We start from the raw sequence: 57,671 nt of genomic DNA on the forward strand, positions 1-57,671 counted from the left end.
GTATTGAACAAATTTACAGAATTAGGTCGTCCTCATACCCAAGTTGTCACTTGAATTCTGTTCAAATGAGCAGAGTGTTGTCTTTTAAATCTTTGTGCAACAAAGCCTATTAAATTTGGATATGGCTGGAGTGGTGTGCTGAATACCACAGGACCTATTCCCTATACCAATGCCATAGATGAAGTTACTGATAAGCATGGACTGCGTTGTCTGGGAAGTAGTTGTCAAAATGGAATTATTTATAGAGATAACACTTTACCTAGAAGATTGGATCGTAGTCACTATTCAAGACAAACAAACCAATTATTAGCTCAGCGAGCTTGTTGGAAGAAATAGAAGCTGAAATTTTATTAATCCTTTTTAAAATCTTCAATTTTATAAAAAGATATCTTAGAAAAATGATCTATTAAAAATATAAAATTATTTTGGGTAGATTTTTATTCACTTTAATTTTTTCTACAGTTTTGAAAATGAATTCTAATTTTTTCTTTTAAATAAGAGCTAAGCTGATTGACTGGGTATTTTTAATAGTAATGCATTTCAGCCTTTGTCTGGTCTGCCAGACAGCAGAACATTGAGGTCAAAACAAGCTACAACAACAGCATGTATCACAATGTCAAAATCTCGAGTCATGATGTAATATAAAATCCATCATGATTATAAGTATCTATCTGTATAGATACGACATTGAAAGGATTACAGCATGCAACAAGAAGTCATCATTGTCGGTGGTGGGATGGTGGGCTTAAGCCTCGCATTAATGTTGGCGAAAACTAATATTGCAGTCAAACTTTTGGAAGCCATCAAATACCCAAATTATGATGATGAAAATCTTGCGCCATATCATTCCAGTTTTGATGCACGTAATAGCGCCTTGTCACGTCGTAGCGTACAAATCTATCAGGAGCTTGGACTTTGGAATGCCTTGCAAGAGCATGCTACCCCAATTCTGGAAGTGAATATTACCGAACAGGGCAGCTTTGGTAAGGCCCGACTGAAAGCCGAGCAGGAAAAAGTCGAAAGCTTTGGTCAGGTCATTGAAAATGCTTGGCTCGGTCGGGTGCTTCTCACTCAAGTCAAAAAAGAGCCATTGATTGAACTGATTGATGGTGTGCAGGTGAGCTCACTGACTCAAGATGCAGAGTTTGCTTATATCGAAGCGCATCGTGGCGAATCTCTACTGAAATTACAGTCCAAACTGGTTATTGCCGCCGATGGGCGGGATTCTTTCTGTCGTAAGGCTTTGGGTATTGGTGCATCAGAACATGATTATGATCAGGTCGCGATTGTGACCACAGTACAAACGTCGAAGCCACATGGTCATGTGGGTTTTGAGCGTTTCAGTCATTTAGGCCCTTTGGCACTGTTGCCCTTACCGGGTGAGTATCGCCGTTCAGTGGTCTGGCCTGTGAAAAAAGGTACTGAAGGAGAATGGTTGGGAGATGAAAATGACCAGCATTTTCTGGATGCCTTGCAGGACACGTATGGCGATCGTGCCGGAAAATTCCAGAAAACCGGAAAACGGTTCAGTTTTCCCTTATCTCAAGTGTTAGCTGAAAAGCAGGCTGTTGGTCGTGTAGTGCTCATGGGTAATGCAGCACATACGATTCATCCGGTCGCTGGACAGGGTTTTAACCTGTGTATGCGTGATGCGCATGTATTGGTGCGTTACCTGAAAGAGCAGCAGGCACAAGGCGCAGACTTGGGCGATGCTGCAATATTGCTAGACTATGAGAAATCCCGTCTCAGTGACCAGCAGCGTGTGATCAAGTTCTGTGATTCAGTGGTACGCGGTTTCAGTAACCAGAATCCGTTTTTAAGATTGATGCGTAATACAGGTTTAGTCGCCTTTGATACGATTCCAGGCATCAAGCCACTCGTTGCAAATTATGCCATGGGGTTAAAAGCATGAGCTTAAATCAAACTAACGAAATATTAGACGTTGTCATTATTGGTGGTGGGTTGGTAGGCGGGCTCACTGCGCTATTGCTGGCCCAAGGGGGCGTGCAGCCTACAGTTCTGGATGCAGCGCCAATTCTGGATGCAGATAAAACCTTAAGGGTGGCTAATCCGCGTGTCCTGGCTTTAAGTCAGGCAACCATTCACCTATTAAAAACGGTGGGTGTCTGGGAAAATTTAGCACGTCAGCAGCCTTATACCGGCATGCAGGTCTGGAATAAAAATGGCTATGGAGAAATTAATTTTGGCCAGTATTCAGAAAAAACACTATCGGTAGAGCAGGCTTTAGGCTCGATGGTGGAACCAAGCATTTTGAATTTGGCCATTCAGCAAAAGATGCTGGAAGATGTTCAAGATTATAGAACACAGGTTAAAGTTAGTCGTATGGAACGTGGCGTCGGTGTGTGGATCATTCATCTGGCCGATGGCACTCAGCTTAAAACCAAGCTGGTGATCGGTGCCGATGGTGCCAATTCCTTTGTTCGTGAGCAAGCGTTCATCGACATTGATGTAGTGGACTATAAACAGGCAGGCATCAGTTGTGCCATTAAAACTGCACAGCCTCATCAGCACATGGCACGTCAGATTTTTCTCGAAACTGGCCCTCTGGCTTTTTTACCTATGGCCAGCCTTAATCCAGAAGAGCAGGGACACTGGCAATCAATTGTCTGGACCTTGCCAGAGGATTATGCTGAGGAATATGCAGCGCTCCCAGATGCTGAATTTACTCAGCTATTAACCCGTGAAAGTCAGCATATGTTGGGTGAAGTATTGCAGGCGACATCACGTGCCACTTTCCCTTTAAAAGCCCGTGCCGCTCAGCAATATGTTCAAGACGGTTTAGCCCTGATTGGAGATGCGGCACATGTGATTCATCCGTTGGCAGGTCAAGGGGTGAATATTGGCTGTCTGGATGCTGCAGTGCTCTGTGATGTTTTACTGCATGATCAGGCGCGTGGCGTATGGGCACATGAGCAAACCCTCAAACGCTATGAACATCGCCGTAAAGGTCAAAACGATGCCATGATGCATAGCATGTCTGCGATTGGCTGGATGGAAACGACCTCATTCTTCCCAATGGTTTGGGTACGTAATTTTGGTTTAAAACAGGTAGAAAATCAGCCAATATTAAAAGATGCATTTATGTCACAGGCCAACGGCCTGAGTTTACTCAAAGACACACGCTACGCAGCTTAAGGGAGAAATGTAAATTTTTTAAACAAATGCCAATAAAGAGTAACGTTTTTGTTTAAAAAAGATACGATTTTTTGAGTTTTGGTACTAGGCGAAGGTCAAAGAGATTGCTAAATTTCACTTAATTCGATACCTGACTTGGAATACCAAGCGAGGGCCATTTTTGGGGAGATGCAAATGACAGACATGAATGATTATGATGATGACGTTGAAGATTCAATTGTTGACGATGATGAAGCAAAAGCCGCTGAAAAAGGCGCGGTCGATAGCACAGAGGTCGTCAGTGATACCGATCTTGTAGAAGCTGAAACTTTGACCGTCACTGCAAAGCTGAAAAAGCGTCAAGCACTTGAAGACGAGATTGCGGCTTTCCTTGCTAGTGGTGGTCGTATTGTTGAAGTGCCGGCAGATGAATCAGTAGCCAAAGAATAAGTTATTGATTAACTTGTTTCTTATAAAAAACACCACATTCAATGTGGTGTTTTTTTGCAAACCAAAATGAGATAGAAATATCTAAAGCAATTAGTCGTTTGCCGAAGTCAGTTCTAAAGCACGTTGATAAGCGACTTTCTTTTTGATTCCGGTTAAATCTGCCGCCAGTTGTGAAGCAGCTTTGACCGAAAGGTCCTGTAATAGGCGATTCAATAATTTATCCAGCTTTTCCTGATCCAGATCTTTTTCTTCGGTGGCGCCGCCAATCACCAGAACAATTTCGCCTTTTTGCTGATTGTGATCATTGCTAATGAATTCGACTAGTTCACCCAAGGTCATTTTCTTGATAGTTTCAAAGGTCTTGGTAATCTCACGCGCAAAACCGACCGGGCGATCTGCTCCGAAAACGCTGGCCATATCTTTAACGGACTCCAGAATCCGATGCGGTGCTTCATAGAAAATTAAAGTCTGGGTTTCATCTTTCAGTTTTTCCAGATTCAGCAGGCGCTGACTTTGTCTGGATGGCAGAAAACCTTCAAAGCTGAAGCGGTCACTCGGCAAGCCAACAGCACTTAAGGCAGCAATAGCCGCACAAGCACCAGGTACAGGAATCACGCGAATATTATGCGCTTGTGCAGCACGGACAAATTTAAAGCCAGGGTCGCTAATCAGGGGAGTGCCAGCATCACTGATCAGGGCCATATCTTCGCCATTCAGCAGGCGTTGGATCAGCTGATCAATCTTGTTGCTTTCATTATGCTCATGACAGGCAGTCAGAGGTGTTTGAATATTAAAGTGTTTAAGTAATTGTGCTGAAGTTCGTGTATCCTCAGCAGCAATAAGACTCACCGACTTTAACACCTGAATTGCACGATAACTAATATCATCTAAGTGCCCGATTGGAGTCGCAACAACAAATAACTGAGCACTCATAGGTTTCTCCATGTGGAATAAATTGAATAATAAAAAATGGAAGATTAAAAATAAAATATTGGGCTTGTGTTTAGTCAGCTACATCAGCAGCGTACAAGCAGAAGTGCTGATCATTCTACCCGAATCCGGGCCTTTGGCGCGAGCTGCATCGAGTATCAAACAGGGTTTTCTCAGTGCCTATACTACTTCCGGGCAGAAAGTTCCATTAAAATGGGTCAATTCCAATCAGAAAAATATCTCCCAGCTACTGAAACAGCATGTCAATAAAAAGACCAAAATGGTGGTGGGTCCATTGGCACGTAGCGATGTGGAACAACTACTCAAGAGCAAACCTAAAGTACGTACCCTCAGCCTGAATGATGTAGCAGGGTCATCACCCCAAGTCTGGCAATTCAGCCTGTCCAAAAAAGAAGATGCCGCTGCCTTAAAAACCTTATTGCACAAAGATGGAATTCAACAGCTGCTGATTTTACGCCAGCCGGGCAGTGAAGCCGAGCATGAACTGTTGCTGATGTCATTGTTCAGTCAAAGTGATCTGAAATTTAATATCGTGAACAAGGCGCCGATTTTTTTAATGCCACAACAAGGGCTGTTATACCTCGGCAATGCAGAAGGGCTGGCTGCCATACCTGAATTAAGCCATAAACGGATGTATACCGTGGCCAATGCGATCAGCGAGCAGCATAGACCCCCGAAAGGGATCAAGTTCTGTGATGTTCCGGTACTTTATCTGGCTGACTGGCCAGATGTTGTACAGGCCTATGCCAAAGAGCCGATAGATATGTCCTATCAGCGGCTGATTGCCTTCGGGGGAGATGCCTGGCAGATTACCCAGCAGTACCTGTCACAACCACATTTACAGCATATTGAATTTCAGGGTAGAACTGGCCGGATTGAAATCACGGACCATAGTATTCAGCGTAGTCCACAATGTTTTCAGTATAGTGGCACAGGCGTCAAGCTACTATGAGCGAAAGAGGAATGCTACGACAGCAACTAGGTGCATGGGCAGAGCAGCAAGCGGCCCAATTGATGCAAAACCATGGATTTCAGTTCCTGACAGCCAATTATCACAGTCGCTATGGCGAGCTGGATCTGATTCTGGTACGTGATCAGGAGCTGGTCTTTGTGGAAGTCAAGGCACGTGCACAAACTGGATACGCACAAGCCATTGAATCGGTTTCCAGAGCGAAACAGGGCAAGATGCTCAAGACAGCCATGTGTTTTATTCAGAAAAATCCACAATTTGCACACTATTACTATCGTTTTGACGTGATTTGTTTTGATTTTAAACAGCAATTTGCAAAAACCCTACAGCATGACTTTTCGCAATACCCTTATGATCTGGAATGGATTGAAAATGCTTTTACTTTTGATCAAGAGTTTATTAACCTTTAAACAAAATAAGATCTAAAGATGCTTATATTTGCTTCAAGATCGTTGTAAAGTTCAAGCAGAATTGCCATGATCTGAGCTTGGAAAAGATGATTAGATTGAAAAGACGTAATAAAATGAAGGAGTCTTGCTGAGTGGTTAAGCGTATTGCAATAACAATGCTGTGTGTCGCAAGTTTATCAGGTTGTGCCAGTTTTATTTCCAGCGGCACAGGTACGGCTCCTGTCGGAACTGAAAGTGGGGCGCGTACCTTGGGGCAGGTATTTATTGATTCCTCGATTGTCCGTACTGCAAAAATTAATCTTTATAAACTGGACTCGCGCTTTAAGCAGGCCCGGGTCAATATTGAAAGTTTTCATGGCAATGTCCTGCTGACCGGTCAGGTGCCAGATGCCCATCTGAAACAATTGGCCGAAGACAATGTCAAATCCATGAGTGATGTGAAGGCAGTTCATAATTTTATTACTGTCGGTAATCAGATCAGCTATAGCACTATCATGCAGGATACTGCGGTGACTGCAAATACCCGCGGTTTAATTATGAAGGCGCCTGTAGTTGCAGATAGCAAGGTGCATGTTCATACTGAAGATGGCATATTGTATGTGATGGGACGTTTAAACAGTGCCGAGATTACTGACCTGAATCAGGTGTTACAGCAGGTAGGCAATGTTACTAAAATCGTGACCCTGATCGATAATGTTGAGCAATCCTCAAGTCTGGCCAGTCAGAATTTTGCTGCACCGGCATATGCACAGCCAGGTATTGAACAGACACCGGTTGCCATTGATCCTGATACGGTTGAACCGACCTATGAACCATAAGGTCGGCCAGTTTAAAACCCAAATCTCACAGCGTATTCTGCAGTTTCAGCAACATTATCAAGATTTCCGGTTATACGATTTTGGCAGTTATGCTTTAAATCGTTTAACCCCGAAACAGGGTTATATGGTCGAAACCCAATTGGCCTATGGTCTGAAATCCCGACAACGCTTTGACCTGTTTCGAAGTCATCAGCCTTTGCCCCATCGTCCCCTGATTGTGTTTGTACATGGCGGTGCATGGTTGCATGGCGATAAAAAGGATTACCAGTTTATTGGCGAGTCCTTTGCCAAAGAAGGTTATGATGTAGTGGTGATGAATTATCATCTGGCACCACAGCATATTTTCCCCACCTATATTCATGATCTGCATTTGTTGCTAAATCATTTGCAGCAGTCGGCTGAGCAGTTGAAGATCTGTGCTGAAAATCTGGTCTTGATGGGACATTCTGCCGGCGCATTCAATGTGATGTCTGCCTTGTATCATCCGCAATCTGCCACTATTGATCATAATCAAATCCGGGCGATTATTGGTCTGGCAGGGCCTTATCATTTTGATTATAAAAATGATCCGATCTGTGCAGGTGCATTTGATCAGGCAGTACCTTATCAGCAGGTCATGCCTTATTATTTTGTTAGAAATAGCTCAACCCGGCATTATCTGTTTATTGCCGAAAAAGACAAGATTGTCGGGCATTTCAATAGCCATGATTTGGTCCGCGTACTGAAAGAGAAGGGCAATCATAGCCATTTGATTCACATTCCGAAACTTGGCCATATTACGATCGTGGGTTCACTCTCCAGTTTGTTTAGCCGCTTTTTCCAGACCAAGTCTCAGGTGCTTTGGGCGCTCGAAGATGCATTTAAATCCTGAGCTGATAGCTGGATAACCCTGTAGCAACACATAAAAAAAAGAACCTAGGGCGATTATCCACTGGGTTCTTTTTTTAAGCCTTGAAAAATTTACTTTTAAGTACAGGCTTATAGCCAGGTTTTAGTGTCGTCTGCGACGGGCGTGCCTTGAGTCACATGCATTATCATGGCATGGGCAATACTACCTTTGAATGGAATTTCCGGCAGCTGATCGAATTTGAAGAATTGCGCATCACTAATTTCCTCTTCCTGCAGCTGTAGCTCACCGCCAGCATATTCTGCCTTGAAGGCAATCATCAGGTTGCTTGGGAAAGGCCAGGGCTGGCTGGCCAGATACTGAATATTCTTGAGCTTTAAACCGACTTCTTCCAGCGTTTCACGACGTACTGCATCTTCCAGGGTTTCACCCACTTCAACGAAACCGGCAATCAGTCCATGCATCTGGCTTTTGGTATTACGTGCATTTTTAGCCAGTAAAATCTCGTCTTTACCTCGGGTAATGATGGTAATAACGCAAGGCTGTACCCGTGGATATTGACGGTAGTTGCAGGATGGACAGACCATGGCATATTCAACAGCATGTGCTTCAGTGGCTGTGCCACAATGACTGCAAAATTTATGGTTACGACGCCATTCTAAAAGCTGTACCGCACGGCTGGCCTGTTCAAATTGCCGGGTATTCCAGAACTGTAACAGCTGACGGATGGGAAGCAGTTGCAAGCCTGGAGGAATTGGCTCATCGGGAAGGAGGTCACGGGCAATCACCTGATCACCCGTGTGGAGTAGCAAATCACTTGCTAAGGCTTCAACCCGTGGAAGTTGAAAGTGTTGATCGACCAGCAGTTGCTGTTGTTGAAAAATATAAGCAAGTGATAATTTGGACATTAGGCAACTATTTTGAGTTTTTCGCTACTGTCCAATGCTACCTGAAACATGGTCTGTAATACAGGCTGTTTGTTCTTTAAGTTATCAATCATCATGTCGGCACTGGCCAGGGTGTCTAGAGCACGATGAATTTCTTCTGGACTTAATGCAATCGACAGATCAATACGGTTTTTGATAAATTCCGCAGTTGTGACGAAAGCAGTACGAACATGTTCCGCATTCAGGAATAGCATGGCGCCGCCAATCTCGTAAAACTGTACGGGTACAGCTTCAAGGGCAGCCAAGTCCTGGTCTTGCAAGTAATTGCTGAGAATCTGGCTGGAAAGTTCAATCAGTGCCTTGGTTTCACTGAGCAAAGCAGCATGTGCTTCATCCAGACGGTCCAGGGAAATATTCATGTTATTGACGCGCAGCTGCAAACGGCTCGAAGTATGATGACGCTCCAGTACGCCAATCGAGTTCATGGCAGACAGAATGACATTCATTAACTGCTGGGCAAAACTGGCATCCTGCATCATCTCCGGCTGGCTCAGTGTAGCAGCCTGACGGGTCAGGTCATGATAGGCTTCATTCAGGTTCAACACCTTGAAGATATTGGCCAGATTATTCAGTTGAGCCTGTAATTCCTGGGTCTTTTCAGGTGTCATGCTGTGATAGTTGAACTCGATGTCATTACGAATTTGCGCCATTTCCGTGGTCACCAATTCGCTGATGGTATGCATGGTTTCAAAGTCTGGACCATATAGATGGCGACTGAAGACCTGTAATTGCATATCGGTCAGCAGGTCATCGCTCACATTCAGTTGGCTGCGGATAGACTGCGCAGTTTCATCTTCCTGACTGATACACAGGCTGAGCACATTGGCCAGATCAGCCAGCGAAGCCTTGAAACTGTCTGCCGAGCTAAAATACTGTGCCATGTTACGTTCAATGCCCACCAAGGTGCGTAGACGTGGCTCATTAATGATCAGATGCTCGATATTATTGAAGGCAACATAGACCAGATTCCAGTACTGCTTGCTGCCATCATGCTGTTCGGAAAGTCCAGCCAGATAGGCTCCTACCAGTTTGATGGCTTGCAGATCCAGTTCACTTTCTTCCTGAGTAATCAGCTTGTTCAGTGACAGCTTATACAGGCAGTGTACATATTCGGATTTTTCCAGACCTGGCGCTTGTGGCAATGCAAAGTCAGGAGTAATGCAATCCAGTAAGGATTCTACATGCTGGCCTTCAGTTGTCAGCGGTTTATCTAAAGCCAGTTCCAGGCGGTTCAGGGTATCTAGCAAAAATTGTGGAATTTTCACTTCACGCAGGCAGATGAATTCGATATAGCGTTTCAGCATGGTGGTGCCTTCACTCAAGGCAATGACATCCTGAGTATTAACCTGCGCTGGATTCCCCATGATCTTGCGCATCAGTTCTGCTGAATATTGAGCGATTTTTGCCAGACTGGACATGTCGATCAGAGCCAGAACCTGGGCGCATTGTTCAAACTGAGTTAATGCATCATCAATGCCAAAAGGTAAAGTCTGATCTTCTACCAAGGTGCTTACTGCTGATTCGACTAACTTGATCGAGTTATCAACCTCATTTTTTATTATCAGTAAGGCTGTTGGATCAAAATGTATAGAGGTTTGGTAAGACATGATCTGCACCTTTCCTGAAGTATTATCTATATATGAGCCCCGCTTCAAACTGCGGGACCTCTTTGTATTTACTATAACTGAAGAACGATAGTTTTAAACCTAAAGTATCCCCGGAAATGTAGATTTTATTTCGCGAAAAGGCAAGCAGTTCCATGTTTTTCTTCGAAATGTTTGACCCATTTCTCATGTTCCTGCAATTCCTGTTCTGATGGAAGAATCAGGGGTAAATCAATTTCAACCCTAGCCATCCCGGAGCGACTGTTCTGCTCTTCCGACTGAGACAGGGCATCAATATCAAAAGAGACCTGTCCACCGGTCATGGCCAGATAAACATCGGACAGGATTTCCGCATCGAGCAAGGCACCGTGGAAGGTACGGTCGCGTTGTGGAATCTCGTAACGGCGCACGAGTGCATCCAGTGAATTTTTCTGTCCAGGATGCTTGGACTTGGCCAGTGCCAGAGTGTCGGTGACTTCACAGACCTCGGAGAGTGCTTTAAAACCTGCGCGTTTGAATTCCATATCCAGGAAGTTCATATCGAAGGCCGCGTTATGCGCAATGATTTCCGCACCGTGCAAATAGTCAAACAGCACCTGGGAAATTTCTTCAAACAGCGGTTTGTCTTGCAGGAATTCATCGGTAATACCGTGGACATTGACAGAATCACCGACCGGTTTTTTCGGATTAATATAGATATGAATCGAGCTTCCGGTAAGCTTCCGGTTAATCATCTCAAGGGCACCCACTTCAATGATCCGGTCACCATCCTGATAATAAAAACCGGTGGTTTCCGTATCCAGAATCAATTGACGTGGGCCATGTAGCTGTAACTTGGCCGGCGTAATCACAATTTGCGGATGTAATTGAGCCGCGGCAGATGCGTCTGAAGATGAAGTATCTTCATTGCTGTCCGCTGCTAAAACTTCAGTCTGTACAATTTCTTCAACAGTCACTTCGATGATGTCTTCGGACAGCTCTTCCAGTTCTTCTTCACTCTCGGCCAGATCCAGACCGAAAGGATCATCTAGCAGCCAGTCTGGTTCAGATTTTTTTTTATCTTCAGAAATTGAAGGGCTTTGCTTGGATTTTTTCAGGGTTTCATCGGCACCCAGATTGGCTAACTGATCGGCCATTTCATTACCTGGGTGCCCAGCATGGCCTTTAACCCAGTGCCATTCAATTTCTCGTCCCTGACAGACTGCATCCAGTTTTTGCCACAGGTCAGGATTTTTGACGTCTTTCCAGTTTTTCCTCTTCCAGCCATGAATCCATTCGGTAATACCTTGTTTGACATAGTTGGAGTCGGTATAGATCACCAGTTTGTCTTGCTTGTCACAAAACAGAATGCCCTCAATGGCAGCCGTCAGTTCCATGCGGTTGTTGGTGGTATGGTCTTCACCACCATATATTTTGTATTCTTGCTGTTCATTCACAATATATGCCCCCCAACCACCTAAACCCGGGTTGCCGCGGCAGGCGCCATCAACATAAAGTGTGATAGTGTGTGACATAAATTAAATCCGATCAAAATGGAACAAACTGGAAGGGTTATTGTATAGCGCAAATGCAGTCGATCAATCTATATGTTCCGGATTTTTTAATTTCTTGTAACATTTAACGTGAAATCGCGGTAAATTATTGCCTTGTGTCTTCGACATGCTTCACTACAATGGCATATCTAAAAAATAAATTTATATACGAGTTGTTTGGATTTCTTTATGTATAAACCAACCACAAACTTGTGGCAGCCGACATTACCGACTTTCTTGAAATTTTCTGTACTGGGAGCTGCACTTGCGTCTCTGGGACTGACGGGCTGTTCGTCTACACATAATGCGAACCAAACAGCAAAAAGCAAGCAGGTTGGATCTCAATATCTGGATGGCAGCAGTCTGGATGGACTGGAAGATTTACTTTCTGCAACAGATATGCGTGCAGTTGAGGGTGACCGTTTACAGATTCTGAAACATGGTGATGTCTGGAAGCGCATGACTGTAGGTTTCAAGATGAATTTAAGTGTCTGGAATCCACGGATTGATGCACAGCGCGGCTGGTTTATTTCGCGTCAGCCTTATCTGGACCGCTTAAGTGCCCGTGCATCACGCTATTTGTATTATACGGTAAAAGAAGCAGAACGCCGTGGCATGCCGACCGAGTTGGCGCTGTTACCGATTATTGAAAGTTCCTATGACCCGGCAGCGACCAGTAGTGCGGCAGCGGCAGGTTTATGGCAGTTTATTCCAAGTACCGGCCGTATTTATGGTTTAAAGCAGACCCCTTTATACGATGGTCGTCGTGATGTCGTGGAATCGACCCGTGCAGCCTATGAGTTTTTGGGCAGTCTGTATAATCAGTTTGGTTCTTGGGAATTGGCACTTGCTTCTTATAATGCCGGCCCAGGCCGTATCCAGCAGGCGATTAACCGCAACAAAGCTGCAGGTCTGCCTACCGATTATTGGTCATTGAAATTGCCACAAGAAACCATGAGCTATGTGCCACGTTTCTTGGCAGTTGCACAGATTATTAAAAATCCAGGCAGCTATGGGGTGAGCTTGCCACCGATTGCCAACCGTCCGCATTTCCGTGAAGTACCGGTCGGTGTTGCCAGTTTAAATGAAATTGCAGCCATCACTGGTCTAAGCCGTGCAGAACTGTATCAATTAAACCCGGGTCATCGTGGTGATCATATTGATCCTTCCAGTCCACGTCGTATTCTGATTCCTGCTGACCTAAGTCCTTCAGTGGATGAGAAGCTGAAAAAACTATCCGGCTCAGGCGGTTTATGGGCGAGTAACACGAGCAGCCTGCCTAGAAATACGACGACAGTGGTGCCCAGCAGAGCTGCACCGCCAGAATTAAATACGAAAACGATTACACCTTCTAAACAGACTCCGCCAGCAGTTGCTAGTAATCAGCCAGCAACGACCGTTGCCAAAACGACAACTCCGGCAAGAAATGTCACGACTGCACCCGTGGTAACAGCTGCTGTAAGTACGACGACCACAGCACATACTGTGACCCAGACCACGAAAAAGATTTCGACGCCTAAAGGCTCATCTGCTTTAGCCAGTTTTGCGGCACAAAGTGATTTGCCAATTCCAAGTGCGCCGCGTATTCCGGTAGCTGTAACACCTGCAGCGCCAGCGAAACAAATTCAGGTCGAACCACCGATTTCTGTAGCTGAGCGTCAACAAGTTCAGCAGGCGGTCATCGCACAGGATATTCAGAAAACTGTAGATGAAATTCTGCAGCCTGTTGCAACACCGGCAGAACAGGCCGAAGTGGTTGAAGAGCTGAAAGCATTGGCGCCGGCTGGCACAGAAATTGTTGATCCTTATGACGGTAAAATCAAGCTGACTGCCATTCAAACCAGCCTGTCTGTGGCCGAGCAGCAAGGCAAGGAACTGACCAAAGGCTTCTCTTATCCAAAAGAGGTTGCTGAAAATACCACCGCAAACTCTGTTGAAGCCAAGCTAAATCAGGGCAAAAATTTCGTCAAGACGGATTCTGAAGTGGTAGTGGTCGCTCCAAAAGGCAAACGCAGTACCTATAAGGTCGTAGCAGGCGATAATCTGGCTTTGATTGCAGCTAAAAATGGGGTGAACTGGCGTGATGTGGCAAAATGGAACCAGATTGATCCAAATTCTCCGCTATATGTGGGCACCACCATTTATCTGTATGATGCCAAACCTGTACAGGAAGCAACTGCAACCAAAGAAAAACCGGAAAACTATGTGGTTCAGGCCAATGATTCCCTAACCAGCGTAGCGAATCAGTTTGGTTTTAGTGTGAAACAACTGGCTGATTTTAATGGACTGAGTACCAATAGCGGTCTGTTTGTTGGGCAAAAGCTGTCATTGAAAGATACAGGGCAATCCAAAGCCAAAGCTGAAGAGATTAAAAAAGCTGAAACTGCCAAGGTTCAGACCAAATCCTATACAGTGAAACGGGGTGAGTATCTGAAACTGATTGCCGATCGTTACGGGCTTTCAAATGCTGAACTGGCATCTTTGACTTCAGGTCTGACTGCCGGTAGCAGTCTGATGGTGGGTCAGAAAATCAATGTACCACTTCAGGAAGTTGAAGGGCTAACGGCATCTAGCCAGAAAACTGAGCAGAAGTTTGAAAATGTCAAAGTCGATCAGACTGCGACTGAAAACTATCAGGTCAAACGCGGTGAAACCCTATATAGCATTGCCAGTCAAAGCAAGCTGAGTGTCTCTGAACTGGCTGCACTGAATGGGTTGTCTGCCAATAGTGGTTTACGTATAGGTCAGACCATCAAGATTCCAGCCGGTAGTCAAATCCCTGAAACCTATACGGTTCAAGCGGGTGATACGCTGACCGGCATTGCCGCAAAATACAATCTGTCAATGGACCAGGTGGCGAGCCTGAATGGCATGTCACGTAATGCCGGCTTGCGTGTAGGACAGCGCCTGAAACTAAGTGGTGAAGTCGCAGAACCGGTACGGGAAGTGGTTGCTGAAACTCCGACGAAGAATGCAAAATCGGATTCGCATGTGGTGAAATCAGGTGAAACCTTAAGCTCTATTGCGCGTCAGTATCATTTACAACTGAAATATCTGGCAGATTTAAACGGCCTGAATACCAATAGCACAGTGCGTATCGGTCAGCGTTTAAAAATTGAGGGTGACTTTCCGGTAGATAAAAAAGTTGAAGATGTGAAAGTGGCAGCTAAGCCTGTAGCTTCTAAGGCAACTGAATCCTATACAGTAAAATCAGGTGAATCCCTGAATGCAATTGCCAGCCGTTTAGGCATAAGCGTGACCGACCTGGCTCAGTTAAATAATCTGAGTCCACGCGCAGGATTGCGTGTCAGTCAAACCATTCAGATTCCAAAACTGGTGACGGATTATAAAGTCAAACGCGGTGATACCTTAATCGGTCTGGCCTCACGTTATGGTCTGAACAGCAATGAACTGGCGGAAATGAATGATCTCAAACCGAATACACAATTGCGTATTGGTGATGTGATTAAAGTGCCGAATTAATGAATGAATCATGAGATTCGCGCATTTATTTAAAACTTTCAGGTTGATCTGGCTAGCCCCGCTGCTCGTGAGTAGCAGTTGGGCAGCCCTGATTACCACCCCATATATCGCGCTATATAACCAGCCGAAATATGCCCAAGCCAAATCCCTGCCTTATGCCAATCCGCAAGCGCCGAAAGGCGGTACGCTGATTCTGGCAGCTGATGGCAGTTTCGATAATTTGAACAGCATGAATGGCAAGGGTAATGTCACTGAGGGGATCAACTATATTTTTGACAGTTTGCTGTCCAAGTCACTAGATGAGCCCGGTGTGTACTATCCCTTGCTGGCAGAAAAAGTCAGTTTTGACCCCAAGAAAACCGCGTTTATTATTTTTCATTTAAATCCGAAAGCACGGTTTAGCAATGGCCAGCCGGTAACTGCACAAGATGTTAAATACAGTTTTAAGTTGTTTCAGACCCAGTCCAATTTTGGCCTGCAGATGTATCTGGCTGATTTAAACCGGCTGGAAGTCCTGTCACCTTTACAGGTCAAAATGCATTTTAAATCCGGACATAATCCGGAAATGGCGATGATTGTCGCGCAGATGCCCATTTATTCTAAACAGGAATGGCAAAAACGTAATTTTAAAGAATTGACGTTGAAACCGATACTGGGTTCAGGGCCTTATGTCATTGAATACATAGATGCTGGACGTAGTATTAGCTACAAACGCAATCCCCGATACTGGGGCAAAGACTTGATGGTCAACCGCGGACGTTATAATTTTGACCGGATCAAGTATCGTTATTATCGTAGTCCTGAAATCAAGTTCGAAGCTTTCAAGTCGGGCCAATTTACTTTGCATGAGGAAAGACAGGTCAACCGCTGGGTGAAAGACTACCAGTTTCCCGCCGTTCGGCAAGGACAGGTGCAGCGTTACCGCTTTCAGCATCACAACCCGATTCCGACCCAGAGTCTGATATTCAATACCCGCCGCCAGCCTTTTGCCGATATCCGTTTCCGCCAAGCCTTGAGTTTTGCCTATGACTTTGAATGGCTGAATAAAGCCATGTTCTATGGTGAATATCAGCGCCTGAACAGCTTTTTTTCCAATAGCGAGCTTGCATCTCATGGACGGCCAAGTGTTCAAGAACTGCACATTTTAAAACCCCATTTAAAGCAGCTTGATCCGGTTCAACGTCAGGCTGTACTGCAGGACTGGAAATATCCTCAGTCAGATGCCTCCGGTTTTAACCGGAACAATGTGTTAAAAGCCCGTCAATTGCTATTAAAGGCAGGCTATCGTTATCAACAGGGAAAGCTGATCAATGCTGCGGATCAACCGGTACAGATTGAATTCCTGTTGCATCAGGCGGAACAGCAGCGTGATCTGATGCCATATCTACGTCATTTAAAACGCTTGGGTATTCAGGCCAGTATTCGTATGGTAGAAACCGTGCAATATTATGAACGGCTGCGGAATTATCAGTTTGATATGATTGTCGATACCATGCCGCAATCCCTGACACCGGGGCAGGAGCAGAAACAGTTCTGGGGCAGTCAGGCCGCCACGCAGCCAGGTAATTATAATTATGCTGGCATTCGAAATCCGGCCATTGATGGAGTCATTCAGCAGGTAACTCAGGCTCAAAACCGTGAACAGCTGGTGAATAGTACCCGAGCATTAGACCGTTTACTGCGTGCAGGCTATTATCATATTCTGACTTATGGTACGGGCGAATACTGGTATGCTTACTGGAATATGTATCAGCAGCCGCAACGAAAACCTAAACTCTCTACCGGGATTGATTACTGGTGGGTCGATGCGGCAAAGGCCAGACATGTGGCTGATTATTTCAAACAGCATTAAGCTCCAAGCCTATCAGGGAGTGCCATGAGCACTTATATTCTCAAACGTCTGTTGCTGATGATTCCAACCTTGCTGATCATTTTGCTGATCAATTTCATGGTGATCCAGCTGGCACCCGGTGGTCCGGTGGAGCAGGCGATTTATCAGGCGCAACAGATTAATGGTTTGGCGCATACCGGATTGCAGTATCAGGGAAAGCAAGGCCTCACACCGGAGATGCTTGAGCAGATCAATATCCAGTACGGCTTTGACCAACCGCTGCATATCCGCTTTTGGGAAATGGTAACGCGTTATGCGCAGTTTGATCTGGGGCAGAGTTTTTTCAAAGACAAACCTGTGACTGAGCTCATCTGGGAAAAATTGCCAGTATCGCTTTCTTTAGGCCTGTGGAGTACTTTGCTGATTTATCTGGTCTCCATTCCTTTAGGTATCAGAAAAGCCCGAAAACATGGTAGTCTGTTTGATCAGACTACCTCTCTAGTGTTGGCCGTGGGCTATGCCATTCCAGCCTTTATTTTTGCCATTTTACTCATCGTATTTTTTGCTGGCGGGTCTTATCTGCACTGGTTTCCCTTGCAGGGCATTCGCTCTGAAAATTTTGCAGAACTCTCATTCTTTGCGAAAATTCAGGATTATTTCTGGCATATGGCCTTGCCGCTGTTGGCCATGGTGCTTGGTGGATTTGCCAGTTTAACTTATCTGGTGAAATTTTCTTTTGTGGAAGAGCTGAGCAAACAATATGTCCTGGCTGCGCGGGCCAAAGGTTTAACTGAACATGCAGTACTGTATCGGCATGTATTCCGGAATGCCATTTTAGTGCTTATCGCAGGTTTGCCCGAAGTTCTGATCGGGGTGTTTTTCGTGGGCAACCTGTTCATCGAGATTATCTTTAATCTGGATGGGTTAGGCGTTTTAGGTTTTGAGGCGATTATCCAGCGTGACTATCCGGTGATTTTTGGTACTTTGTTTATCTTTACCTTGCTCGGCCTGCTGCTGCGTTTACTCAGCGATTTGCTGTATCAACTGATTGATCCAAGGATTCATTTCAGTTCACGTCGAGGATCACCATAATGTCTTCCTTGATGCAAGCACGCTGGCAACGTTTTAAGCAGCATAAGCTGGGCTTTAGCTGCTTTATTATTTTCAGTGCTATTTTCATCATTTCCTTGGGTGCAGAACTGATTGCTAACGATAAGCCCTTACTGGTGAAATATGATCATGCTTTTTATCTGCCCATCCTGAAATCCTATCCGGAAACCACGTTTGGTGGAGTATTTGAGACAGAAGCAGAATATAAAGATCCGGCTGTGCAGCAACTGATTGCAGAAAAAGGCTGGGCGATCTGGCCCATCATTCCGTTTTCCTATCAAACGCCAAATTTTGAACTGGCTAAACCAGTGCCTTCGCCCCCGAGTGCGCAAAACTGGCTGGGAACAGATGACCAGGGCCGTGACGTTCTGGCACGGATTCTATATGGCTTAAGGATTTCATTACTGTTTGGTTTTGCTCTGACTTTATTGTCTGCAGCGTTGGGAATTTTAGCAGGGGCAATTCAGGGTTATTATGGTGGATGGATTGACCTGATCGGGCAACGCATACTCGAAGTCTGGAGCGGTTTGCCGATGCTGTTTATGGTGATGGTACTGGTCAGTCTGTTTACCCCGAGTATTTACTGGCTATTTCTGATCATGCTGTTATTTGGCTGGACCACACTGGTGAGTATGGTGCGCGCTGAGTTTTTGCGCGCCAGAAATCTGGAATATGTCTGGGCAGCAAAAAGTATCGGGGCCGGGGATGGACGGATCATGTTCAAACATATTCTCCCCAATGTGATAGGTTCTAGCCTGTCACAGTTACCTTTTATGCTAACCGCCAATATTACTGCACTGACAGCGCTGGATTTTTTAGGGTATGGTTTGCCACCCGATTCGGCATCCCTAGGGGAACTCTTGCTTCAGGCCAAAAACAACTTAAATGCGCCGTGGCTGGCATTGTCGGGATTCTTTAGTTTGGCGATTGTACTGAGTTTGCTGATCTATATGGGAGAAGCGGTACGGGATGCTTTTGATCCAAGAAACTAAATCACAAAAATCTTTAACTATGAAAAAATAAGCAGATAAAAATTGTGTAAATTTGACAAGACTGATTGTCAATTGTTCTGGCTTACGTTATAAACGAGTACAAAATAAAAGTAACGTATCAGGACAGATCATGACTCAATTGGCCGATTCCATTCAAATTCGCAATATCACTTTTAAAAACCGCATCATTAAAGGTGCCATGAGTGAAGCACTGGCCAATGATGCCGGCCAACCCAATCAGGCGCATTTCAAGTTGTATGAAGCATGGGCCGAAGGTGGCTTGGGTTGTGCTATTACGGGTAATGTCATGGTGGATTATCGTGCCAAGAATGAACCGGGCGTCGTAGTGGTAGAAACAGAACGCGATCTGGCGCAGCTCAAAGTCTGGGCCGACGTAGGCAAACAGCATGGCATGGTACAACTGGTCCAGTTGTCGCACCCGGGCCGCCAGTGTCCCAAAGGCCTGAATAAAGAAACGGTTGCACCGTCCGTAGTCCCATTTAGTCCGGCTTTGGCAATGAGCTTTGGAACCCCACGGGAACTGCGTGAAGATGAAATCCTGGATATTATCCAGCGCTTTGCCACTTCGGCTGCCATCTGTGAAAAAGCAGGATTTGAGGGGGTGCAGTTGCATGGGGCACATGGTTATCTGATTAGCCAATTTCTGTCACCGCTGACCAATAAGCGTCAGGATCAATGGGGGGGTAGTATTGAGAATCGTACCCGTTTCTTGCTGCAAACCTATCAGGCTGTTCGTGCTGCGACTTCGGAAAATTTTATTATTTCGGTTAAGCTGAATTCAGCTGATTTCCAGCGCGGTGGTATTAGCGAAGAAGATGTCATCTATGTCTTTAAGGCGATGGACGCTGCAGGCATCGATATCATTGAAGTGTCAGGTGGTAGCTATGAAGCACCTGCGATGGCCGGCGTGAAAGCAGAAAAGCGCAAGGCCTCGACCATAGCCCGTGAAGCCTATTTCCTGGATTTTGCCGAAAAAATCCGTCAGGAAGTGAAGTGCCATATCATGGTCACTGGTGGATTCCGAACAGTTGAAGGCATGAATGCCGCGCTTGACAGTGGTGCTTGTGATTTTATCGGGATTGCACGTCCCTTTGCGGTAGAACCTGACTTGGGCAATCGTCTGGTTGCAGGGCAGGATGTACGTTATGCAGTTGAGAAAATTAAAACCGGTATTCCAATGGTCGACAAGATGGCGATTATGGAAATCATCTGGTATGCCGCGCAGTTTAAGGAAATTGCCAAAGGCAAGCAGCCTAATCCAAAGCTGTCACCACTAAAAGTCTTTTTGCAGTATCTGAAAGGCAATGTCAAAGCGGTGATCAAGGGACAATTAAACTCACGAAAATCGGCTTAATTTATATTAAAAAAACCGGACACTGCAAATGTCCGGTTTTTTTAATTTCTGGCACTTAGGAGTGCTTTAGGAATAATGCATCGCCTGGGTCTGGAAAGGAAATAATAACTGGCTTAACTGACGAGTCGCCCATAAGCCTATTTCGGTGTGGTGCATATGTGGCGCAGTATAAGGAATCAGTAAATCAATTTTCTGTTCCACACCTTCACAGCGCATGAAGCGGCTTTTTAACTGATTCAAGCGCTGCTGGTCCATGCGGCTCATGGCAGGTTCAATTTTTGCCTGTGATGGGACTGTACTACGTGAGGACAGGCGAGTTGCCAAGCCTGCACCCTGAATCCAGTCTTTAATAATCTGTTTTTCGGTCGCATTAAAGACCCCAAACATTTTACCTTCCGGATGATCTATCATTTTCCAGAAACGGCTTTGTTCTACTGGCGTATCTTTCACGATCCAGCCTTTGTCAATCATGACCTGCAAAAACTCGCTAATCTGGGCAGGATCGGATAACCAGTCATTAATGGTCTTGCCACTAAACTGGCATTTCTGATTATGAATATATTGACCAATCAGCGCTTTATTCTGGAACACTTTTAAAGCCATCTGCTCAATGTCCAGTTTCTTGATGATTTGGGAAGAACTTCTACCAAGGTCATTTAGAACATAGCCTTTTTTAATCAGATCCAGATAAGCTTGTGAATCTTCAGCATGATTAAAATGCTGGATAAATGCTTGCAGAGATTTCTGCGCATGACCATTGTGAGCATTATCAATAGTAATGTGCACATTGAAATAATGCGGATCGATACCCAGTTCAGCCAGTTCATAATTGGTGATTAACAGATGCAGCGGTAACTGTTCATAACCGAGATTAAAACCAATGACCAGAGGTAGATATTTGGCCGGGGCATAAGCCAGTGCCAACTGTACTGCAGCCTGTTCATAGTAACTGTCATCCAAATGCTGGGCATAACTGTTCAGCTCATAATGACTCAACAGGTCCTGATACATGGTGACATGGTTGGCACGCGGATGCCCTAGGCCGAGTTCTTCCAGATAGATGTAAATCAAATCTTTTAGCTCGGGCTGATTGCAATTCGGTACGGTCGAATATAACCAGGCACCATCGACCAGTTTGACTGGTGCTACTTTCGCAAGGAATTCGAAAGAATGGGAAACCGTCGGAAAATATTCCCGGGCTTGGTGCTGTTTCCGGCGGTTGACATAGGCCTGGAAAGTCGCACAAACCTGATGATGTTGTTCTAGAAGATGCTGTTCAACCTGTGCAGGCTGATCTAACCATCCGAGAGTATCAATCTTTAAATTTTTAATCAGATCGCTCAAATAAGATTCGGCTTGTTCGGTTTTGGCATATATCGAAATTTCAGTATCTTGAAAAAAGTCGACCCAATCCTTAAAGCTTTTAAATTGAAAATTATGATTTTTATTCGGCGATAAAGGTAAACTTAACTCTGTGCTGAAGAACATAATCTGATCCTTGCAGATTTCTTTTATTTACCTTAACGTGAGCTCTAAAATCAGGGTGTTGAATTTTTGTTCTAATTTATTGATGTATTGCTTTAAATGAAAATGAACGGATATTTCTGTGCATAGAAATGTAAAAAAATACAAATAATAAAATTAAGAATGGGTTGGCATTCAGGAAAGTAACCACAGAATTTGAACGAGCGGTAAAAATAGAATTGAGGTTTCTAAGTGATAAAAAAAAGCCCAGGTCGCAATGCCTGAGCTTTTTTGTGAGAAGATCATTTATAAGATAATCATCTCGAATATGGCGTCCCTACGGGGATTCGAACCCCGGTTACCGCCGTGAAAGGGCGATGTCCTAGGCCTCTAGACGATAGGGACAGTACAGAAGATAAATTTTAAAACCCTTACTTTTAGCTGGAAGTAATGGCGTCCCTACGGGGATTCGAACCCCGGTTACCGCCGTGAAAGGGCGATGTCCTAGGCCTCTAGACGATAGGGACTTAATAAAATGTACTTCTGAAAATTGGCGTCCCTACGGGGATTCGAACCCCGGTTACCGCCGTGAAAGGGCGATGTCCTAGGCCTCTAGACGATAGGGACGTTTCAGAGGTGGGCGTATAATAGGGTGAAAACAGGGGGGTGTCAAACGCATTTCCATAAAAAAAATGATTTTACGGGTTGAGTGCGTAAATTTAAAACAATCTTGTTGAAATAGAGGAAAATTACCTGAATTAAGCTGGATTTTTAAGCAATTCCAGCATGGCAGTTAATACTTTCGGATGCTGTAAATAACCTTCAACGTCATGTGGGCGTTCCACAAAAGTACGAATTTCCTGATTGATAATGTTAGGTTGAAAGTTAAAAGGGCTTTTTGAGAGTGGAAATGCAGTGAGAAAATCATCAGGTGAATAAAAATTTATCCAATCGCCTGAAATGGCAGCAGGTCGTGTGATCGGTTGCTGGAGATGGGCTTGGATGACCCGAAATGCCAGTGGTGATCCGAGGGTAATAAAACGTTTAATATTTAGTTCCGGGTGCTCAATCAAATAATTATAGGCAATCACGGTGCCAAGCGAATGTGCCACTACAATCTGTGGTTTGCTGCTATATAGTTGATGATGAATGCGAAGGTGAACTTCCTGCATAAACTCTGGATTGGCCAAGTAAAGATAAGTTTCCTGTAAAAATTTTTGCAACAAACTGGCATGCAAGCGGGGAAAATAATTAAGGAGTATCACAAAATCGCGTAAAGCAATATCCTTGCTTAACGCTGTGATGAACCTCAGTTTCTGGTTGAACTTGAGTGCATCATCAAGGTTCAATTGTGGGACGTCACAAATTTGATTGATACGCTGATCTACAGGTGGCGTGGGTTGCCGCTGAACTGGATGCAGGAAGGGAAAATGCGGCCACTGCTGTGGCATTAAAATATTTCCACTAAGCAGATTACGCAAATGATGCTGAGAGAGTAAATCTCCATAAAAAGGGATGCGGATATGCCGTTTTAAATAAGTGAAACGAGCTTGCTGGTGCGAATTTTTGCGCAGGCCTTTTTTGAGAAGATGCAGCCAGTGTTGCCGTAATGAAGTAGCTGTATAATCTTGCTTGTTCATGCCATGAATAAAAACAATTTTCATCGATGCCTTACTGAGACCGACAGTTTTATACCCATAGTATAAAAATCTTGCCTCAGCTGAACCGGCGCTTCTTGTAGTATTAATGTTTTAAATTTTTTTGATAAAACAAGGATTAACAGACATATGTATATTTATGGGAACAGATAAAAGCAAAGCAGGAAATGTATAGATTTGAATTAAAGATATATTGACAAAAAGAGCAGCCGGAGCTGCTCTTTTATGTGCTTTAAGATTTAAGCTTTATTGTGATAGAACTTGTAGTAACTTGCATAACATAACGCGATAAATATCAGACAGCCTATGAAGCTGATCCGCATTGATGGATCAAAGACCATACTGATACAGGTAATAAAACAGAACACAAAGCCCAGGATTGGCACAATCGGGAACAATGGTGCAGCGAAGCCCAGTTCTTTGGCAGTATGACCTTGTTTATACCACTGACGACGGAAGTTGAACTGGCTTAAGCAGATACTCATCCAGACCACCACCATGGTAAACGCCGCGACGCCCAGCAAGTTGGTAAAGATAGTCTCTGGCGCAAACTGTTCAGACAATAAACCTGGCAATGCACCCAGCATAGTTACCATGACTGCAATATACGGTACACCGCGAGCATTGAGTCTTGAGAATATTGCAGGCAACTGTTTGCTATATGACAATGACCACATCATACGTGAAGCAGCAAACAGGCCCGAGTTGGCAGCAGACAGCAATGCAGTGATAATCACAAAACGGATGATATCTTCAGCATAAGGAATACCAATATGCTGAAATACTGTTACGAATGGACTGCTACTTACGCCTTCCGCAGCTAAGCCCGCTTCCTGATGCGGAAGTAAAGCTGTTACCACAATAATCGTACCTACAAAGAAAATTAATAAGCGGAAAATCGCAGTATTAATCGCTTTAGGAACATTTTTGGCAGGGTTTTCAGTCTCACCCGCAGCCACACCAATCAACTCGGTGCCAGAGAAGGCGAAGTTCACAATCAGCATCGTCGCAAAAATCGGGAACAGACCTTCAGGGAACCAGCCCTGTGCAGTCAGATTGGTAAATAAAGGAGCGGCTTCATATCCCTGATAGCCCAAAACACCAAATATGGCCAATAGGCCTAAAAGAATAAAAGCAACAACCGTGACCACTTTGACCAGTGCCAGCCAGAATTCGGATTCGGCAAACCAGCGGGTTGAAATCATATTTAGACTAAATACGAATACACCAAAGATAATGGTCCATAACCACATGGAAATATCCGGGAACCATTCCTGCATCAGCAAGGCAGCTGCAGTAAATTCAGTTCCGAGAGTGACCGACCACGTCAGCCAGTATAACCAGGTGATGGTATAGCCTGTACCTGGTCCGATATAACGTTTGGCATAAGCGCCAAATGAACCAGATTCTGGCATGTAGACGGCAAGTTCGCCCAAACATAGCATCACCATGTACGCGATAATACCGCCCAGGAGATAAGCGAGAATGGCACCTACAGGCCCCGTTTGTGCAATGACTTCACCCGACCCTAAAAATAGGCCTGTTCCGATTGCGCCACCCAGCGAAATCATGACCAGATGTCGTGTACTCATAGCGCGTTTTAAAGGCGCAGAATTGCCCTGATGCGTAGCATCATTCGGAGATGAGTGCATAGGAAATAAGAAATACTTCAAAGGAATGAAGCGAGCTATTGTAGTGAAAAACTACAAATCTGCAATCGAATAATAGTAATTTCGAATAAGGTCTGATCGTATGAGATCAATAGATGGCGTCCCTACGGGGATTCGAACCCCGGTTACCGCCGTGAAAGGGCGATGTCCTAGGCCTCTAGACGATAGGGACGTTGCGAGGTGATGCGTATATTAAGGATTAAGCCGGGTTTTGTCAAAAGGGTTTTTGCTAAAATTCATTTAACAGTTTAAACATTAGGCAAAACAAAAACTTTATTTTATTAAGATATTATTTTCTGAACAGATTTGCAGATTATAAAAAATAAACCCAATCGAAATTGGGTTTATTAAAGAGAGAAAAATCTCTATACCGAAGTCTAAAAATTAAGCTTTTTTATGATAGAGCCAGTAATAACTTGCATAACATGCCGCCATAAACAGTAAGCAGCCAATAAAACCGGACAGCATTTCAGGATCAGCCGCCATACTTAATCCCGTTGCGGTACAGCATACAAAACCTAAAATTGGTACAAGTGGAAACCATGGGGTACGGAATTTAAGATCAGACAGCGCATGACCAGATTTGAGCCACTGGCGACGGAAATTAAACTGGCTCCAACAAATGCTCATCCAGACAATGACCATAGTGAATGCGGCAACACCCATCAGGTTCTTAAAGATCACATCAGCACCGAACTGTTCAGACAGTAAGCCCGGTAAACCCCCAATCATGGTTACCCAAACTGCAATATAAGGCACACCTGATTTACTGACTTTGGCAAATATTCGGGGCAAATGATTTTTTGAAGAAAGTGCCCACATCATACGTGAAGCGGCATATAGGCCGGAGTTTGCAGTAGAAAGCAGGGCAGTGATAATCACAAAACGGATAAAGTCTTCTGCATAGGGAATACCCATCTGGGTAAATACCGATACAAATGGACTGCTACTCAGGCCACCATGACCACCGACTTGCAGACCTGCATCAGTATAAGATAGTAGTGAGCTGATAACGATAATGGTGCCGACAAAGAAAATAATCAGACGCCATACCGCAGCATGAATCGCCTTAGGTACATTTTTCTCGGGATTTTCAGTTTCACCTGCAGCGATTCCGATCATCTCGGTACCGTTAAAGGCAAAGTTTACGATCAGAAGGGTGGTAAATAGGGGAATCAAGCCATTCGGCAACCAGCCATGCTCGGTCAGATTGCTAAACAGTGGTGCAGATTCATAGCCTTGGAAGGGAATAAATCCAAAAATACACGCAAAACCCAGAATGATGAAAATCAATACAGTAGCGACTTTAATCATTGATAACCAGAATTCAGACTCGGCAAAGGTGCGGGTTGAACTCAGGTTGGACAACAGGACCCCGCCAGCAAAGATTAATGTCCATAACCAGATGGAAGTTTGCGGGAACCACTCCTGCATCAGAATGGCAGCGGCCGTAAATTCTGTACCCAAGGTCGCGGACCAACCCAACCAGTACATCCAGGACACCATATAGCCGGTACCCGGACCGATATAATTTGTGGCGAATGCACCAAAGGAGCCGGATACTGGCAAATGTACTGCCAGTTCACCCAGGCAGAGCATGACCATATAAGCGATCAGGCCACCAATAATATAGGCCAGTACGGCACCGAGCGGACCAGCTTGGGAAATCACTTCACCTGAGCCCATAAATAGCCCAGTACCAATCGCACCACCCAGAGAAAGCATGATCAGATGGCGTGTGCCCATGGCACGTTTTAACGACGGAGTTTGACCCTCAACAGACGAATGCTGTGAAGGTGGAGAGGGAGATTGCATAACTAAATCGAGAGAGGAGATTCAAAAGAGGTATTTTAGTTTTAATTATATGAAATATTATATAAATTGAAATTTCCCCATAAAGTTATTTTTTAATTTAAAAAATAAATCTTTGAAAAGATCTCTCAAAATTAGTGATCTGGAGTTTGATATTGCTCAGGCTGAGAGTTTTTATCTGGCGTTGTCACTGTCTCAGTCTCCGCAGTGTTGTTATCATCACGGTTGACGATATAGAGATATAGCGCGGATGGGGCTAAAATCAGTAAAACCAGTAAAATCTTTTTTAACATGACACAAAGGCACAATATGAAATCGCATTAATTATAGCCTAAGCAAATTAAAAAGAGCAGCAGCAGGTACCTATTCAGGCTCTAGAATTTAAAAGTGACATCTGCAATAAATTGGCGGCCAATTTGTGGATAGGCAACACCCGAATCCAGATAGAAATTATCACGATTCGTCACATTGTTAATCGTTAAACCTAAAATGGCTTTAAGGTCCTTATTTAAAGGAATATCATAGGTCGTCCGTACATCCCAGTAGAAGGTATTTTTGGTGGTGTATGGGGTATACATATCATATTGTTCATTATTTTTATCAGAATAACCTTTTGATATTTTCTTCATGGCATCCACTTTGCCTTGGTAACTGATGAAGTTATTAATGCTTAAAGGAATCCGGTCAAATTTAATATTCCAACCTAAACGTGTTGTCCAGGGAGTATTAAAGATTTCAGAGGGCTTATCTTCAGCATTGATCAATTTACCATCGTAGTAGATGATGGGTGTGCCGGTATAATACGCTGTGCTGTATGAGTCGAAGTTACGCTGGGTTTCAGTATAATCCGCATTTAGGCTGAATAAATGCTGTGTGCCAAATAACTTCAATGGGCTAATGTTAATCAGGCTTAAGGTATAAATATTAGATTCAGATTTGCCTTCATTATCATAAGTATAGCTAAAGCGATTGGTTGAAATGGCGGGATCTTTAACTGATTCTGTGCGGCGGATCTGGTTCTTATTTTTACGATTAACCCATTTTAGACCAATACGGCTATTTGCATATTCAGCATTGATTCCGAACATGGTTTCATCTGCATAAGGGCTATCAAGCTGCGAACGATAAGTAAAAGAACCGGCATATGCTTTTTCTTTCCAGTCGGCTGATAGGTTGTCACGTGTTTGGCGAATGATCAATAAACCTTTTTGATCTTGTAATTCATTATAAAAGGCATTTAAACCATAGTAGCGGTTCCAGCCAGTGGTAAAGGATAATTGTTCATTAGCAAAAGGTTTAAAAACAAATGAGCTACGTGGTGCAACATTATTATTTTTAGTTAAGCTGTCATAGTCTGCACGTAAGCCAAGTGTTGCAGTGAAGTATTTGTCCCATTGAATCTGATCCTGTAAAAATACATGCCAACGGTCTTGCTGTACCTCAGTTTTACCTGCCAAATAAGAGGTGCGATTTTTTAGAAACTGTCCGTCTTGGCCATTTCCTTCATCACATGCATCATATTTATGACCAGTATTTGAATAACAGCTGAGATTGGCAATATTTCCAGTCGCACTAGAATAAATGCTTGTTGTGACAGGACGTTTCCAATGAGCATTATAGTGTCCATATCCTCCGCCCATTTTGAACGTATGGGTCGTATGCTGGGTTTGAATGGGTTCAAATAATGCCTTAAGACTATATTCCAGTTTTTCTTCCTGCTGCTGAGTGCTTCCGAAGCTACCTTCAATTTGCATACCCGAGGACTTCCAGTTTTTGGTTGATGATTTCAACCAGGAAATATTATCTGTCGCACTTTTACGGTTTGCAGTCTGCGTTTGATAATTGGCTTGTTGCTCAAGTTCAACTGAATTCAATTTATTTTTTAAGTTGATATAGAAACTTTGGCTGTCTGATGTATGTGAGCTTTGGGAGTTATGAGTGGATGAAAGAAAATAGTCACCACTCGATTCCATAAATTGTGTGCCAATCTTTAAAACCGTATTGTCACTGGGAGTATAGAAAAACTCTATACCTGCATTGTTTGAACCTCGTTTTTGTTCATAAGAATCTGGGTTATCAATACTTGTTTTTAAAGGAATATCTGCACGGCGATATGAACCAAATGCATTTAAACCCAAACTTTCAGCAAGTTTGCCATATGACGTTGCACTGATCCCTTGACGTGTAAAGAAAGGTTGTTTGCTTTCACTGGTGGAATTTTCAAATTCTTCAGCTGCTTCTTTACTAGGGAAATTGATGTCTGACCAATGATCAGAAGTATAGTCATAGCTCAGGCTGCCATGAATTTTACCAATTTCGGTTTGGGGAACACAGGTTTCTGCACTGACTACGCCACCTGTGAACTCACCAAATTCGGCACCCACATTGCTATCAAGTAGGGTGATTTTACACAGCAGATCGGCATTAATTGTCACCGTTTGTGAACTTCCCATTATTTCATTCAGGGTATTACTTTTTGCGTCACTACCTGGATTAATATTGTTATTAATGCTGAGGCCATTGATCAAAAACTTATTATCGTAGGGTAGGCTGCCATTAATACTGATATCCGTCGCGTTGAGTTCGCCTTGCTGCAATCCACTACGTGCGTTTGAATCAAATTGTACATTCGGATTAACTTTTAATAATTCGGTGATGGTCTTAGAGCCATTTGGTATTTGCTGTATGTCCTCTTTATTGTAAACCGTTTTCCCCACCTCATTTTCTGTTTTAGCTTGAATCACAATGGTGGAAAACTTAACAGAAGCTTGTGATTTGACTTGTTCTGATTGATCGGATTTTTCAGCAAAAACAGTTGAACTCAATGCAGTTAAAACCGCAATAGAAAGTGGGGAATAAGCAAAACGCATGAGAGAGCTTGATTATGAGAAAGATAATGTAAGTAATTATCATTAACTTTGGTGTGGTAATCAATGAAAATGAGAATTATTTTCATTAATAAAATAATGAATGTTCATGAATTAATCAGCTTGAGGTGCTGGTACAAGATATATAAAGGAAGAGAAGAAGATAGATGGCGTCCCTACGGGGATTCGAACCCCGGTTACCGCCGTGAAAGGGCGATGTCCTAGGCCTCTAGACGATAGGGACGTTTAGAAGATGGCGGTATCTTATTGATCCGCCACCAGAGTGTCAAGCAGGTGAGGTGCGAGTTTGTTTAAAATATAGCAAAACAGTTCAGCGGTCTTCTGCGTATCATATAATGCAGAGTGAGCCTCTTTGCCATCAAACTCGATTCCGGCCTGAATACAGGATTTTGCCAGTACGGTCTGACCAAACATCACCGCACTTAAAGTCACTGTATCGAAGACAGAAAAACTATGAAACGGGTTCTGGTTTTTGGTTCCGGTACGGGCAATCGCGGCCTGAAGAAAACCTAAATCGAAATGTGCATTGTGTCCGACTAAAACCGCATGGGTACAGTTTTGCTGGCGACGTACTTCATTCACAGATTTAAAAATACGCTTAAGCGCAGTTTTTTCATCTTCAGCCATGGCGATTCGCATCGGATTAGAGGGATCGATCCCAATAAACTCCAGCGAACGGCGGTCGAGGTTTGCCCCTTCGAAAGGATTGATATGTGCATGGTAGGCTTGACCTGGCACAAATTGACCATCTTCATTATAAACAATCGGAATGGCCGCAATTTCCAGCAATGCATCAGTCTGTGCATTAAAACCTGCAGTCTCGACATCGACAACTACAGGTAAGAATCCACGAAAACGTTGACCAATGATTGGGAGAGTTTCATTTGTCACACTTTTCTCCATTGAATGGTTTTACCCGCATACAGAGGGATAATCTGTTCACCATCCAGGTAGTTTAAACTTTCAGGAATCACTTGATCTTCTTTGATCAGGGTAATAGTGCTGGTATTACGTGGCAGACCATAGAAATCTGCGCCAAAGTGGCTGGCAAAACCTTCCAGGCGTTCAATTTTACCCACCTGATCAAATGCCTGAGCATACAGCTCAATGGCAGTCGGCGCACTATAACATCCTGCACAGCCACACGCATTTTCTTTTGCATTTTTTGAATGTGGCGCGCTGTCTGTTCCCAAGAAAAATTTAGGATTACCGCTGGTTGCGACTTCCAGCAAAGTTTGCTGATGCGTTTGACGCTTTAAAATTGGCAAGCAGTAGAAATGCGGCTTGATCCCACCGACCAGCATGTCATTTCGGTTAAACAATAAATGTTGCGGGGTAATGGTTGCAGCGACATTCCGGTCTTGCTCGAGCACAAAATTTGCAGCCTCACTGGTGGTAATGTGTTCGAGTACCAGTTTTAGCTTGGGAAACTGTCTGAGTAAGGGAGCCAGCACTTCATCCAGGAAGCGCTTTTCACGGTCAAAAATATCCACATGATTATGCGTTACTTCACCATGCAGTAATAAAGGCACCTGGTGTTCTTCAAGCTGTTCAATTACGCCGTAGACCTTGCTCATATCGCTCACACCGCTATCGGAGTTGGTGGTCGCACCTGCAGGATAGAGCTTGATGGCATTGACATGCTCAGATTCTTTAATCTTCTTAACTTCGCTTGCCGGGGTGTTGTCAGTGAAATACAGCACCATACGTGGGTCGAAATTTACCCCTTCAGGCACATGGGCCATAATGCGTTCACGATAGGCATTGGCTTCCTCCACGGTTTTAACGGGTGGCACCAGGTTTGGCATGCAAATGGCGCGAGAAAACTGTTTGGCTAAATCGGGAACGGTACGTTGAAGTGCTAAACCATCACGCAGGTGAACGTGCCAGTCATCTGGCTGGAGAATCGTAATCGTATTCAAGGCAAATTCAGTCGAACAAATAAAGTGAATGATAATCCATCTATAGCAAAAATGGTAACGAGAAAGCGCTACAAAATAAGGGATATCTATAATTTAATTTCAAAAAGTATGTTATTTTAGAATTACTAAAAAAATTACATAAATACTTGGCAATGGAATACAAGTACAGTCTAGCGAAATTACAAGATAATAAAGAAGACATAGAAAAATTGATCACACGGCAAAGTCAGCGTGTAGGTCCGGTCTTCCCTCAAAATCTGGAACAAGAATTCTGGACAAAAAATCTGGAACGTGCCCGTAAACATGTCGAAAAATATGTTTGGGGCGGAGTATTGGCTTATTTTATTTTTTTAGTGGTGATCATTCCTACAGATTACTGGATTATCAGCAAAGAACATTTCGTACATGATTTTGTGTTGTGCATGCTGGGTCTCATCAATGGCTGCATCGCATTAACCCTCTTTTATATGTTTTCCTGTTTACCCAAAATCAGGCGGTTTTTCCCGCAGGCATCAATGTTGCTGGTATTTTGGATGCTGGTTTCAATTTCGTGTATTACCATGTCGATTAAAACTCCAGCTTTACAGCATCAGTCGATGGCGATTGTCACCATTATTTATATACTGGGATATGTTCTGACCGGTATCAAGCCTGTACAGATGTTGGTGACAGGACTGGCTGCAGCAGCTACCACGATTATTGCTTTATCAATCATGTCCATAGAATTTAGCCCCTTGGTTTTTGGGCGTATTCTGATTGGGAGTTGCTTGCTGGGTTATGTGATTAGTCATATGATTTTTGCACGTGAACGTGTGATTTTTCTCTATAGCATTCGTGCCAGAATCAGTGAGCAAATCCAGCGTATTCATACCACCGAATTATTACATTTAAGCCAGTATGATGAACTGACCAAGATTTCGAACCGACGGACCTTTGATGAGACACTGGAGGTCCATTTCGAACGTGCTCGCCGTGAGGAAACGGCTTTGGCGATTCTGTTTATTGATGTAGATTTCTTTAAAAATTACAATGATTTTTATGGACATCAGAAAGGTGATGACGTTATTTCAAGCATTGCTAAAACGATCAAGAATGCGATCCGGCATATGGACTTTGTCGCACGTTATGGTGGAGAAGAGTTTGTGGTCCTCTTGCCTGAAACAGATGCGCATGGCGCTTATGCCGTGGCTTCAAATATCTTTAAGGCGATTGACCGTCTGGAAATTCCCCATGAAAAATCCTCAGTTGCGAAACATATCACTATTAGTCTAGGTATTACTGTCTATCGTGGTGAGGATGATATTGATAAAGATGCCTTGTTGGGAATCGCGGATCAGGCGCTATATCGTGCCAAGCAGCTTGGACGCAATCAGATCTATTATCAGTCCATTCGATCAGTCAATTCAGATATCGTGAATGGTTAGAAATTCTAAACATCTATAATCACTATCATAAAAAACCGCGCTCAAGGCGCGGTTTTTTTGCTAAAGACAAAACTTAGTTTTTGTCTTTCAGCTGTGGTACTGCAGATGCTGTACCGACTGCGAGTAAACCCGTCTCTGTATAGATGCCCAGTTTCGCGCGAGTATCTGTAATATCCAGGTTACGCATGGTTAACTGGCCGATACGATCCATCGGCGAGAACATGGAATCACCTTTCTCCATAGTCAAACGCTCAGCTTCATAAGTGAGGTTAGGAGATTCAGTATTCATAATGGTGTAGTCATTACCGCGACGAAGTTCAAGCGTCACTGTACCGGTAACTGCTTTAGCGACCCAGCGCTGTGCAGTTTCACGCAGCATCAGCGCTTGAGAATCGAACCAGCGACCTTGGTAAAGCAGACGACCTAAACGTAAACCGTTAATACGATATTGTTCGATGGTATCTTCGTTATGAATACCGGTCACAAGACGTTCATAAGCAATATGAAGAAGTGCCATACCCGGAGCTTCGTAGATACCACGAGATTTCGCTTCGATAATACGGTTTTCAATCTGATCCGACATACCCAGACCATGACGGCCACCGATACGGTTTGCTTCAAGAATGAACTCAACTGGATCTTCGATACGTTGACCATTGATGGCCACAGGGAAGCCTTCTTCAAAAGTAATGGATACTTCTTCAGGTTTGATTTCTACTTCTTCTTTCCAGAACGCAACGCCCATGATTGGCTCAACGATTTTGATGCCTGCATTCAGGTATTCAAGATCTTTGGCTTCATGAGTCGCGCCTAACATGTTTGAATCTGTTGAATACGCTTTCTCTTTTGACATTTTGTAGTCAAAACCGTTGTCGATCAGGAACTGTGACATTTCTGCACGGCCGCCTAATTCGTCAATAAACGTCTGGTCTAACCAAGGCTTATAGATTTTAAGATTTGGGTTAGTCAACAAGCCATAACGATAGAAACGCTCAATGTCGTTACCTTTATAAGTAGAGCCGTCACCCCAGATGTTGACGTCATCTTCTTTCATGGCAGTAACCAGCATGGTGCCTGTAACTGCACGACCAAGCGGGGTCGTATTGAAGTAAGGAACACCACCGGTAGAAATGTGGAACGCGCCACATTGAATTGCTGCAATACCTTCTAATGCAAGCTGTAAACGGCAGTCGATTAAACGTGCTTTTACTGCGCCATAAGCTTCAGCTTTTTTTGGAATCGCATCGTAATCGTCTTCGTCTGGCTGACCCAAGTTAGCTGTGTAAGCATAAGGTTCAGCGCCTTTTTGTTTCATCCACAAAAGAGCAGCAGAAGTATCTAGACCACCAGAGAAGGCAATACCAACTTTTTTACCTACTGGGACATTCTGCAAGATAGTTGCATTATCAGACATTGTTCATCCTAATGATATGAAATAGGCACGCCAGAATTGGTGGCCTGAAAAAATACATATTGCATCAATTGTATCATTAATTTATTTAGGTTTGCTTTAGAAAAGAAAAACTCGTTTTAAAATCTCTATTCAATAGACTTAAATAATCATAAATCGCACAATTTTGACCAGAATTCTGCTAAAAAATTAAAAATTCGCTATATTCAGCACATAAAGTTAAAAAATCAGATAAATGAGGAATAAAATCATGGCGTCTCCTATTCCACCATTACCTAATTTAAATCCCAAAACCAGGAATGAAACGCTGGCCCTGTTGCATGGGATTTATGCCGGTTTGCTGGTTTTTAGTACGATTGCTTTTTTATATCTGGAATATCAGCAATCCACGATTTCCATGCTGAGTCTTGGAATGATCCTACTACTTTTGTTGATACTGATTGTTTTAAATATACAAGCCTGTCTCAAGGTGAAGCAAGGGAATGGTTCAGGGCGGACATTATCCAGAGTGATGGCAATCCTCATGCTGTTCAGTTTTCCGATTGGGACAGTATTGGGTGCGATTGCATTATGGAAATCCAGTGCAAGGCAATGGCAGCAATAATTTAATTGCGAAGGTTCGATATAAATATGCCACCAATTGGTATTTGTGCCTGAGAATGCAGACCTGATAGTCATAAAAAGCCCCTAAAAATCAGTTAAAGTACCTTTATGAGATTTAAGCTATTAGCCAAATAAAAATCAGGGATATGTTATGACTACGACGCGCTATGCCAATATTTTAAAACCACTTCATCTGGGTTTCACCACCATTAAAAACCGGGTGGTAATGGGATCGATGCATACTGGTCTGGAAGATCGTTTTTATAATTATCCTAAACTGGCAGCTTATTTTGGCGAACGTGCAAAGGGTGGTGTGGGTCTGCTGATTACAGGTGGAATATCGCCAAACCGTCAAGGCTGGTTGTTGCCGGCGGGCGGTACCATGAATACCTTGGGCGATATTGCACCGCACCGCTTGGTGACGCATGCAGTTCATAAGCATGGCGCCAAAATTCTTTTACAGATTCTGCATGCCGGACGTTATGGCTATCAGCCTTTTGTGGTTTCAGCCAGTCCGATTAAATCGCCAATTTCTCCTTTTAAACCGCGTGAAATGTCAGATAAACAGATCCTGAATACTATTCAGGATTATGTGAAAACTGCCAGCATTGCCAAAAAAGCCGGCTATGATGGCGTGGAAATCATGGGTTCTGAAGGCTATTTGCTGAATCAGTTTTTAAGTCGTCATGTCAATCAGCGTACTGACCGTTGGGGCGGCCCGATTGAAAACCGGATGCGTTTTGCCGTAGAAATTGTTAAAGCGATTCGCGCTGAAATTGGTGAGAAATTTATTATCTGTTTCCGTTTGTCGCTTCTCGATTTGGTGCATGATGGCAATACTATGCAGGAAGTGATTACCGTAGCTAAAGCATTGGAAAAGGCCGGAATTACTTTACTTAATACCGGTATTGGCTGGCATGAAGCGCGTATTCCGACTATTGTCACTTCTGTGCCGCGAGCAGCTTTTGTCGATTACACCGCTGAAGTCAAAAAACATGTTTCGGTGCCAGTGATTGCGTCTAACCGCATCAATATGCCAGACACTGCCGAAGCGATTCTGGCTTCCGGTCAGGCAGATATGGTACAGATGGCACGTCCGCTTTTGGCAGATGCGTTCTGGGTCAATAAAACTGCAACCAATCGTGTTGATGAAATCAATACCTGTATTGCCTGTAATCAGGCCTGTCTGGATCATACCTTTAAAAACCAGCGGGCAACTTGTCTGGTCAATCCACGTGCCGGTTATGAAACCGAACTGGTCTATGTCAAAACCAAAAAACCAAAAAGTATTGCAGTGATTGGCGGAGGAGTTGCGGGTTTATCAGCAGCCACAGTCGCTGCCAGCCGTGGCCATGATGTGACGCTATTTGAAGCCAGTCACGAAGTAGGCGGGCAGTTTAACCTGGCTAAAGTGATTCCGGGGAAAGAGGAATTTCACGAAACAATTCGCTATTTTAAGGTGCAACTGGAAAAAACCGGAGTAGATGTACGTTTAAATACGCGGGTAAACCGCGAGCAGTTGGAGCGTGAAGGTTTTGATGAAGTGATTGTGGCTACAGGTGTCGTGCCACGTGCCTTGAATATCGAAGGCAGTCAGGCACCACAAGTCTTGTCTTATGCAGAAGTGCTACGTGGAGCACCTGTCGGTGATCGTGTTGCGGTCATTGGCGCAGGCGGGATCGGTTTTGATGTGTCCGAGTTTTTATTAAAGCCACCGCATCAGATACAGCCGCAACCTGTAGATGAATGGAAGCGAGAGTGGGGTGTAGATTCCCAACCAGATTATGTGACTGAAGGTGGGTTACAGCGAGCTGAAGTAGAACCTCCGGTACGGGAAATTTATCTGTTACAGCGTAAAAAAACACCACTTGGTGCAGGGCTGGGCAAGACTTCAGGCTGGGTACATCGTGCCCAGTTAAAAAAACATGCAGTACGTATGTTGCGCGGTGTGCAATATAAATCTGTTACCGATGAAGGTTTATGGATTGAGGTCGATGGTCATGCTCAATTATTACGTGTGGATAGCATTGTGGTATGTGCAGGCCAAGAATCGGTGAAGGATCTGATGCCGCTTAACGGGGAAAATACCTTGGCGCAGTATCATATTATTGGCGGTGCAAAACTGGCAGCTGAACTGGATGCCAAGCGTGCTATTCGTGAAGGAGCGGAATTGGCAGCAAAATTGTAGCGATTTGATGAAACTATATGCAGTTGATTGCATTCACTGTAATTTTCACTTGTCAGTCGGATAAAAGCTCCGTATTATTGCGCACATGGAAGCGTGGCAGAGCGGTTTAATGCACCGGTCTTGAAAACCGACGAGGGTGTGAGTCCTCCGTGAGTTCGAATCTCACCGCTTCCGCCAGATTTTAAAACCCCAGTCGAAAGATTGGGGTTTTTTATTACTTTAAAATTTTAATAGCATGCTGGAAAATAAACGGGATTCGAAGAAAACCACCATTTAAAAAATCAATAATTTATAAATAGATATTTTTCAAGCATGTACTTCAATCTTGATCAGAGCCAAAGCAATTCTTTCCACATGTTGGTAAGCCGGCTGCTCTAGCTCTTCACCAAAGATATCCGGGTCAATTTCTTCATAGGACCAGATTATATTTTGATGCTGTTTCATCGAATCTTTAAGATGCTGCAAAAATAGATTGCCATGTTCAGTCACGGTCACACCGGTATATAGGAATAAACGTCCACCAGAATTCAGCCGTTGTATACCTTCTTTTATAATCCTGAATGATAAATCACCGCCATCCAGTTTATTACCGCCATGCCGGTATTGACGTTGATCCGGATCAATCAAATACGGCGGATTAGCAAAAATTAGGTCAAAATTCCCCTCAAGATTAGAAAATAAATTACTTTGAACCGGATGAATATGGTTTAAGCCGGCAAAACTGATATTAATCTGGCTATAGAGCAAAGCTTTGGGATTCAGATCAGCAACCATGATTTCATTATTATCTGGAAAATGTCTGGCGAGGCTGATCGCAGCTGCTGACGTACCACAGCATATTTCTACGGCCCGTTTAAAAGGATGAGGCTGAGTGGCTAGATATTGCTTAAGATGATAGACAAAGCGATAAGTATCCGGACCAAAAAATACTGCATCCTGCTGAGTGGTGGGAAAAGCAGAATGAATAAAGAGTTCATTATCAAGTGAAGAAACCCGAACCTGACTCAAGTATTGGCCTTGCTGTAGCTGTAGAAGTTGATGTTCTTGCAATAATTCAAACAGGACGGGATCAAGATCAGTTTTCTTGAAACCTAGATTCCAGCCAAAGATATCCTGAAGGGTTCTATGCTTATAAATTTCATTCTTTTTTCGCTCCAGAATTCGCTGATGTGAAAGCGGGGTAATGGTTGTAAAGTGATAATCTTGTTCTTTTAAAAAGGCTAATAAATAAAGCAAAGCTTGTTGTTGGCTGTTTTGAATCTCTAAAATCTGGTTCATACCGATATGCTCTTCTATTTATTTAACCTAGATGAAAAGGTCAATTCACTTTATGCCTATAAAAGACAATATCAAACTAGTCATGAATGATCAAAGCTATACAGCGTTTGATTTCCTGGAAATAGATCAGTTTATATTCACCTAAATAGTGCTGTGGTTAGGTAAAAATGTGATGAGAATTGGTTGGATTTGTATAGGTAGTAGGCATAATTTTCTTAGTGAGGAAACCTTATAATGATTCTGCGAACTTATATTTCTTATTCATTATTCTATGGATAAAAAAGGCTATTCATCAAAATGATCAATAGCCTTTGTAGAGGGAGCCTTATTAAAAGCTTAGTTTGGTACTTCAGGTAAGTCAAACCAGATGACTTGCGCATCTTCACTTGCTTTAATTTCGGAGTCTTCCAGAAAAGCAATTGCACCACCCGCCTTAACTGTATGTTCTGCAATCTCGACAGTACCAGAAACCACATGTACATAATTAATATGCTGGGTTGCTTTGACTTCCAGGCTCTGGCCTCGCTGAATTACCGCAGTTTTGACTTCGGCATTCTGACGAATATGCATCGGTGCATTGTCATTTGGACCACAAATCAAATGCCACTGGTTGGGTTGCTCATGGGGATCAAGACGAATTTGCTGATAGTTCGGTTTGGCATTACGTTCATTGGGAATAATCCAGATCTGTAACAGATGGACCTGTTCATCACCCTGGTTCATTTCACTATGTCGTACACCTGTTCCGGCGCTCATGAGTTGCCATTCACCCGCAGAGATTCCGCCATGATTGCCCATGCTGTCCTGATGGGTAATGGTTCCTTTTAGCACGCAGGTCAGGATTTCCATATTGTCATGCGGATGTGTGCCAAAACCCTGATGACCATCGATCAGATCATCATTAATCACGCGTAAGGCACTGACTCCCATGTAGTTCGGGTTATACCAGTTACCAAATGAGAAGCTGTGTTTAGACTCCAGCCAGCCCATTTTTACATGACCACGATTTTCACTCGGATGTAGAAAAGCTTTCATGATTTAATCTCGATATTATTTTAAACTTGAGATCATCATACTGTCGTTTTAAAACTGAAAAAATCTCAAATAGGCGACAGATCATTGCATTTTTGCAACGACACAGCTCAAAGCAAAAACTCAGGAATAAAAAAGCCCGCTCAAAAGCAGGCTATTCTATTTTAACCGGTAGAGCGGTCATTATTCTAGGAAACGGACCGTCACACCAGATTTCACTTTACGGCCTAAGTCATTGGCATCCCAGTTGGTTAGACGGATACAGCCATGCGATGCAGTTTTAGAAATTGCAGACGGGTTTGGCGTACCGTGAATACCAAAGGATTTTTTACTTAAACCAATCCAGATATTGCCGACCGGACCATTTGGACCAGGTGGTAAAGATAACGGTTTCTTGTTATTGCCCTGAACAAAGTTGCTTGGTGAGTAGCTATACCATGGGTTTGGAGCTACTCCAGTCACTTTATAAGTACCGGTAGGAGATGGAGTGTCCGAACTACCAATAGTGGCAGGGAAAGAGCCGATCATCTGGTTACGGTTATTAAATAAATATAACTGTTTGGCACCTTTATGCGCCACAATTAAATGGATGTCTTCAGGAACTTCGTTACGGATATTGGCAACAATCAGTTTTTCCCCGGCTTTTTTAAAGGTCGCTTTCGGATTTAACTTTTTCAAAAAGTCTTCATCCATATGGAACTTTTCGCCCAACATTTCAGATACACGGGTGTAATACAGGCCTTTCATTTTAGCCTGCAAGGCGTAATCATGCGGAATAGACTGGGCATATGGACCTTTCAGGTCATCCTCAGTGATGGTGTATTCAACAAAGGCAGGTTTAGAGCCCTGTTTTGCTACCAGCGCATCCCAGGTTTCTTTAGTCAGTGTGCCAGTAGGCTTGATGCCGTTCATTTGCTGGAAAGAAGCAATCGCTTTCAGCGTATTTTTACCGCTGGTACCATCAATTGCACCTGGAGAAGCATGTGCATTATTCAGCATGACATGAGCACGTGCATAGACAGGAAATTGACCTTTACCGATATTTTCATACCATTCCGCATTATTAAGACCGTCTAAGGTCCAGGAAGCTTTGGCTGCAGCCGAGCTGGCTGGAGTTTTACTGGTTGGAGCGGCGCCAATATCAGCAGTCTGGTCTTCAGTATTTTGTAGTACATTCAGAGCGTCAGAAGCTTTCTTCAGGTCTTGTTGTTCTTGGGCAGTAATTCTGGTTTCAGCCTGGGCTGCCGAAGCTTCAGTCGCCAAAGGATCAATCGGATCCTGTACTGAAACATCAGTTACTACTTGGGGGTTTAATGGTTGTTCAGCAGTAGACGCAGCGAAAACAGTACCTGCGAAAATGCAACCTAGACTCACAGCGAGCATTGTGCGAACGAACATGTAACTCAACCTTAAAATATTTCTTAACTATGTGAAAAAACACTATAAGTATTACAGAAAAAATGTGGAGATGCAGTAGTTGTTTTGTGTAATTGATCACATTTGATCACGACATATGATCGGTTTTAAAAGTCGGCAGAAGTTATTAAAACTGTAGCCTTTTTGCTATGATGTCGGCAATGTCAAAGAAAGATGGGAATGTGAATGACGACCTTAAAAAATGATCGTTTTCTGCGCGCACTGTTGCGTGAGCCTGTAGATGCTACACCCGTATGGATGATGCGTCAGGCTGGCCGTTATTTACCAGAATATCGTGAAACACGTGCCAAAGCTGGAGATTTCCTGTCTCTTTGCAAAAATACAGAATTTGCCTGTGAAGTGACCTTACAGCCTTTGCGCCGTTATGATCTGGATGCTGCGATTTTATTCTCAGATATCTTGACGGTTCCGGACGCTCTGGGATTGGGACTGTATTTTGAAGCCGGGGAGGGTCCTAAGTTTCATAAAACTGTACGTACCGAGCAGGATGTCGCAAACCTGCCTGCATTTAATGCCAAGTCCGATCTCGACTATGTGATGAATGCAGTTTCGACCATTCGTTCAGCCTTGGGTGGTCAGGTGCCTCTGATTGGTTTCTCGGGAAGCCCTTGGACTTTAGCGACATATATGGTCGAAGGCGGTTCAAGCAAAGATTTCCGGTTTACCAAACAGATGATGTATGCGCAGCCTGAAGTTTTGCATGCTTTACTGGACCGTCTGGCTGATGCAGTCACTGAGTATTTGAATGCGCAGATTGATGCGGGTGCGCAAGCGGTACAGATCTTTGATAGTTGGGGTGGGGCATTAGCACATCGTGAGTATATCGAGTTCTCGCTGAACTATATGCAGAAGATTGTCGCTGGCCTGCAACGTGAGAAAGACGGTCGCAAGATTCCGGTGATTCTGTTTACCAAAGGTGGTGGTCAGTGGCTGGAACCGATGGTTACCACAGGTGCAGATGCATTTGGACTGGACTGGACGACACCATTGAATGTTGCTCGTCAGACCATTGCTGGACGTGCAGCACTTCAGGGTAATCTGGATCCTGCCACTTTATATGGTTCATCAGAAACCATCATGAAAGCGACCAAAGCCATGCTGGACGATGCCTATGCCAATGGGGAAAAAACCGGTTATGTCGCCAATCTGGGGCATGGTATTACCCAATGGGTCGATCCGGCCAAGCCTAAGGTATTTATTGATACCGTACATGAGTACAGTGCTAAATATTTTTAGGATGTGAACTTTGATTGACCTACTTAAATCAGGGTTTGAATTTACCTATAAGGCAGCTTCGGCTGCCTTATTTGGGATTTTACTCCTGCTGGCTTTTGCGCTGACCGCTTCTATGGGCAGTGATCGTTTTTTTGGTTTTTACCGCTATGACTATTTACTGTTTTTTGCCCTGATCATTCAGGTATTGCTGCTCTATACCAAACTTGAATCCTGGGCTGAAGCTAAAGTCATTGCCCTGTTTCATCTCATGGCTATGGTCATGGAAATTTTTCTGACCCATCCAGCAATTGCATCCTGGCATTACCCTCAACCTGCAGTCTTTAAAATTATGACTGTGCCTTTATTTGCCGGTTTTATGTATTCTGCGGTTGGCAGTTTTTTTGCCCGTTCTTTGCGCTTATATCAGGTGTCATTCGAAAAGTTACCGCGTTTTAGTCATATGCTGGCTCTGGCAGTCTTGTCTTATATCAACTTTATGAGCAAGTTTTTTATTCCCGACTATCGGGTGATTTTATTTGTCTGGAGCGTGGTCATGTTCTGGAAAACCAAAATCCGCTTTCAGCTGAATCAGCATGCTTTTCAGTTGCCGATGCTACCAGTCCTGCTGATTCTGGCATTTGTTATCTGGATTGCCGAGAATATCAGCACCTTTTACCAGATCTGGCTCTATCCAAGCCAGGTAGAAAAATGGCATATGGTGGGATGGGGCAAACTCGGGTCCTGGTATCTGTTGTTATTGCTGAGTCTGGTGTTGGTATTGAAAATCTTGGGACAGCGTAATTCGCAAGGCAATTGGACGCTCAAAGCGCAGTAAAATTATTCAGGTTATGTTTATGTAAAGCATGTATTTTTTCGATTGCGCCAAACTTGACTTATCGCTACTCTGCTCAGTATGTAATTTAAATTACATAATTAGAGTAATAACAAAGATTGCATGAGAATAATCGGAGAATAAATATGTTGAAAAAAATTATGCTCGCTGTGGTTTTGGCAACGGGTTCTGGTATGGCGATGGCGGATAACGATGTCGGTTGTGGTATCGGTAGTCAGGTCTGGGCGGGCCAGTCAGGCATTATTCCTAAGCTACTTGCAGGTACGACTAACGTTCTGTTTACGAATCAGTGGCTCGGGATTACTTTTGGTACTCTAGGATGTAGTCAAGGTGGTACTGTAACTGCTCAAGTGGTGACCTTTACCAATGAAAATGCTGAAGCACTGGCACGTGATATGGCGGTTGGCGAAGGTGAAAGCTTGAATGTACTGGCAGAACTACTTAATATCAAGTCTGAAGATAAAGCACGTTTCTTTAGCGTTTCCAAGCAAAATTTTTCTGAAATCTATTCTGCGCACAACCAGAATACCTTACAGGTTTTAAACACCTTACAAACCGTGATGGCCAAAGATGAAGTCTTAAAAGCTTACATCTGATCCACACCATAAAAACCCTGCTGTTCTGGCAGGGTTTTCTTATGATTAAAAGAAATTGATGAGAATAAGTTAACTGAATGAAATATGCGTTCTTTGTGCTGGGCCTCACATTCAGCCCTTTAAGTTTTTCCAGTGAAATTAATTCAGACATCCAGCATTATCTGGTTCAGGCCGAAACACAGCATCTGGACCAAAGCACTACCTGGCAACGTCTGATGTATGCCAATCCCAAAGGTCATAGCGAAGTAAGCTACTCAGGATATTTTCTGGCAGAACAGGGAAAAACCGATTTAAAAAAGGAAATGCAATATAACATTCAGGCTTTATTTTTGAGCGCAGAACCGAATCAGTCCGTGCGCTGTAAGTTTCCGGCACGAAGCAGCTGGTTAATGCAGCAACTGGATATTTCTGAACAGCAATTACCTGCGGTCAGCTGTCCGGATTTGGAGAAATGGCTAGGCGAAGTCAAGCCTTATCAGGCGACCCTGATTTATGCCACTGATTTTATGGGCAATCCCAGCTCCATGTTTGGCCATACCTTGTTACGTCTGGACCCTAAAGATCAGCAACAACTTAATCTGATTTCTTATGCCGTCAACTATGCTGCAACGGTTAATAGTAATGATAACTGGTCCTTTGCCTGGAAAGGACTAACCGGACAATATCCCGGTGAATATTCACTGATGCCGTATTACCGCAAGGTCAAAGAGTATGGTGACTTCGAAAGCCGGGATTTATGGGAATACGAATTAAATTTAAGTCCGCAAGAAACCAGATTTCTGGTACAGCATCTTTGGGAAATGCAAAATGTAAGTTTCCCTTATTATTTTATCAACGATAATTGCTCCTATCGTTTACTCGGGCTGTTTGATCTGGTTCGTCCCGAGTTAAATCTACAGAAACAGTTTAATTCGACTGCAATTCCGATTGAAACGCTGAAAGTCGTAGAACTGCAGGGCTTGGTTAGGCAGAAAGTTTATCGTCCGGCGCTTGAGACTCAATTGCTGGCTCAGTCCAGACAGCATGGCAAAGCGCTGGCAAAAAGTGCACATCAGTTAGCTTATGCAGAAGCAGATACAATGCCTTCAATCTTGCAAGATTATCCCGCAGAGAATCAGGCCAAAATTCTGGAAATGGCCTATGATCATTTATATCTGGATTTCCTCCGGCAGAAAGTCGATGAATCATTTTCCCAGCCACGTTTCCGCAAGCTATTGGGTTTAAGAAGTCAGCTGAATGTCGAGAAACAGCGTAAAGCGCCGGAACGTCCAAAAATAGATCCGGTACAAAGCCATCATGCACGCAATATCAGTATTCAGGCCGGACAGGTTCAGGGTGAATCTTTTGTCCAGCTTGGCCATCGGCAGGCCTATCACGATCTCGTCGACCCGCAAGGCGGTTTTCGAACCGGCACACAACTGCTGTTTCTAGATGGGGCTTTGCAATATCGTGACAGTGAACTCAAACTGGAGCATCTGGATCTATTGACTGTCAACTCCTATAACCCGGTCAATCCGTTTAATACACCATTATCTTGGGGTTTTAATCTGGGTTGGCAACAGGAAGCACTGGATGCGCATGGCCGATTTAGTGAAAATGCGCAACATGGCGTTACCAGCTTAAAATCTCAGGTTGGCTATAGCTGGGCAAATGCCAGCCGTGAACATCTATGTTATGCACAAATGCAAACTCAGCTACAGGCCGGCAAGGCACTCGATCAGGGCTGGCGCATAGGTGCTGGCCCCACCGTGGGTTGTCAGAATATCTGGAGCGATCAGATTAACAGTCTGGTACAGGTAGAGCTGCCGTATTGGGAGGATTCGCATCACTGGCACCTGAAATTGAATACCCAGCTCCAATATGCATTCAATCCACAACATGCGCTTCGGCTGTCTTGGACGTATCAGCAACAGCAATCCAAAGACTGGGATCAATGGAGCCTTGGCTTGATACGGTTTTTTTAAAATGGGTTAAAATAGATTTAAACTATTCATCAATCCTTGGTTCTCCATAAGGCTGTCTTTCCGTTTGCCCTTATCTTGTATAGAGAGTGGCTTGGTCTGATACAAATAATCTGATCAATATTTTAGGAAAAATACCTGATATTTGTTATATTTGTCACATAATGTGAGTGCAAATTTCAGAGTTTTGGGGAACAGGCAGTATGGATAATGAATGCATGGCAAGGTTGGCCGAGCAGTGGAAACAGATCTGTCAAAATTATTCATCAGATAATTTATTGCATGCCTTTCAGTTTATTCAAGACCATTCCCTGATTCTGGTTGAAGAGTTCTATAAAAACATGCTTATCGAAAAGGAATCTGCAGAATTCTTTTCCGATGACCTGATTCAGAAGCGCTTGCGTGACACCTTGAATGCCTGGTTACTTGAAAGCTTTAGTGTAGGAATTAATAAACGTTATGCTGATGCCGTACAGAAACAGGCATTGGTGGGGCATGTGCATGCACGTGTTGGGATTCCATCCTGGTTGATCATGCGTGGTGTACGTGAAATTGAACGTAAAATGTTTGAACTGCTGGATGAGAATCCTGACCAGTTGACCACCTGCAGTTATATTATCCAAATTATGGGCTTTGCCACAGAAATAATGTGCCGATCCTATGAAGCCAAAACAGCCCTGAACCAGGAAATCAAACACAGCTATCGTGTTTTTTCAGCAATGCAGGATGTGGCCGTACAAAAAGATAAACAGCGCAGCTCGCTGCTGGACTGGGAAAATGAACTCATGTTCAAGGTCTTTTCCGAGCATGAGAAATTCAATCATCCGATGCTGTCCAAGTCGGAGTTCGGTTTATGGTTTGTCCATAAAGCCTCTTATGCTTTTACCGGTTCTGATCAGGTCAATTTAATCATTGAGCGGATTTATCAGGTTGATGAACTCAATCAAGATATTATGAACTGTACGGATAAGAATAATATGCTGGGGTTGATCCAGAAAATCCGGAATCTGAATCGTGAAATTCAGCTACTGGTAGATCAGTTATTTCAGGTAGCCGAGTATATTGAATCAGGCAATGACTCCTTGACTCAATTACTGAATCGTCGTTATTTGAATACAATTATTTCACGTGAAATCACTTTTTCTCGCAAGAATCATACCTCCTTGTCTTTGCTTGCGATTGATGCCGACTATTTCAAAAGTATCAATGACAAATTCGGGCATGCTGCAGGTGACCTAGCCTTGAAGTTTCTGGCCGAAGGCTTGCAAAAATACAGTCAGGGCAGTGATTATGTTTTCCGGATCGGCGGTGAAGAATTTTTGCTGTTACTGGTGGATACTGATGAAAAACGTGCCCTGAATATTGCAGAAAGTATTCGTAAATATATTGAAAATGGCATGATTAATTCGGTACAAGGCCATCAATTTAAATTTACTGTCAGTATTGGGTGTGCCCTCTATGATGGACATCCGGATTATCAGCGCTTCCTGAACGCGGCAGATTCTGCCTTGTATATGGCGAAGAATAACGGGCGTAACAGAGTCTATATGGCTCATCAGTCCGTAAACCCGGCCGTACAGCCACTTTCAGTCTAAATTATACGCATTTATTCAGTTAGAAACCGCTGCTCTATAAATTCCTGAAATTTCTGTTTTTGCTCAAGATATGCCGGATGGGTTTTGGCTTCACCCCATTTCTGTTTAAAAATTTTGGCAGCAGCGGCTTTAACCGGATCTTCCTGATGGCGTGGCAGCTCTGAACGGCCATGTGCGCCACTCAAGCCTTTTTTATCTTCTGGAACCGGACCATCGTATTTTTTGCCACCTTTATGGTTGGCATAACGACGCGCACGGGTAAAACCCATCTGTAAAAACTTGCGTGCCATGTCTGCCCCGATAAAATCTTCTTGTTTCAAATATTCTAGGAAAAGCTGGTAGATCTTGTCACTGCTGGCTTGGGCTTTGTCGGCATCAGCAAAGCGCCAGTGCGGCAGGATTTCCGATTTGTAAGGTTCAACCAGTAACACGCCTTGTTCACCACGGCCAATCCGGTACAGTTCTGGTCGTTTGCGAAAATTAATTTTTTTAAAGTCCAGGCTATAGTCAAAACTGTTTGAATAAGCACGTGAAGGGCATTCAGGAGGAGCAGGCTGCTTTTTGCTCATGGTAACTTCCAGTATTTGCATACCTGAATCATGCAATCATCTAACAGCAAAATCTGTATTTAAACATGACAGAAAATGTAGTTTAGCAATCCGCAATAGAGGATATGAAACGACTGATTTTCATTTTTTATTTATAAAAGTAAAAGAAAGATTCAGATCATATGCTGAGAAAGTTTTTAGCTAAACAAGCGTTATGCAAAGAATTTCAAAAATGAGAAAGGCCTAAAGAATATTAAAACAGTTAAGAAATTTATTACGAAACTCCTTAACTGTTGAGGAAAATAAAGTGCGAAAAAGCCTTTTAACATTCCACTACCACATAATACTTTTTAACAGCTTCAACCACTTCAAAAGTGCCGATAAAACCAGGAGGAATAATACCGGCTTCACCTGCCTTAATTTCAACAAATGACTGTTTTTGAGTGTCATGTAAACGTACGATGCCTTCAATGACCTGAAAAAATTCCTGTTTATTCTCGGCAAATACAATATTCCAGGCACCAATTTCACATTGCCAGATGCCGCAGTCCATATGAGGATGCTGATAGGCACTCTGAGTCAGACGTTTAGGATTGGCTTTGACCAGACGATCTGGTCGTGGATAATCGACACTTTCCTTAGCCTGACTTAAACCCTGACCCGCAATCCAGATAGATGACATTGGTAGCCTCGGTGTGATAAAAAAGCCCCAATATCAATTGAGGCTTCCATTTATGAATTTATTAGAAATTTTCTGGAACTGCACTTAAAAATTCACGACGTGTTTCTTTATCGGTTTTAAAATCCCCAATAAACGATACCGTACGAGTAGTTGATTCCTGCTTGCCTACACCACGCATCATCATACACATATGTGCAGAATCAATCATGACTGCAACACCGCGTGCTTTGGTGACTTCAGCCACTGCTTCTGCAATTTGCTGGGTCAGATTTTCCTGGATTTGCAAGCGGCGCGCAAACATTTCCGTAATGCGGGCAAATTTGGATAAACCTAAAACATGGCCTTCCGGTAAATAGGCGATATGCACGCGGCCATAAAATGGCAGTAAGTGATGTTCACAGAGCGAATAAAATTCGATGTTTTTGACCAGTACCATTTCACGGTTATCAGAAGGGAAGACCGCCTTGTTGGTTACTTCCTCAAGTGTCTGGCTATAACCCGATGTTAAATATGAAAATGCTTTCGCAGCGCGCACTGGCGTATCTTTGAGACCAGGGCGATTGAGATCTTCGCCAACGGCAGTAAGAATGTTTGCGTAGGATTGCTGCATAGTCATATGACGTATTCACTTAAACTGAGAATGAACAAGGACGGCATTGTAGCAGAAAACTTTTACAATGCCTTGTTTTGGAGCTAAAACCGTTTATTGTTTGAACTTTGGATTCTTTTCCGCACGTTTCAGCAGAACCAGTACCGCACCAGTACCGCCCTGTTTTTCAGGGGCACTGACAAAGGCCAAAACGTCACGATGCTGACGCAGCCAGCCGTTGACATAGGTTTTTAAAATCGCTTCTGGGCCTTTGCCATGTACGATCTTAATCACGTTTTGATTTTCATCTTTGGCGATCTGGATAATCTGCAGCACTGCTTGCCGGGCTTCTTCTACGGTACAGCCATGCAGATCCACAGCTTCAAACCAGCGCAAGTTGCCGGCTTTTAAGTCTTCAAAAACTTTATGTTGCAAGGTCGCAATACGATAGCTCAAGTTGGCCTGACTGCCGACCGGATTCAGCATGGCTTGAGTATCTGAAAGAACGGTTTCATCGGTGTGCATTGGACCTTCGGCAGCGGCACGCTTTGCCAGAATTTGTGCATCCGGCTTTTTCTTGGCAGATTTTTCAATTTTCGCAGTATTGCCGGCATCGATTTTTTGTACGCCTTGCATTTGTTTACGAAACAGGTCGAGGTCTTCAGCCTGTTCTTGCTCCGCTGTTTTCACGACAGGGGCAACAGGTTCAGCCTTAGGCTGACTAATTTGCTTTTTTAAATCTTTCAGTAAGTTGTACTGATCTTTAGAAAGCGAAGAATCATGTTTGCTCATAATCTGAAAATAGGGGGAGAAACGGAATTTAATAGAATTATAGTCTTAAATGGCTGAAAGGAGAAATGAAATGCGTTTATAACCACATAACATAAAAATTGGACTTTAAAATAGCGGCACATTTTTACAATCAAAAACCGAATCCGCTGTAAATAAAAGATGTTTCGTGATTTTTCTGGTTTGATCACTTAAAGAGTTGCTTCTATGGAATATCTCTTTTTAAATATAAGATAATATAATCGCGAAAATAAAAAATGAATTATTCAGGCAGCTGTTTATGCGGCAATGTAAAATTTAGGGTTAATACAGACATTCATAGCATGTATCACTGTCATTGCAGTTTGTGTCGGAAACAGAGTGGCACGGCCGCCAATGCAGCCACTTTAATCAATCAGCAATATTTTGAATGGACGTCAGTCACGTCTTCAATATTCTGTTATCAAAAAGAGACTGGCTTTCGCTCCCATTTTTGTCAGCGCTGCGGCTCACCCGTTCCCAATCAAGTGGGCACAACTGCATTGATATGGATTCCTTTAGGGTTGTTAGATAATGCACCAAAGATTCAGCAAAAATTAAGTTTTTGCCTGAGCTCTAAAATTACTTGGACAGACGAAATCAAGGTGAATCAAAGCTATGCTGAACTGCCGGAGTTTGAAGAACTGCTATCTTATTTTGATCAGTAAAATGAAGTTTTCAGATATAGAAATGCATAAGTCCGATATATACTCTTAATAAAAAGGAAATGAGGATATGTGGCATCTTCAATATTTTTATAACTTGAGTATTGTCGGATTATTTTCGCTCATTTTATTCGATATCCAGTCAGTAAAATTATTCAGTCCAACATTGATTATTTTTATGTTCGCTGCAATGTTTGCAGGATTATATTTTAAGACCAAGGCTCAAAGTGCAGGGGCTCGTTTCGAGGCAGTACTTTGTCAATCTTCGCCTGTTTTATTTCCACTCTCTTTAGTTCTGCTTAAAACAATTGCAATGTAATTTGAGTTTATCTGCTGTGAAACTTTGCTGAATAAAATTAAAAAGCCCAATTCTGAGATTGGGCTTTTTTAATGCGTAAGTGAGCATTTACATTTTAAACCGCTTCAGGCTCACCAAACAGATCGCGGAAAGCATGATCCGGACGTGGCTGTTTCATGAAGCTTTCGCCGACCAAGAAGGCGTGAATATCATTTTCCTGCATCATGGCCACATCGGCAGGAGTTGCAATACCGCTTTCAGTCACTAGCAGGCGTGAAGGGTCCAGTAATTTTTTCAAACGTAATGATGTATTTAAATCGACATCAAAGGTTTTTAAATTACGGTTATTCACGCCGAGCAGACAACGATCAGAAAGCTTTAAAGCACGTGATAGTTCTTCTTCATCGTGAACTTCAACCAGTACATCCAGATGATGTTCAAATGCAGTTTTAGACATTTCTTCTAACTGCTGGTCAGACAGGCAAGCCACAATCAGCAAGATACAGTCTGCATGCAGGGCACGTGCTTCGATGACCCCATAAGGGTCGATCAGAAAGTCTTTGCGCAGTGCAGGCAGGTCACAATGTGAACGGGCAATCTGAATATTGTCATCATGACCCTGGAAAAAGTCTACATCGGTCAGCACCGATAAACAGGCTGCGCCTGCATCCTGATACTGTGCCGCAATTTCCGCAGGGTTGAAGTTCTCGCGAATAATCCCTTTGGATGGCGAAGCTTTTTTAATTTCAGCAATCACACCAGGACGTTTCGACATTAAAGACTGTGCAAAACCACGTACAGGTGATGCACCCTGAGCCAGTTCCTCCAGATCTTTATAGCTTTTCTGCTTTAAACGTAGGGCAAATTCTTCTTTTTTACGGTCAACAATCTTGCCTAAAATTGTGTTTGCTATATCCACCATGATCAAAATTCCTGACCGAATTAAGCTTCGTAATGTTTAATGGTTTTGGTAAATTCAGACAGCACACTCATTTTTTCAAGTGCCTGACCGCCGTAAATAATGTCATGTGCCAGCGCAACACCTTGCTTATAGCTGCTGGTTAAACCGGAGACATAAATACCCGCGCCGGCATTCAGTGCGATCATGTTGGCGGCTTTATCGCCGATGTCTGATTTTTTCTTGCCCAGTGCATCTTTGATTAAAGCCAGACTTTGCGCAGAATCTTCCACAATCAGTCCGGTCAGGGTTTGCGATTCAATATCGACCGATTCAGGAATAATTTCCCATTCCGTGACTTCGCCATTTTTCAGTTCAGCGACATGAGTTGAAGAGGCAATACTGATTTCATCCAGACCATCACGTGAATGTACTACCATCACATGTTCAGCACCGAGCTGTTTCATGACTTCGGCAATAGGACGGCAGAGTTCATTGGAAAATACACCAATGACTAAACGATTTACTCCGGCCGGATTCGTAAGCGGACCAAGTAAGTTGAAAATGCTGCGAATCCCTAATTCTTTACGTGGGCCGATTGCATATTTCATGGCTTGATGATGATTGGGTGCAAACAGGAAGCCGACACCGACATCACGGATACAGCGCTCGGTCTGCTGCATATTCAGGTCCAGATTAATCCCGGCCTGTTCCAGTAAATCTGACGAACCTGATTTGGTCGAAACGCCACGGTTACCATGTTTGGCAATGGTTGCGCCCGCTGCTGCAATTACAAATGCCGAAGCAGTAGAGACATTAAACAGGTTCTGGCCATCACCGCCTGTACCGACTATATCGACCAGATAAGGAATGTCACTGACATCAATTTTGGTGGCAAGTTCACGCATGACACGTGCAGCTGCGGTAATCTCATCAATGCTTTCGCCTTTAAGGCGTAAGCCCATCAGCAGGGCACCAATCTGGGCATCGGTCGCTTCACCTGACATAATGGCACGCATCACGTCTTGCATTTGATCCTGAGTCAGGTGAATGTTTTTAGTAATATTGCTTAAAGCTTGTTGAATATTCATAAGATGTTCTTAGGCATAAATTTCGAGAAAGTTTTTAAAGATTTGATGACCATGCTGGCTCAGAATAGATTCAGGATGGAACTGCACGCCTTCGACCGGCAATGTCTTATGTTTCACACCCATAATTTCTTCCATAGAGCCATCCGCTTCATTGGTCCAGCAGGTGACTTCCAGACATTCGGGCAAGGTGGCTTGATCAATCACCAGTGAATGATAGCGCGTTGCAGGAAATGGAGAAGGAAGATTGCTGAAAATCCCGGTATCACTGTGGTACATATCAGACAGACGGCCATGCATCACACGTTTGGCACGCACGATATCGCCGCCAAATGCCTGACCAATACTCTGGTGACCAAGACAAACGCCCAGTAAGGGAATTTTACCAGCAAAATGCTGAATTGCAGGAATAGAAATTCCTGCTTCACTTGGCGAGCACGGTCCAGGACCAATCACTAAATACTTGGGTTGCCATCGCTCTATATCTTCCAATGTCACGGCATCATTACGGACTACTTTTACTTCTTGATTCAGTTCGCCAAAATATTGGACGATGTTATAAGTAAAGGAGTCATAGTTGTCGATCATTAAAAGCATGAGCTTAACCTATTGAAATTAATGCACTTAACTGTGCTAAAGTTGTCCCGATCGTACTTTAATTCGCGCTTATTGCAAGCACTTGTGTAACACAACTAAATCATTGATTTCATTGTGTGAAAATAAAGCACGCTTCATCATAGCAAAAAATAGCCATATTCGGCGCAACAATTTCATCAAATTTGATGGCTTAAGAAGCCGATCTAAACAGAATGGAAATTATTGAATCATTATTTTAAGTAATAGACTTACCATTAGAAAGTTATAAGTATGATTAGTTTTAGAGTAGAACTTAAAAATTAAAAAGAAAGTTAAAAAAAGATTAAAATTTTTTGGTGAAAAAAACATCACTTGAATCAGACCGCGTGATATAAAATTTTATTTCAAAAGTATAGTTAAAGAAAATGCCTCAAAATAATCAGGTGATCCTAAGTCAATCCGGAAGTTTTCTTTACTGATATCTCATAAAAAATGCTTAATTCTTAGCTAAAACTAAATAAAAACTAAACAAAAGTTGAAAAAAGCAGCATATCCACTATAAAAAATTATGTTTCTAATACATTTTTATTCACCACTGCACTATTTAGGTGCGCTAAAAAATAAAGCTGAAATAAAATAAATGAAGAATGCTTGAATATAGTGCATTTAGTTTTGCAGCTAGTATAATAGCCGCAAAGTATTTTTATTAATTCATGAATTCTTATAAAGAATTCAAGATTTTATCTATACTTTTAAAAGTTGGTATGGTAATTGCTTAATAACTATCAACTGCTAACACGCACTTCACGGGTGCAACAAAAACATCGGAGCAAAATGAGCATGGCGAACAAGGTCCTTCAACTCATACAAGAAAGTGGCGCAAAATGGGTCGATTTTCGCTTTACTGATACCAAGGGTAAAGAGCAACACGTTACTTATCCAGCAGACAGTATTGATGAAGATACATTTGAAGACGGCAAAATGTTTGACGGTTCTTCAATTGCAGGTTGGAAAGGCATCGAAGCATCGGACATGATTTTACGTCCGGACGCGGAAACTGGTTTTATCGACCCGTTCTTTGCAGAGCCAACAGTTGTTGTAACTTGTGACGTAATCGAGCCATCTACTGGTCAAGGTTATGATCGTGATCCACGTTCGATTGCGCGCCGTGCAGAAGAATATTTGAAATCTACTGGTATCGGTGATACAGCATTCTTTGGCCCAGAACCAGAATTCTTCGTATTTGACGAAGTAAAATGGGAAATCGACATGTCTGGCGCGCGCCATACATTGATCGCTGAAGAAGCTGCATGGTCAACCAACAAAGACTATGAAGGCGGCAACTCCGGTCACCGTCCACGCGTAAAAGGCGGTTACTTCCCAGTTCCTCCTGTAGATTCTTCACATGACATGCGTGCTGATATGTGTGCGCGTATCGAAGACATTATGGGGCCAGGTCGTGTAGAAGTGCATCACCACGAAGTTGCTTCTTGCCAGTTAGAAATTGGTGTGAGCTTCAATACCATGGTGCGTAAAGCAGATGAAGTTCAACAGTTCAAATATGCAGTTTGGAACGTTGCGCATCAATATGCAAAAACTGCAACCTTTATGCCTAAACCAATGGTGGGTGATAACGGTTCTGGTATGCACGTGCATATGTCGATCTCTAAAGACGGCAAAAACCTGTTTGCTGGTGATGAATATGCAGGCCTTTCAGAAATGGCGTTGTACTTCATCGGTGGTGTAATTAAACATGCCCGTTCTTTGAATGCGATCACTAACCCTTCTACAAACTCGTACAAGCGTTTAGTACCGCACTTCGAAGCACCGATTATGCTTGCTTACTCAGCACGTAACCGTTCTGCGTCTATCCGTATTCCTTATGTGTCTAGCCCGAAAGGCAAGCGTATTGAAGCACGTTTCCCAGATCCAATGATGAACCCATACTTAGGTTTCGCAGCATTGCTAATGGCGGGTATCGACGGTATTCAAAACAAGATTCACCCAGGTGAGGCTGCTGACAAGAACTTGTACGATCTTCCACCGGAAGAAGAAGCAAAAATCCCTACAGTGGCGCACAGCCTGGATATGGCTCTTGATGCGCTTAAAGCGGACCAAGATTACCTGCTTAAAGGTGGTGTGTTCACCAAAGAAATGCTTGACGCATACATCGAGCTTAAAACTGAAGAAGTTCGTCGTCTGAACACGACTACTCATCCAGTTGAATTTGAAATGTACTACAGCTTGTAATTCTTTCCGAATTAAAGCGAAGAAAACCCGCGCATGTCGCGGGTTTTTTTGTATCATCTATTTATAATTTTAAATGATTGATAGGCTTAAATGGCACAGCGTAAAAAGCACACCAGCTTTTATCCATGGATTGATCCAAAAGATCATGACAAAGGTTTTAAGTTGAACTTCTCCGAAGTAACTTATCTTGAAGTGGGGCGGACACCTGAAGGGTACAAGCAGGCTCAATTTATGGGGCTGAAAAATCCAGAAATGGCGCTAGATTATGCTTATCCCGATTCATTTTATTTGAGTGCTGAAGGTTTTATTTTAATTAAGACTCCGCAAGGTAAATATGAAATCATTGCAAAAACAGATAACTGTTAACAATGAATAGTCGTTCTAGAAAACAAAATCCGCGTGTGTTGCTGTCAGCTCTGCCGGCTGAGTTAAAACCGTGGCTGTATGCATCAGGTTCACTCACGCAACAACTAACCGATTTGGCTCAGGGACAGTTTCATGTCGAGCCAATTCAAGAGCATTTTCAGCGTTTAAGCTTTGCCAATGCCAAATGGATGCAGATGTCACCTCAGCATACTTCCTGGGTGCGTGAAAGTTATCTCTATGGTTCGGAACAATCTCCTTGGGTGAAAGCCAAAAGTATTTTTCCAATTTTAAGCCTGCAAAAAAAAGCCCGAATTTTTCAGCATATTGGCACCAAACCTATTGGCTGGTTTCTGTTTCAACGTACCAATCCACTCTGCCAGCGTCGGGTGGTACTTTTAGATGAAGGCTGGACCCGTCAGAGCTGCTATACTTGGCACGGCTGTAAATTTATTGTACAAGAAACATTTTTACCGGCATTTGAACACTTTATACAAAATTCACAGGCTTGATTTTTATGGCAACCGCACAAGCAATCACCTGGCGTGAGCGTCTTAGCGCCTATTATTATCTTTGTCGTTTTGATAAACCGATTGGCACTGAACTGGTCTTTTGGCCCACCATGTGGGCGCTGTGGATTGCTGCTCAGGGCATGCCACGCATTGAAATTTTAATTCCCATGATTTTGGGGGTGATTTTTATGCGGGCAGCAGGTTGTGCCATTAATGATTTTGCTGACCGTAAAGTCGATGCACATGTAGAGCGTACTAAAAACCGTCCGTTAGCGACCGGAGTTATCAGTGCCAAAGAAGCCGTGATGGTATTTCTGGTTTTGGTGGCTGCCAGTGCCTGCCTGCTTCTTTTCCTGCCGATTGAAACCTTTTACTGGTCATTCGGGGCTTTGTTTTTAGCGTTTATTTATCCTTTTATGAAGCGCTATACCCATTTACCTCAAGTCTTTTTGGGTGCAGCATTTTCCTGGTCGATTCCGATGGCCTATACTGCAGTCGGGCAAACGCCTGATTTAACCTGCTGGCTTCTATATTTTGGTAATCTGGCTTGGACCGTAGCCTATGATACCCAATATGCAATTGCAGATCGTGAGTATGATTTGAAAATTGGGGTAAAATCGACAGCGATCTTATTTGGGCGGCACGATATTCAGATCATTAGTGCATTGCAGGTGAGCAGTATTTTATTGATAGGTGCTGCATTATGGCTGGAAAATTTACTGCTTCCATTTGGTCTGGCTGCACTAATGGTTGTTGCTCTTGATTTTATTTACCAATGGTTTAAAACTCGAGATAAAAATCCACAGCTGTGTTTCTGGGCGTTTAGGCATAACCGCTGGATTGGCTTCATAATCTTTGCTGGAATTTTTCTGGCTCTTTGGTACTAACCGTCTATCGGCTAATAACAAAAGCGTCCTATAAGGATGCTTTTTT

Annotated in this window: 49 protein-coding genes and 6 tRNA genes; 27 read left to right on the forward strand and 28 right to left on the reverse strand. The window is 43.4% G+C overall.

Annotated elements, in window-relative coordinates; genetic code table 11:
* Positions 1–703 precede the first annotated feature (703 nt).
* From ubiH to VXP95_RS02175, 3 genes are all read left to right on the forward strand, one after another.
* The gene (gene ubiH, locus VXP95_RS02165) at positions 704–1,912 is read left to right on the forward strand and encodes a 2-octaprenyl-6-methoxyphenyl hydroxylase (protein ID WP_416679905.1); all 1,209 of its coding nucleotides are present in this window, start codon (positions 704–706) and stop codon (positions 1,910–1,912) included.
* Positions 1,909–3,156 (forward strand): FAD-dependent monooxygenase, encoded by a 1,248-nt coding sequence (locus tag VXP95_RS02170; RefSeq protein WP_416711302.1) that lies wholly within the window; start codon positions 1,909–1,911, stop codon positions 3,154–3,156. Before ubiH ends, VXP95_RS02170 begins: the two co-directional genes overlap by 4 nt.
* 174 nt (positions 3,157–3,330) lie before the next feature.
* Positions 3,331–3,585, forward strand: coding sequence for a hypothetical protein (locus VXP95_RS02175; protein WP_004646359.1), 255 nt, complete (start codon positions 3,331–3,333; stop codon positions 3,583–3,585).
* Positions 3,586–3,675: 90 nt separating this feature from the next.
* Here the strand turns inward: VXP95_RS02175 and rsmI are convergent, their stop codons facing one another.
* Complete coding sequence (gene rsmI / locus VXP95_RS02180; RefSeq protein ID WP_064101450.1) at positions 3,676–4,518, reverse strand: 16S rRNA (cytidine(1402)-2'-O)-methyltransferase; 843 nt, start codon at positions 4,516–4,518, stop codon at positions 3,676–3,678.
* Between the two features lie 10 nt (positions 4,519–4,528).
* On the opposite strand from rsmI, the gene VXP95_RS02185 reads away from it, so the two are divergent.
* The 4 genes from VXP95_RS02185 (at position 4,529) to VXP95_RS02200 (ending at position 7,605) form a co-directional block, all read left to right on the forward strand.
* Complete coding sequence (locus VXP95_RS02185; RefSeq protein ID WP_416711304.1) at positions 4,529–5,488, forward strand: penicillin-binding protein activator; 960 nt, start codon at positions 4,529–4,531, stop codon at positions 5,486–5,488.
* A gap of 11 nt (positions 5,489–5,499) precedes the next feature.
* Positions 5,500–5,916: a YraN family protein gene (locus VXP95_RS02190; protein WP_416680035.1), complete on the forward strand. Its 417-nt coding sequence runs from the start codon at positions 5,500–5,502 to the stop codon at positions 5,914–5,916.
* A 131-nt stretch (positions 5,917–6,047) separates the two neighbouring features.
* Positions 6,048–6,734 (forward strand): BON domain-containing protein, encoded by a 687-nt coding sequence (locus VXP95_RS02195; protein WP_064095568.1) that lies wholly within the window; start codon positions 6,048–6,050, stop codon positions 6,732–6,734.
* A complete protein-coding gene (locus VXP95_RS02200; protein WP_416705203.1) occupies positions 6,724–7,605 on the forward strand; it encodes an alpha/beta hydrolase in 882 nt (293 codons plus the stop codon). Before VXP95_RS02195 ends, VXP95_RS02200 begins: the two co-directional genes overlap by 11 nt.
* 107 nt (positions 7,606–7,712) lie before the next feature.
* Here the strand turns inward: VXP95_RS02200 and nudC are convergent, their stop codons facing one another.
* The 3 genes from nudC to dnaQ form a co-directional block, all read right to left on the reverse strand.
* Entirely contained in the window at positions 7,713–8,489 is a 777-nt protein-coding gene (gene nudC / locus VXP95_RS02205; protein ID WP_416679911.1) for an NAD(+) diphosphatase, read from the reverse strand.
* Positions 8,489–10,135: a chemotaxis protein gene (locus VXP95_RS02210; protein WP_416711305.1), complete on the reverse strand. Its 1,647-nt coding sequence runs from the start codon at positions 10,133–10,135 to the stop codon at positions 8,489–8,491. Before VXP95_RS02210 ends, nudC begins: the two co-directional genes overlap by 1 nt.
* A gap of 125 nt (positions 10,136–10,260) precedes the next feature.
* Entirely contained in the window at positions 10,261–11,646 is a 1,386-nt protein-coding gene (gene dnaQ / locus VXP95_RS02215; RefSeq protein WP_144724451.1) for a DNA polymerase III subunit epsilon, read from the reverse strand.
* 207 nt (positions 11,647–11,853) lie between these two features.
* Here dnaQ and VXP95_RS02220 point away from each other — a divergent pair, with 207 nt between their 5' ends.
* The 5 genes from VXP95_RS02220 to VXP95_RS02240 all read left to right on the forward strand — a co-directional run bounded on the left by VXP95_RS02220 (position 11,854) and on the right by VXP95_RS02240 (position 20,455).
* Positions 11,854–15,147, forward strand: coding sequence for a LysM peptidoglycan-binding domain-containing protein (locus VXP95_RS02220; RefSeq protein WP_416711307.1), 3,294 nt, complete (start codon positions 11,854–11,856; stop codon positions 15,145–15,147).
* A 10-nt stretch (positions 15,148–15,157) separates the two neighbouring features.
* Positions 15,158–16,999, forward strand: coding sequence for an extracellular solute-binding protein (locus tag VXP95_RS02225; protein ID WP_416711308.1), 1,842 nt, complete (start codon positions 15,158–15,160; stop codon positions 16,997–16,999).
* A gap of 24 nt (positions 17,000–17,023) precedes the next feature.
* Positions 17,024–18,070: a microcin C ABC transporter permease YejB gene (gene yejB / locus VXP95_RS02230; protein ID WP_416711309.1), complete on the forward strand. Its 1,047-nt coding sequence runs from the start codon at positions 17,024–17,026 to the stop codon at positions 18,068–18,070.
* A complete protein-coding gene (locus VXP95_RS02235) occupies positions 18,070–19,080 on the forward strand; it encodes an ABC transporter permease (protein ID WP_416679918.1) in 1,011 nt (336 codons plus the stop codon). The genes yejB and VXP95_RS02235 overlap by 1 nt, the downstream gene beginning before the upstream one ends.
* Positions 19,081–19,210: 130 nt before the next feature.
* Positions 19,211–20,455, forward strand: coding sequence for an NADH:flavin oxidoreductase/NADH oxidase family protein (locus tag VXP95_RS02240; RefSeq protein WP_416711310.1), 1,245 nt, complete (start codon positions 19,211–19,213; stop codon positions 20,453–20,455).
* Between the two features lie 66 nt (positions 20,456–20,521).
* On the opposite strand, the gene VXP95_RS02245 is transcribed toward VXP95_RS02240, so the two are convergent.
* From VXP95_RS02245 to pyrC, 13 genes are all read right to left on the reverse strand, one after another.
* On the reverse strand, positions 20,522–21,943 hold the full coding sequence (locus VXP95_RS02245) for an iron-containing redox enzyme family protein (protein WP_416711311.1): 1,422 nt from the start codon (positions 21,941–21,943) through the stop codon (positions 20,522–20,524).
* A gap of 305 nt (positions 21,944–22,248) precedes the next feature.
* Positions 22,249–22,324: transfer RNA gene (locus tag VXP95_RS02250), tRNA-Glu, on the reverse strand.
* Positions 22,325–22,370: 46 nt separating this feature from the next.
* A tRNA-Glu gene (locus VXP95_RS02255) sits at positions 22,371–22,446 on the reverse strand.
* A gap of 24 nt (positions 22,447–22,470) precedes the next feature.
* Positions 22,471–22,546 (reverse strand) — tRNA-Glu (locus VXP95_RS02260).
* Positions 22,547–22,677: 131 nt separating this feature from the next.
* Positions 22,678–23,583: an alpha/beta fold hydrolase gene (locus tag VXP95_RS02265; protein ID WP_064095557.1), complete on the reverse strand. Its 906-nt coding sequence runs from the start codon at positions 23,581–23,583 to the stop codon at positions 22,678–22,680.
* Between the two features lie 233 nt (positions 23,584–23,816).
* Entirely contained in the window at positions 23,817–25,229 is a 1,413-nt protein-coding gene (locus VXP95_RS02270; protein ID WP_416711313.1) for an amino acid permease, read from the reverse strand.
* A 114-nt stretch (positions 25,230–25,343) separates the two neighbouring features.
* Positions 25,344–25,419 (reverse strand) — tRNA-Glu (locus VXP95_RS02275).
* Between the two features lie 212 nt (positions 25,420–25,631).
* Positions 25,632–27,062 carry an amino acid permease gene (locus VXP95_RS02280; protein WP_416711315.1) on the reverse strand — a complete coding sequence of 477 codons (1,431 nt, stop codon included), beginning with the start codon at positions 27,060–27,062 and terminating at the stop codon, positions 25,632–25,634.
* Positions 27,063–27,193: 131 nt separating this feature from the next.
* Complete coding sequence (locus VXP95_RS02285) at positions 27,194–27,352, reverse strand: hypothetical protein (RefSeq protein ID WP_416705212.1); 159 nt, start codon at positions 27,350–27,352, stop codon at positions 27,194–27,196.
* 81 nt (positions 27,353–27,433) lie between these two features.
* The gene (locus tag VXP95_RS02290) at positions 27,434–29,929 is read right to left on the reverse strand and encodes a TonB-dependent receptor plug domain-containing protein (RefSeq protein ID WP_416711316.1); all 2,496 of its coding nucleotides are present in this window, start codon (positions 29,927–29,929) and stop codon (positions 27,434–27,436) included.
* 165 nt (positions 29,930–30,094) lie between these two features.
* A tRNA-Glu gene (locus VXP95_RS02295) sits at positions 30,095–30,170 on the reverse strand.
* A 20-nt stretch (positions 30,171–30,190) separates the two neighbouring features.
* Positions 30,191–30,850, reverse strand: coding sequence for a ribonuclease T (gene rnt, locus VXP95_RS02300; RefSeq protein ID WP_034438210.1), 660 nt, complete (start codon positions 30,848–30,850; stop codon positions 30,191–30,193).
* Positions 30,835–31,869 (reverse strand): dihydroorotase, encoded by a 1,035-nt coding sequence (pyrC, locus tag VXP95_RS02305; RefSeq protein ID WP_416705214.1) that lies wholly within the window; start codon positions 31,867–31,869, stop codon positions 30,835–30,837. Before pyrC ends, rnt begins: the two co-directional genes overlap by 16 nt.
* Positions 31,870–32,021: 152 nt before the next feature.
* On the opposite strand from pyrC, the gene VXP95_RS02310 reads away from it, so the two are divergent.
* Positions 32,022–33,293, forward strand: coding sequence for a GGDEF domain-containing protein (locus VXP95_RS02310; RefSeq protein ID WP_416711318.1), 1,272 nt, complete (start codon positions 32,022–32,024; stop codon positions 33,291–33,293).
* 73 nt (positions 33,294–33,366) lie between these two features.
* Here VXP95_RS02310 and argG read toward each other — a convergent pair whose 3' ends face one another.
* Positions 33,367–34,707 (reverse strand): argininosuccinate synthase, encoded by a 1,341-nt coding sequence (gene argG / locus VXP95_RS02315; RefSeq protein ID WP_416679927.1) that lies wholly within the window; start codon positions 34,705–34,707, stop codon positions 33,367–33,369.
* A 247-nt stretch (positions 34,708–34,954) separates the two neighbouring features.
* Between argG and VXP95_RS02320 the strand changes: the two genes are divergently transcribed.
* The 3 genes from VXP95_RS02320 to VXP95_RS02330 all read left to right on the forward strand — a co-directional run bounded on the left by VXP95_RS02320 (position 34,955) and on the right by VXP95_RS02330 (position 37,672).
* A complete protein-coding gene (locus VXP95_RS02320; RefSeq protein ID WP_416711320.1) occupies positions 34,955–35,308 on the forward strand; it encodes a hypothetical protein in 354 nt (117 codons plus the stop codon).
* A gap of 150 nt (positions 35,309–35,458) precedes the next feature.
* Positions 35,459–37,495: an FAD-dependent oxidoreductase gene (locus tag VXP95_RS02325; RefSeq protein WP_416711322.1), complete on the forward strand. Its 2,037-nt coding sequence runs from the start codon at positions 35,459–35,461 to the stop codon at positions 37,493–37,495.
* Between the two features lie 87 nt (positions 37,496–37,582).
* Positions 37,583–37,672 (forward strand) — tRNA-Ser (locus VXP95_RS02330).
* Positions 37,673–37,801: 129 nt separating this feature from the next.
* On the opposite strand, the gene VXP95_RS02335 is transcribed toward VXP95_RS02330, so the two are convergent.
* The 3 genes from VXP95_RS02335 to VXP95_RS02345 form a co-directional block, all read right to left on the reverse strand.
* Positions 37,802–38,773: a methyltransferase gene (locus VXP95_RS02335; protein ID WP_416711324.1), complete on the reverse strand. Its 972-nt coding sequence runs from the start codon at positions 38,771–38,773 to the stop codon at positions 37,802–37,804.
* Positions 38,774–39,109: 336 nt separating this feature from the next.
* Positions 39,110–39,808 carry a pirin family protein gene (locus VXP95_RS02340; RefSeq protein WP_416705218.1) on the reverse strand — a complete coding sequence of 233 codons (699 nt, stop codon included), beginning with the start codon at positions 39,806–39,808 and terminating at the stop codon, positions 39,110–39,112.
* A 180-nt stretch (positions 39,809–39,988) separates the two neighbouring features.
* Positions 39,989–41,203, reverse strand: a complete 1,215-nt coding sequence (locus tag VXP95_RS02345) for a L,D-transpeptidase family protein (protein WP_064095546.1) — start codon at positions 41,201–41,203, stop codon at positions 39,989–39,991.
* A 204-nt stretch (positions 41,204–41,407) separates the two neighbouring features.
* Between VXP95_RS02345 and hemE the strand changes: the two genes are divergently transcribed.
* From hemE to VXP95_RS02370, 5 genes are all read left to right on the forward strand, one after another.
* Positions 41,408–42,478, forward strand: a complete 1,071-nt coding sequence (hemE, locus tag VXP95_RS02350; protein ID WP_064095545.1) for a uroporphyrinogen decarboxylase — start codon at positions 41,408–41,410, stop codon at positions 42,476–42,478.
* 10 nt (positions 42,479–42,488) lie between these two features.
* Positions 42,489–43,292 carry a DUF817 family protein gene (locus VXP95_RS02355; RefSeq protein WP_416679933.1) on the forward strand — a complete coding sequence of 268 codons (804 nt, stop codon included), beginning with the start codon at positions 42,489–42,491 and terminating at the stop codon, positions 43,290–43,292.
* A 143-nt stretch (positions 43,293–43,435) separates the two neighbouring features.
* Entirely contained in the window at positions 43,436–43,906 is a 471-nt protein-coding gene (locus VXP95_RS02360; RefSeq protein WP_064095543.1) for a DUF3015 family protein, read from the forward strand.
* A 77-nt stretch (positions 43,907–43,983) separates the two neighbouring features.
* Positions 43,984–45,870, forward strand: a complete 1,887-nt coding sequence (locus tag VXP95_RS02365; RefSeq protein WP_416711325.1) for a DUF4105 domain-containing protein — start codon at positions 43,984–43,986, stop codon at positions 45,868–45,870.
* Positions 45,871–46,070: 200 nt separating this feature from the next.
* Complete coding sequence (locus tag VXP95_RS02370) at positions 46,071–47,462, forward strand: diguanylate cyclase (RefSeq protein ID WP_416711326.1); 1,392 nt, start codon at positions 46,071–46,073, stop codon at positions 47,460–47,462.
* A gap of 11 nt (positions 47,463–47,473) precedes the next feature.
* Here VXP95_RS02370 and VXP95_RS02375 read toward each other — a convergent pair whose 3' ends face one another.
* The 4 genes from VXP95_RS02375 to VXP95_RS02390 form a co-directional block, all read right to left on the reverse strand.
* Complete coding sequence (locus VXP95_RS02375) at positions 47,474–48,031, reverse strand: DUF4385 domain-containing protein (protein ID WP_416711328.1); 558 nt, start codon at positions 48,029–48,031, stop codon at positions 47,474–47,476.
* Positions 48,032–48,332: 301 nt separating this feature from the next.
* Complete coding sequence (locus tag VXP95_RS02380; RefSeq protein ID WP_416711329.1) at positions 48,333–48,692, reverse strand: cupin domain-containing protein; 360 nt, start codon at positions 48,690–48,692, stop codon at positions 48,333–48,335.
* 61 nt (positions 48,693–48,753) lie between these two features.
* Positions 48,754–49,302 carry a GTP cyclohydrolase I FolE gene (gene folE / locus VXP95_RS02385; RefSeq protein WP_171254931.1) on the reverse strand — a complete coding sequence of 183 codons (549 nt, stop codon included), beginning with the start codon at positions 49,300–49,302 and terminating at the stop codon, positions 48,754–48,756.
* Positions 49,303–49,395: 93 nt separating this feature from the next.
* Positions 49,396–50,073, reverse strand: a complete 678-nt coding sequence (locus tag VXP95_RS02390; protein WP_064095537.1) for a Smr/MutS family protein — start codon at positions 50,071–50,073, stop codon at positions 49,396–49,398.
* Between the two features lie 254 nt (positions 50,074–50,327).
* Here VXP95_RS02390 and VXP95_RS02395 point away from each other — a divergent pair, with 254 nt between their 5' ends.
* Together VXP95_RS02395 and VXP95_RS02400 are read left to right on the forward strand one after the other, a co-directional pair.
* A complete protein-coding gene (locus VXP95_RS02395) occupies positions 50,328–50,756 on the forward strand; it encodes a GFA family protein (RefSeq protein WP_416711331.1) in 429 nt (142 codons plus the stop codon).
* Positions 50,757–50,823: 67 nt separating this feature from the next.
* Complete coding sequence (locus VXP95_RS02400; protein ID WP_064101420.1) at positions 50,824–51,072, forward strand: hypothetical protein; 249 nt, start codon at positions 50,824–50,826, stop codon at positions 51,070–51,072.
* Between the two features lie 94 nt (positions 51,073–51,166).
* On the opposite strand, the gene trpC is transcribed toward VXP95_RS02400, so the two are convergent.
* Genes trpC through VXP95_RS02415 form a run of 3 tightly spaced genes read right to left on the reverse strand, consistent with a single transcriptional unit; the run spans position 51,167 to position 53,634 of the window.
* Positions 51,167–51,973, reverse strand: coding sequence for an indole-3-glycerol phosphate synthase TrpC (gene trpC / locus VXP95_RS02405; protein WP_144724740.1), 807 nt, complete (start codon positions 51,971–51,973; stop codon positions 51,167–51,169).
* A gap of 20 nt (positions 51,974–51,993) precedes the next feature.
* Entirely contained in the window at positions 51,994–53,040 is a 1,047-nt protein-coding gene (trpD, locus tag VXP95_RS02410) for an anthranilate phosphoribosyltransferase (protein WP_064095533.1), read from the reverse strand.
* Between the two features lie 9 nt (positions 53,041–53,049).
* Positions 53,050–53,634, reverse strand: coding sequence for an anthranilate synthase component II (locus VXP95_RS02415; RefSeq protein ID WP_004646400.1), 585 nt, complete (start codon positions 53,632–53,634; stop codon positions 53,050–53,052).
* A gap of 813 nt (positions 53,635–54,447) precedes the next feature.
* Here VXP95_RS02415 and glnA point away from each other — a divergent pair.
* From glnA to ubiA, 4 genes are all read left to right on the forward strand, one after another.
* Positions 54,448–55,863: a type I glutamate--ammonia ligase gene (glnA, locus tag VXP95_RS02420; RefSeq protein WP_171254921.1), complete on the forward strand. Its 1,416-nt coding sequence runs from the start codon at positions 54,448–54,450 to the stop codon at positions 55,861–55,863.
* A 90-nt stretch (positions 55,864–55,953) separates the two neighbouring features.
* The gene (locus VXP95_RS02425) at positions 55,954–56,229 is read left to right on the forward strand and encodes a hypothetical protein (protein WP_416679937.1); all 276 of its coding nucleotides are present in this window, start codon (positions 55,954–55,956) and stop codon (positions 56,227–56,229) included.
* A 2-nt stretch (positions 56,230–56,231) separates the two neighbouring features.
* Positions 56,232–56,738, forward strand: a complete 507-nt coding sequence (locus VXP95_RS02430) for a chorismate--pyruvate lyase family protein (RefSeq protein ID WP_416679938.1) — start codon at positions 56,232–56,234, stop codon at positions 56,736–56,738.
* 5 nt (positions 56,739–56,743) lie between these two features.
* The gene (gene ubiA / locus VXP95_RS02435) at positions 56,744–57,625 is read left to right on the forward strand and encodes a 4-hydroxybenzoate octaprenyltransferase (protein WP_416679939.1); all 882 of its coding nucleotides are present in this window, start codon (positions 56,744–56,746) and stop codon (positions 57,623–57,625) included.
* The last annotated feature ends 46 nt before the right edge of the window (positions 57,626–57,671 follow it).

Source organism: Acinetobacter sp. 226 (genome assembly GCF_048147925.1).
Taxonomy (GTDB): Bacteria; Pseudomonadota; Gammaproteobacteria; order Pseudomonadales; family Moraxellaceae; genus Acinetobacter; species Acinetobacter pecorum.

Excerpts from the sequence above, each read along its gene's own strand:
- trpC (WP_144724740.1), bottom strand. The coding sequence starts at position 51,973 with ATGGTGGATATAGCAAACACAATTTTAGGCAAGATTGTTGACCGTAAA.
- folE (WP_171254931.1), bottom strand. The coding sequence starts at position 49,302 with ATGCAGCAATCCTACGCAAACATTCTTACTGCCGTTGGCGAAGATCTC.
- VXP95_RS02345 (WP_064095546.1), bottom strand. The coding sequence starts at position 41,203 with ATGTTCGTTCGCACAATGCTCGCTGTGAGTCTAGGTTGCATTTTCGCA.
- VXP95_RS02265 (WP_064095557.1), bottom strand. The coding sequence starts at position 23,583 with ATGAAAATTGTTTTTATTCATGGCATGAACAAGCAAGATTATACAGCT.
- yejB (WP_416711309.1), top strand. The coding sequence starts at position 17,024 with ATGAGCACTTATATTCTCAAACGTCTGTTGCTGATGATTCCAACCTTG.
- VXP95_RS02290 (WP_416711316.1), bottom strand. The coding sequence starts at position 29,929 with ATGCGTTTTGCTTATTCCCCACTTTCTATTGCGGTTTTAACTGCATTG.
- argG (WP_416679927.1), bottom strand. The coding sequence starts at position 34,707 with ATGTCTGATAATGCAACTATCTTGCAGAATGTCCCAGTAGGTAAAAAA.
- VXP95_RS02365 (WP_416711325.1), top strand. The coding sequence starts at position 43,984 with ATGAAATATGCGTTCTTTGTGCTGGGCCTCACATTCAGCCCTTTAAGT.
- hemE (WP_064095545.1), top strand. The coding sequence starts at position 41,408 with ATGACGACCTTAAAAAATGATCGTTTTCTGCGCGCACTGTTGCGTGAG.
- VXP95_RS02400 (WP_064101420.1), top strand. The coding sequence starts at position 50,824 with ATGTGGCATCTTCAATATTTTTATAACTTGAGTATTGTCGGATTATTT.
- VXP95_RS02335 (WP_416711324.1), bottom strand. The coding sequence starts at position 38,773 with ATGAACCAGATTTTAGAGATTCAAAACAGCCAACAACAAGCTTTGCTT.
- VXP95_RS02395 (WP_416711331.1), top strand. The coding sequence starts at position 50,328 with ATGAATTATTCAGGCAGCTGTTTATGCGGCAATGTAAAATTTAGGGTT.
- VXP95_RS02370 (WP_416711326.1), top strand. The coding sequence starts at position 46,071 with ATGGATAATGAATGCATGGCAAGGTTGGCCGAGCAGTGGAAACAGATC.
- rnt (WP_034438210.1), bottom strand. The coding sequence starts at position 30,850 with ATGGAGAAAAGTGTGACAAATGAAACTCTCCCAATCATTGGTCAACGT.
- VXP95_RS02325 (WP_416711322.1), top strand. The coding sequence starts at position 35,459 with ATGACTACGACGCGCTATGCCAATATTTTAAAACCACTTCATCTGGGT.
- VXP95_RS02245 (WP_416711311.1), bottom strand. The coding sequence starts at position 21,943 with ATGTTCTTCAGCACAGAGTTAAGTTTACCTTTATCGCCGAATAAAAAT.
- nudC (WP_416679911.1), bottom strand. The coding sequence starts at position 8,489 with ATGTCCAAATTATCACTTGCTTATATTTTTCAACAACAGCAACTGCTG.
- VXP95_RS02360 (WP_064095543.1), top strand. The coding sequence starts at position 43,436 with ATGTTGAAAAAAATTATGCTCGCTGTGGTTTTGGCAACGGGTTCTGGT.
- rsmI (WP_064101450.1), bottom strand. The coding sequence starts at position 4,518 with ATGAGTGCTCAGTTATTTGTTGTTGCGACTCCAATCGGGCACTTAGAT.
- VXP95_RS02235 (WP_416679918.1), top strand. The coding sequence starts at position 18,070 with ATGTCTTCCTTGATGCAAGCACGCTGGCAACGTTTTAAGCAGCATAAG.
- VXP95_RS02190 (WP_416680035.1), top strand. The coding sequence starts at position 5,500 with ATGCTACGACAGCAACTAGGTGCATGGGCAGAGCAGCAAGCGGCCCAA.
- VXP95_RS02240 (WP_416711310.1), top strand. The coding sequence starts at position 19,211 with ATGACTCAATTGGCCGATTCCATTCAAATTCGCAATATCACTTTTAAA.
- VXP95_RS02280 (WP_416711315.1), bottom strand. The coding sequence starts at position 27,062 with ATGCAATCTCCCTCTCCACCTTCACAGCATTCGTCTGTTGAGGGTCAA.
- VXP95_RS02320 (WP_416711320.1), top strand. The coding sequence starts at position 34,955 with ATGGCGTCTCCTATTCCACCATTACCTAATTTAAATCCCAAAACCAGG.
- VXP95_RS02185 (WP_416711304.1), top strand. The coding sequence starts at position 4,529 with ATGTGGAATAAATTGAATAATAAAAAATGGAAGATTAAAAATAAAATA.
- glnA (WP_171254921.1), top strand. The coding sequence starts at position 54,448 with ATGAGCATGGCGAACAAGGTCCTTCAACTCATACAAGAAAGTGGCGCA.
- VXP95_RS02375 (WP_416711328.1), bottom strand. The coding sequence starts at position 48,031 with ATGAGCAAAAAGCAGCCTGCTCCTCCTGAATGCCCTTCACGTGCTTAT.
- VXP95_RS02310 (WP_416711318.1), top strand. The coding sequence starts at position 32,022 with ATGGAATACAAGTACAGTCTAGCGAAATTACAAGATAATAAAGAAGAC.
- VXP95_RS02170 (WP_416711302.1), top strand. The coding sequence starts at position 1,909 with ATGAGCTTAAATCAAACTAACGAAATATTAGACGTTGTCATTATTGGT.
- VXP95_RS02285 (WP_416705212.1), bottom strand. The coding sequence starts at position 27,352 with ATGTTAAAAAAGATTTTACTGGTTTTACTGATTTTAGCCCCATCCGCG.
- VXP95_RS02380 (WP_416711329.1), bottom strand. The coding sequence starts at position 48,692 with ATGTCATCTATCTGGATTGCGGGTCAGGGTTTAAGTCAGGCTAAGGAA.
- ubiH (WP_416679905.1), top strand. The coding sequence starts at position 704 with ATGCAACAAGAAGTCATCATTGTCGGTGGTGGGATGGTGGGCTTAAGC.
- VXP95_RS02340 (WP_416705218.1), bottom strand. The coding sequence starts at position 39,808 with ATGAAAGCTTTTCTACATCCGAGTGAAAATCGTGGTCATGTAAAAATG.
- VXP95_RS02225 (WP_416711308.1), top strand. The coding sequence starts at position 15,158 with ATGAGATTCGCGCATTTATTTAAAACTTTCAGGTTGATCTGGCTAGCC.
- VXP95_RS02425 (WP_416679937.1), top strand. The coding sequence starts at position 55,954 with ATGGCACAGCGTAAAAAGCACACCAGCTTTTATCCATGGATTGATCCA.
- VXP95_RS02390 (WP_064095537.1), bottom strand. The coding sequence starts at position 50,073 with ATGAGCAAACATGATTCTTCGCTTTCTAAAGATCAGTACAACTTACTG.
- VXP95_RS02415 (WP_004646400.1), bottom strand. The coding sequence starts at position 53,634 with ATGCTTTTAATGATCGACAACTATGACTCCTTTACTTATAACATCGTC.
- VXP95_RS02210 (WP_416711305.1), bottom strand. The coding sequence starts at position 10,135 with ATGTCTTACCAAACCTCTATACATTTTGATCCAACAGCCTTACTGATA.
- VXP95_RS02220 (WP_416711307.1), top strand. The coding sequence starts at position 11,854 with ATGTATAAACCAACCACAAACTTGTGGCAGCCGACATTACCGACTTTC.
- VXP95_RS02175 (WP_004646359.1), top strand. The coding sequence starts at position 3,331 with ATGACAGACATGAATGATTATGATGATGACGTTGAAGATTCAATTGTT.
- dnaQ (WP_144724451.1), bottom strand. The coding sequence starts at position 11,646 with ATGTCACACACTATCACACTTTATGTTGATGGCGCCTGCCGCGGCAAC.
- trpD (WP_064095533.1), bottom strand. The coding sequence starts at position 53,040 with ATGAATATTCAACAAGCTTTAAGCAATATTACTAAAAACATTCACCTG.
- VXP95_RS02270 (WP_416711313.1), bottom strand. The coding sequence starts at position 25,229 with ATGCACTCATCTCCGAATGATGCTACGCATCAGGGCAATTCTGCGCCT.
- ubiA (WP_416679939.1), top strand. The coding sequence starts at position 56,744 with ATGGCAACCGCACAAGCAATCACCTGGCGTGAGCGTCTTAGCGCCTAT.
- VXP95_RS02200 (WP_416705203.1), top strand. The coding sequence starts at position 6,724 with ATGAACCATAAGGTCGGCCAGTTTAAAACCCAAATCTCACAGCGTATT.
- VXP95_RS02430 (WP_416679938.1), top strand. The coding sequence starts at position 56,232 with ATGAATAGTCGTTCTAGAAAACAAAATCCGCGTGTGTTGCTGTCAGCT.